This is a genomic window from Sedimentitalea arenosa (assembly GCF_016428585.1).
In the GTDB taxonomy this organism is placed as follows: domain Bacteria; phylum Pseudomonadota; class Alphaproteobacteria; order Rhodobacterales; family Rhodobacteraceae; genus Sedimentitalea; species Sedimentitalea arenosa.
The window spans coordinates 1-57,120 of record NZ_JAELVR010000002.1 but is presented as its reverse complement, the minus strand read 5'-3'; the positions used below and the strand labels follow the sequence as shown (position 1 = coordinate 57,120).

The window sequence follows — 57,120 nt, the reverse complement described above, 5'->3', positions numbered from 1 at the left end:
CGTCCGCGATCACGAAAGGCGGGCGGTGCGCCAATGCGCGGGCGATCGCGGCGCGCTGGCGCTGGCCGATCGACAGCGCCCCGGGCAGAAGCGCGGCCACGTCGGACAGGCCCAGCGTCTGGATCAGGTCGCGACACCATCCGGCATCCTCGCAGGCGTTCAGACGCTGCGGCAGCGCGACATTCTCGGCAACGCTCAGGAACGGCAGCAGGCCGCCGGTCTGTGGCACGAAACCGAACATCCGGCCCCGCACCCGCGCCAGATCCGCGTTACGCACCCCCAATGCCCAGAGCCCGCCGAGGTCGATGGCATCCGGTCCGGCCCAGCGATACCGCGTGCCGGCGCCGGGTTTGCGCAACAGCCCGAGCAGCTCCAGAAGCAACGTCTTGCCCGATCCGCTCGCCCCGGTCAGCGCGACCGCCCTACCCGGTTCCAAAGCCAGGTCATCGACCCGCAGTCGGAACACCCGGTCGCCATCGCGCAGGGTCACCTCGGCATCGTTCAGGAACAGGCCGTTCTGCATCGCGGATCAGGGCAGGACGTCGAACGGCATGGCAAAGACATGTTCGCCATCCGGCGCGTCGTCATAGAGTGGCGTCCAGACCTCGGGGTCGAGCAGCCATTTGCGGTATTGCACCAGCTTCTGGCGCATCCCGTCCAGGATCGCGCGGCGGTTCATCGCGCTCTGCGCCCAGCGGTCTTCGGTGGTCAGCATGAGCTGGCTCTCGTAGGGAAGATCCTCGAGGAACTCGAGCGCCCCGCCAAGGGTGTCGCTGGTGGTGTCGATCAGCCGGTCGGGGTTCTGCGCCATTCGCGCCACCACGTCGCGCACCTGCGAAAAGAAGGTCGCCGCGTCCTCGGCTCCGCGGCTCTGCTCGCCCAGCGTGGTCAGTTCGCCCAGCAGATCGGCCATGGTCGCCATCTCGTTGCGGGTGACCAGAAGACGCGGTTCGATCGCGGTCTTGGCCGGGTTCTCGATGGCCTTCTCCGACACCCAGCCTTCGATCACGTCCGGTGCCTGGGTGCCCTTCTGCCGGCCAAGGTAGGCGAGTTGCAACGCGAGCCCCAGGTTCACCAGCTCGTCCCCGGTCTCTTCCGGGCTCAGCACGCGCTGTTCGTTGCGGGCCACGCGGATCACATCGGTCAACGCCGTCACCAGCCGCGTCACCGTGACCTGGAACGCTTCGGGAGAACCGTTTTCGATGCCGTAATAGAACGTATCGCCATGAAAGCGGGACAGGTCTCGGTACTGACTGGCGGCATAGGCGTGCTGGGCCTCGCCACCCGCGGGTGTCTGCAGGTGCAGCGTCATCACCGCAACGCCCTTGTCCTGCGCGTTGCGTTGCAATTCCTTGGCGCCGATCTGCGAGCGGGCGTTCGGATCGCGCACGTCCTTTGGGCCGGCATCGGTGATCAGGATCACGATCCGCGCGTCGAAAGGATCGGCGCCGCCATTGGTCCAGTCGGTCAGGTCGATCGCGTCCTCGACGCCGGCAAGGCTGTCCTCGTTGAAGCCCGGAGAGTTGGCCGAAGCGACCCGCGTGGCAGCCCGGATCGTCGCCACCACCTGCGACTGGTCGGCACGGCGCTGCAGCGGCAGCAGCGTCCGCGTGCGGTATTCGAGCCCCGGCGCTGCATCCGTATTGTCGCGAAACGCCACGACGCCGAACTGCACGCGGTCGCCAAGGTCCGTGCCCTGCAGATCGCGCACGATGGTTTCCACCGCGCTCTGCGTGCGCTGGATGTAAGGGTCCATCGAGCGGGTCGTGTCGAAGACGAAGACGATTCCGGCGTCGAAGTCACCGGTTCCGGCGGGCGCAGGTGATTCCTCGTCGCGCAATGGCACCGACGCCACTTTCATCAGCAAGTTGGATTCATAGTTCAGCGGATGCAGATCCTGCGCGAAATCGAGGATCGGCATAAGGTAAAGCTGCTCGACCACGTTGACAAAGTCCTCGGGTTCGGCGGCGACGATACCGCGCTCGTCGGGCACCTCGCCGCTTTCGACTTCCTGCAGGATCTGCGCCTGCATGTCGCGCAGCGCTTCATGTTCCATCAGGTCGCGCAGCTGTTCCTCGGTCCCGAACATGACCTGCCGCTCGCGGCCTGCGCGGTTGGTGAAGGCCGCAACGATGTTCTGCTTCCACTGCACGACCGATCCCGCCGGCACCCAACCGGTCGGTCCGCCCGAGATCGAGGGGCCGACCTGGTACCAGCCGGTCTGAACACCGTAGACATAGAGCGGCTGAAATGCCGGATAGCCGCGCGTGGCGGCGGCATCGGGCGACGGGTGATGCATGGCGCCGGGACGGGTCAGGACGCGCTGATAGACGGTCTCCCGCCCCTCCACCAGAAGCGGCCGCTCGGCGGTCTGTGCCTGCGCCTCGCTGGCAGGCAGGCCCGTCGCCAGGGAAAAACCGGCCACGGCGATCAGAACCGACCTTCGCAGGCAGTCGCTATTCAACACAGAAATCATCATGGGCCCCCTTGGCCAAGGTTGCATCGGACCGGGCAAGTCGTGTGCAGGTTGCGGCTTTCGGCCCTGCCGCCTCGGCTGCGCCCGCGCGCAACGCCCGGTCGTAATACTCCACCGCTTTCGCCGGATCATCTTCGAATGTCAGCCCGATCACGTCCTCGATCCGCGCATCGAGCGTTTCGCCGTCATAGAGCGTTCCGAACAGGAGCAGCGCCGCGCCGTCATTGCGCGCTGCCGCATCCTCGACAAGACGCAGGGCAGTGTCGGGGCCGACCGCTGTGCCGCAGTCGCGGAGGGCCTCCGCCGTCACCGGGAATCCGCCCGACAGGGCCGACAAGTTCGCGAAACTGCAGGGATCGCTCTCGGGAACCGGCGGCGGAGGCGCCTGTCCCTGATCACCGCTTTCTGGCCAGAAATACCACGCGATGCCGGCTGCGAGCGCGACCAGCAGCAGCGCCAGCGGCAGAAGCACGCTGCCCTTGCGCGACTGTACGGCCGCTTCCTCGGGCACCGGTGCAGACTCTGGTTCGGGCGGTGCCTGTGGCGGCTCCACCGGTGGCGCCTTGCCGACCAACCGCTCCGGTCCGGGCGGCGCCTCCTTGCGCGCCACCGTCTGCAGGCTCCCCAGCACGGCGGCCCCGGCGCGTGGCGGCACGGTATCGGGCCAGGTCACGTCATAGGGGTGACCCGAAACCACCAGCCGAAGCGGCGCGTATTCCTCGATCTTGTTGACGATCTCGGGACCGATCCGCACCCAATCCGCGCCATCGTGCCGATGCACCTCGTAGGGTCCGAATTCGACCCGGTCGGACTGCCAGTTCGCATCGCCCACTTCGATCCGGTCTCCCAGCATCTCGGATGTCGCCAGCCACCGTTCGCCAAAGGCATCGAACACCGCCACAGTGGCGGTCGGCTCCGTCAGGGTGCCCTCGGGCAGTTCGAGAAACGCAAACCCTCCCGCGGGTTCCTGGGGGTCCGGGTGGACGAACAGGCTCATGCGGCCGCCTGGCCCGCCAGGGCCGCGAGGATCTGCCCGAGGCGCATGTTCTGCTCGATATCGATTTCGCCGCCGACCCCGTCCTTGGCGTTGGCGACGAAGACCGCGTCGAGCGCGAAGACCCAATCGGTCCACATCTGTTCGGCGAACGCCAGCGGTTGCGCCGGAAGATCATCGACGCTGTCCGCGGCGGGCGGGCGGTCGAAAATGGCGCGACCGCCGCCTTCGGCGGTCTGCACCTGCGGACGCGCCTCGGGAGGAAGCTCCAGCATCCCCAGCGTCGTGACGAAGCCATTGATCGCCTCGGCCCCGAGAATGGAGGCCGGTTGCGCCTGTTTTTCGACGTTCAGACCGAAATTGACCTCTTCCAGTGCCTTGGCGGTTCGCGGCCCCAGCCGGGTGCGCCGTGCGGCATGAATCAGCTCGGCGACAAGATCGCCGCTGGTGCTGTCGCCCATGCCAAGCGCGCGACGCCGCGCCGCATCGTCCCGGAACGCCTTGAGCCGCTCGATCCAGGTCTCGATCGCCGTTTCCGCCTGGAACTGTTCCAGTGTCATGGTCCTGATATCGGCCGCCGGGGTCTCGGCTTCGGCCGCAGGCGTCGGTGTGGGACGATCCGGGCGTATCGGGCGGGTCGGCCGGCCCGGGCGTTGCAGCGCCGGAGCGTCCGGCGCGCGCAGGACCGCGTCGCCGGTGGCCGCGCTGACGGCGCTTGTGATCCGGATCGAACTGGGCACCCGGGCAATGCGGCCCTCGATCTCGTCCTGGTCCACCATCAGGGCCGCCAGAACCGCGCCGAAGCGATGGCGCGCCAGCGCCTGTTCCAGGTCGTCGATCACCCTCGCGACCGCCTCCTGCTTTTCGCTGATCCGCGCCTCGACATCATCCGAGACATGGAACGGGTCGATCGCCTGCTTCAGGTCGGCCCGCGCCTGGTCGAGCTGGGCCGCAATCTGGCGCAGCTTGCTGTCGGGCCTGCAGACCCGGGCCAGCGCCTGGGTCAGGTAACTGACCCCGCCGTCGTTCAGGTTCAGCGCCGCGTCCCAGGCCGCGCCGGGATCGGCGAAGTGGCGCTGGACCGCCGGCGAGGACAGGCAGCCGGCGCGCAGTTCGGCCATGCGCGATTGTTTCTCGGGACGGATGCGAAGCTCGCGCTTCTGCTCGTCATATTCCATCAGCCCGTCGACATAGAAATTCGGATTGCGCAGCCAGAAACAGTTGTCGAAGGGGTGACCGGAGGTCCATTCGTTGACCCAGTCATCGCTGCCGCGGCCGAACTTCTCCAGAAGCGACGCGTTCATCCGGCGCTCGAAGCGGGTCTCGTCGCCGCCTTCTGCCGCCGAATCCCCGAGATGCTTGTCGAACTTGGTCAGCACGACGAACAGCACGCAATCGGTTTGCGCACGCAGGTCGGGCGTCGCGCCATGGGTCTTGGCGATCCAGTTCTGAACCAGCCCGGGCAGGTCGACCGTCTCCATGTTGCTGTCCGGCAGGCAGAGCAGCATGGACGTGATTTCCTGGTTCTGCACGTAGCGGTCGAAGAGATAGGCGACCTTGCCGCGCAACAGCAGCTCCGGCAGCATCGCCTCGCCTCCGCCGGCGAAGGCCTTGCCCAGATCCTGTTCGAACCGGTTGCGCGCACCGGGGAAATCCAGCAGGTCGGTGTCCGCGAAGATCGGCGACGGCAGCGTCTGCATCGGCAGAACCAGCTCGGCCGCCAGCCCGCAGATCACCGACCGGGGCAGTTGCACCGGCGCGCCCGAAGCGGTCCGCACCGCAAGCGGCGTGCCGTCCGCCCCACCTCCCAGGGTCTTGACATCGATGATGGAGGCCTCGCGCGGCACCAGTGCGTCGAGCCCGGCAAAAACCTCCTCTGGGTGTCCCAGGGCGTCGAGCGCCGCGGCCATGCGCACGTAGAGATCGGAGAAGGGTTGATGCCAACCCCAGAGGATCGCGAGAAAGGCGGCGCGGTCCGCACCGCTTAACGCCGGGGCGATGGTGGCCGCTTCCTCCCAGAACGGGCGCAGGGCGGAGGAATAGGCCTCGCGCCCGAAGGCGGTTTCGAAATACTCGCCGATCTCGTGCACGTCGTCTTCGTCGAGCCCCGGCCGCACCGCGCCGGTCCGGGCCTTGAACGCGTCCAGGTGAGCCGCGATCTCGCCCGGCTCGGGGCTGGGCTCTCTGCGGTCGCCATCCATGAAGAAGCTGTTGACCAGCGTGCGGATGATGTCCGCCTCGCTCAGCAGCGTCAGCCGCACCGGGTGACCTTCGGGAGTCGGAAAGCGATCCATCGTGAAGCGCGTGACGAGCCCGGTGCTCTCGCCCTCGCCCTCGGGGTTGATCTCGCGGATGTAGTCCAGCGCCCGCGCGCCGCCGCCGAACTCGGCGACCAGCGGGCCATCCTCGGGCCGCGCGAGGACCGAGACGAGGAAGGACTTGCCCGCCTGGCTGGGGCCGAACACGCTGACCGACATCCGCGTCCGCGCCGCCCGCGCCAGCCGCCGCGCACGACGACCGCCACGGCGCATGGTCTGAACAAGGGACTTGCTTTCGGCGCCGACAAGGTCGGAATTGTCCGGATCCTCGATCCAGGCCCGCGCGCGGCGCGCGAGGTCCGCCACCTCTTCGCAGTCGCTGGCCAGCTTGTCCTGTTCCGTCGCCGTCATTCCCGCGTCCCTCCTAGAGCCTGAACAGGCCCGTATCGATCCAGTAGTCGTCCGCAAAGCCCAGCGTGTGCAAGCGCAGATCGACCTCGCTCGCCTTCATCGGCGTGCCCTCGCTGTCCTCGAGTTCGCTCACCACGAAGGCCTCGCGCATCGCTTCGCGCCTCAGTGCGGTCTCGCTGGTCTCGCGATCCGGGTCGCCATCGAACTCGGTGCGTTCGAACGTCACCCGCAACGGCGCGCGCGCCTGTGCCGCGTGGGTCGCGAAATCCAGCCGGTAGAGCGGCGTCGTCGTCCAGCGTTCCAGCGGCAACTGGCGCGCCCCCAGGTAAACCGGCGTGTACATGGTGATCTGCCCGACCAGATCGCTCTCGGACTTGCGGGCATCCAGATCGACATCGGCGAACAGCACCCGCTCGGCCATGATCTGTCCCGAGGTGTCCATCTCGCCGATGTAGCGCGCCGTCGATTGCATCCGGAAGGCGCTGGTCATCACCTTGAAGTTGGGAATCCGGCTTTCGGACAGCGCGATCAGCATCCCGCCTACCGCGACCGTCGATTTCGGGTCGCCGATGCGTTGCGTGACCGGATCGCGGAACGGGTACCAGCGCCCGGTCTTGTAGCTGTGCATCGAGATCAGCCGATGCGGCGGCACCACCAGCATTTCCTCGAGAATGGCGCGCACCGCCGGCAGGCGCGAGGGCCGCCCGGTCAGCAGCACCACGTCGACGCCCAGATGCGCGATCACCTCGGCCAGGTTGCTTAGCGCCTTCTGGAACACCTCGCGCGCGATCGCATCCACGTCCTCTCGGCTGAAGGTCAGGCTGACATCGGCCAGGCGGAACGCGGGCGCGCCCAGATCGCGGGCGGCATCCTCGATATAGGCGATCAACGCTTCGGGAATGTCGGTCTCGGACTCGCCCTCGCTGTCGATCGCCAGCACCTCGCGGATCGGCAGGCTCAGCGGTTCGAACTCGCCCGCCGTCTCGCAGGCCTTGAGGATCGCGACAGACAGCGGCATCAGCAACCGCAGCGCGAACTGACGCCGTTTCTGCACGCTCTGCTGGTCGAGCCCGCCGATATCGCCGGCGAAAAGCTCGCGCAGCTTCTCGCCCACGAAGCGCCCGCCCGCCTGCTCGATGGCTTCCTGCAGACCGGGCAGGATCACCGCGGCGATCACCCGTTGCAGCATGTCGTCGCCGGCAACGCGAAAACCCTCGCGAAAGGTCTGGCGCGGCACCAGCATCCGGCCCGCTTCGGCCCAGAAGGTCGTGACCATCAGGTCAGTCGTGCCGCCGCCGATGTCGATGCAGGCCAGGCGCAGCGACGGTGTCGCCGGGCCGTCCGGCTCCGTCGCGCGCGGGCGTCCCTTGAGCGACAGGAACCGGTCGATCCGCCCATCGAACTTCTGGGTGAGCTCCGAATAGAGATAGACAAGCTGCGTCGCGCTCGCCTCGTCCCATTCAACCACCAGTTCGGGCATCCGCGAGATGCTGCTTTCGCCGTCCTTCAGCCCCATCATCGCCCAGACCAGCGCCAGCGCGCCCTTCGCCTTGGAGCGGATGATCGCCTGTTCCTGCGCCGTCGTCGCGGTCGGCAGGGTCAGGATGATCCGGTCAAGCCGGCGTGGCAATTCCGATTGCGGCCGCCGGGCGCGGCTTGCCGGGGCGTTCACCTGGATCAGGGCATGGGCGATGGTTTCGGCCAGCATGAACCCGAAGAGCGAAGCGCGCGAGAAACGCGGCCGGATCGCCGGCGTCTTGGAGGTCTTGCCCCGCGGGCGCAGCTTGTCTTTCTCGTCGGCTTCGATCTGCTCCAGAACATCGCCCGCCTCGTTCAGATAGCGCATCGCGGCCCGCAGTGATTTCGGCAGATTGTTCGGATCGGCGTGATGGTGAAACCGCCAGTCCTGCGCCACCGGCGTATCGTCCCACAGGTAACGCTTGGGACTGCTGAGGCCCGAGGCGGTCTCCGTACCCTCCTCCGAGGCAACCAGCCGCAACGCTTCCGGTCCGATCCGCACGAAGCTGGGCCACAGGAACCCGTTGCGCCGGCCTGACCGGCTGGCGTGGCGTTCATCACCCATGCGGTGCTCGGAGAACTCGACCCGGCTTTCGAAGAGGCCGCTGTAGTGCAGCTCCGGCCGCGAGAGATCGCGCACTTCCAGCGGGAAGGAACGCGCCAGGTCCAGCCGCGACTCTCCGGGGAAGCGCTCGATCAGGATCCCGCAGGTGCGCGAATTCCCGACATCCAGCACCAGCTCGACCTCGACCGGCGCGACGCTGTCCCGGGCGCTGACGGTGTTGGCGAAGCGCAGCTTGGGCACGTGGACCGCATGATCGATCAGCCGCAGATACGCGAGGTAGCGCGCCCAGTGCTCGAACTTGTGCGGCAGATCCTCCTTGGTGATCCGCCGGCCCGGCCGTTCGGCGCGCTTGTAGGCCATGAACGTGTCTTCCAGCCAGTCCGACACCCATTTCTGCAGGTCGAGCATCTCGCCCTGGCTGTCCGGTTCAAGGCGGCGCAGGAACCAGTCCATGTTGGCCGGGTCCGACACGAAGCGGAAATCGCGCGCCTGCTCGGCGTCGCTGCGTTCGGGGCCGACATATTGAAAGCTCTGATCGGTGTCCATCAGGGCGGTGTCGAGCGCCAGTTGCACCCGGTGCGTGTGTCCGGTGACCGGATCGGGTTCCTCCAGTTCGACGGTCCGGATCCGCGCCCAGCTCGACGGGCCGGGATCGAACCGCTCCTCGCCGCCCGCGCCCCGGTCGTTCTTGACCCGTAGTACCGGCACCGGCATCCACTTGGACAGGAACGGCTCCAGCGCCGCCACCGGGCGGACGGAGTATTCATCATCGCTCGGTCCCGCGCCCTCTTCGATCGCCGCATCGCTCTCCGGGTCGCCCGTCAGCGGCATCAGCGCCCATTCCTCGGCCGCCGCCGTGCCCCCGACGATGCGTTCGACGAACCGCGCGTTCTTGAGGTCAACCGCATCGAGCCGGAACCCGAAGTCCAGGATCTGGGTGCCCGAATACGGCACCAGCGTGACCTCGTCGCGCCAATCCACCAGTTGCGCCAGATGTTGAGACGTCTGCATCCTGCCTACCTTGAAATGCTTATGTTTACCGCCCATTCCGGCGCGTTGTCACCGACCTTACCAGAATAGGTCTGGCTGCGGCCATCCTGTCGCAGAACGTGCAGGGTCACCGTCTTGTCTCCGACCGTGCGATTGCCCTTGAGCAGCGCACGCACCTGGTAGACCCCCTCGATCACCTCGTCGAACACCACGTTCTCGACCGGATCGGTCACCGCCTCGGCACGGCGCACGTTGGCGTCCAGGTCATAGATGCCGTTGCAGTCGCTGCGGTTGGAATGGCTGAGCACCTGCCCGGTCGGGCACGCGACCGTCAGGTCGATATCGTCGGTGGTTGACCAGGACAGCGCGAAATTCAGCTCTCCACGCCGCGCCCCCCGTTCGACCAACTGCCGCCCGACCGCCTCGGGCGTCAGGCTGGTGTCGTCCTGCGGCGCGGGTGCGGGCGCGGCACCCGGAGCCGGAAAGGCCGGCAGGTTCGGCTGGGCGGGTGCCTCGGGGGCCGTCTCGCCCGGCGTCGCGGGCAGGATCGGGATCGTCGGCTGGCAGGAGCGGTCCAGCAGGGTGAGTTCGCGCCGCAGCCTTGCGATCTCGTCCTCAATCACCGCCCGCTCGCCCGGGATTGCCGAAACCGCCTCCTCGGGCGCCGGGCAAAAGATCAGCCGGCCGCCGTTCAGCCCGCAGGGCGCGATGACGAGGTAAAGAATGAAAGCCAGCAGGGCCGCCAGCAGAAGCCAGCCGAGCAGGATCAGCCACCACCACGCCGCCGAGCCGCCGCGCGACTCGTCCGATCCGCCGTCCGTGGCCTGCCCCGTCGACGCGCCCTGTGCGGTCGGCGCAACCGGGCGCGGGACCATCGCGGTCAGGACACCGCGCACCGATTGCTGCGCGTCGCGCAACCACGCCCAATGAGCCAGAACCGGCTGCAGAGCGCCGGCCTCGTCGCGCAGGGCGAAGACCATCGTCTCGTCGGGCACCTCGATCGCGTTGCGCAGCGCTTCGGACAGGCGCTGGTCCTGCGCGTCATCGCTGGCGGCCAGCGTGTCGGCCTCGGCCCGGATGTCGGCCACAAGGCGGCCCAGGCGGTCGCGCAGCACGGCCTGCTCGTCCTCGGGCAAGTCGGGCAACGCCACCGGCTCGCCCGGCAAGGCTGCATACCAGTCGATCCGGTCCCCGTGGTCCGTCGCCACCGGCTCTGCGAACAGCGTCGCATGCTCCGGACCGAGCGTCGCAGCGACCGTGCCGGTCACCAGTTCGAACGAGCGTTGCGCCGCTGTGCCCAGCGGGCGCAGCCCCTCGGTCGACGTGCTGACGAGCGGACCCCTTGCCATTGCCGCGCCCTACTCCGCCGCCGCCGGCGCGGCTTGCGCCCGCAGCACCACCGGTTCGCAGACCGAGCTGTCGACCGAGGGCGCAACCCCGGTGCCGTTCAGGAAGGCCATCAGGTCGCCCGATGTCAGCGCAAAGCCCCGGTTCTGGAGCTTTCCCTGCCGCACGAAAGTATTCACCCCGACCAACCGTCCGCACATGTCGATCAGCGGCCCGCCGGAATTGCCACCGGACAGCGCGGCGGAATGCATGAGCGCGTTGGTCTCCGGCCCCATCTTCTGCTCGGTATTGATGATCCCGTCCGTCACCGTCAGGCCGGGCACCGCACTCAGGTCGCCGCTCAGCAGCGCCCGGTAGTTGACATCCGTCGCCAGAACGTCGCCGGGATAGCCCGCCGCGACCACGTTGGTCAGCTTGAGAGACTGGCCCGGCAGATGGACCGGGAACGTCGGAATCGTGGTCGCCTCGATCCGCAGCAGCGCGAAATCTCCTCCCGCCTCAAGCAGCGGGCCCTGCACCTTGAGCACCTCGGCCAGTTGCGGTTCCGCGAGGCCGGCCCCGATCACCAGAAGACGCCCCCCCGCCGATTGCGCCGGTTCGATCACGTGCTGGTTGGTGACGATCATTCCCGGCGCGACCGAAAAGCCCGATCCGGTCGTGACCGTGCCCGCCCCGGTCATCGCCAGAACCATCACCGTGCGCGCCTCGATATGCGACAGCAGCGACCCCTCGCCCGAGGGGCTGTCATCCGGCACCACCACGCGGGCCGGACTGTTGGGCAGCAACGCGTCGGGGGCCGCGGTGGCCTTGCGTTCGGGCGCGACTCCGACCGCGGGTGGCAGCACTCCCTCGGGCGTGCGCCCGTTCGGCAGAACCAGAACACCGTCGGGGCGGCACATCGCGCCGTCGAGCGCCGCCTGCAACGCGTCCCGGCGGGCGCGCAGACTGTCGTTCAGATCCCGCGCCGCCTGCAATGTGGCCGCATCGGTGATCGCGGGGGGCGATGCCCAGGCGTTGAAGATCCGCGTCCCCGGCATCAGCAGCCACGCCAGACTCCCGCCGGCCAGCAGCAACAGAACCAGCAAGGGCACCCAGGCGATCGGCGAGATCACCCTTTCACGTGCCACCACCCGGGCTGCGCCTTCGGATGCGGCAGCCTCGGCGGGTCGGACCGACCCCGCGACGGCACCGGCGGCGACCGTTGCGCCCGTGGCCTCCGCCGCTCCGACCGGACGGCGCGGCGCAGCACTTGCCGGCGCGAGCGTCAGGAATCGTCCGAGCGTGGCGTCGAAATGCGCAGGCCTGCTGCCCACGTTGGCACCATGGCCGCCCGGCACCAGCCCCCAGTTCACGATCACCGGGCGTGTGCCGACCACCAGCACGTCATCCTGCCCGTAGACACTCAATGCGCCCAGCGCCAGTTCGGCCGTGTCCGGATTTTCGGTCAGAGCGCGCAAGGGACGCAGGTGGTCACCCAGATACCGCTCGACGCTGTCCCGCTCCCCGGACGACAGGCTGGCCAGGGGGCGCGGATCGCCGGAAAGCTCCGTGTACCAGGACACGGTCGGCGGTGCCGTGTCGTTGCCCCGGCTGATCAGCGGTTCCGCGAATAGCGCCGCCACCTCGGGCCCAGCGCGTTCGGTCAGCAGGTCGCGCAGCGCGGCGTGCTGTTCCAGCACCGGCGCCTGTCCCGCCAGGACGAAATCCTCCGGCGCGATCCCGATCTTGGACAGAAAATGGTCAGCCATCGCCGTTATCTCCCGGCCCGGCGCAAGGTGGCAGCGCCGCGGCCTCTGGTTTCGGGTTGATACGTGTCGCAATTCGCGGTGCCGCGCGCATCCAGGGTGCAGGTGACGTCCCGGCGAAAGATCGACGATCCGTTGTCGCATTGCAGGTTGCCGGGTTCGCGCATCGTCAGCGTCCCGTTGCCACGCATCCGCCCGGTGAGCGTGCCGTTGCAGCGCACCCCGTCGGTCGAACGCATCTGCTCGGTGCCATTGCCATTCGCATCGAAACAGATGCGCCAATAGCGAAAGCGAGTGATCCGTCCCGAGTTGATGTCGCGCACCGCGTAATCCGAGGACAGCTGCCAGCACCCCTCCATCACCGAGATGTCGTCGCCATCGAAGGCATCGGGCGCAAGTCCGCTGGGCGTTTCCGGTTCCGGCGGCGGTGGCGGGGGCGGGGGTGGAGGCGGAGGTGGCGGATCGGCCTTGCAGACCAGCCCGCCCAGTTCGTTTTCCAGCCCGCCGATGCGCGCCGCGAGATCGGCGTTGGCATCGTGCAACCGGTCTTCCTCGGCCCGCGCCCGTGCCAGCGCATCCGGCTCGCAGAAACTGATGAGAGTCCCGGTGAAAGGCAGGCGTACTCCGCAGGATTGCAGCAGCAGCGCCACCGACATGCCGATGGCTGCGACCAGACACACGGCCATGAGTGTTACCGCAAATCGCATCCTACGCCGACTTTTACCTTTTCCCTGACCGCGAGCGGCCCGCGAGCGGACGCCCGCGTCCGGTCACTGCGGAGGGCCGAGACGCGGCAACAATACGCGTTGGTCCAATAGGTTGAGCCTATGAGGCCAGACCCGGTCCTGCAAGAGCGGACTTCCCTGCCGTCGGGACCGGGCGTTGCGTGGGCGTGAGAGGAAGCCGATCCGCCCTCATACACTCGCCTCTGCCAGACCACAGGCATCGCGACCGCTCCGCGGGACGCGACGGATGGCGACAGCACGCCGACCGCACCAGGACGCAAACGCCTGGACGGAAGACACTCACGCGCGGACCGGCGGCCACGCACTTGCGCCAGATCGGTTCTCACGGATTTCGGCGCGCCCACCGGGTCAACTCAGCTCGCCCGCGTGTCTTGGGTCAGGCAACCGGACTACAGCTCCGTCACGGAATACGACGCTCGCTCATAGCACGTTCATGACCTGTCACGCCCCCTTGCGCCGGCAACGGGCTCCGGCGTCTCGTCCCAACGGGCCCCTCGCGATCGGCCGACCCGACGCGACCTTCAGAGAAGACTCCGGCGTCAGGCCGCGGTGCCGCCATAGAGGGTTCGTCCCTCATCGATGTCCGCACGCGACTCCGATGTTGCATCCTCGACCATGTCGCCAAGGTCGGGGCTGTAGAATGTATGACATCCGCGTCCGGCACGTTTTGAGGCATAGAGCGCCACGTCGGCCTTGTGCAGAAGGTCGCCCGCCGAACATCTGTCATGCGCGGAGCTGATCACCGTCCCGATGCTGGCGGAGATACGGCAGGTCTGGCCATCGAACGGCATCGGCTCTTCCAGCCGTTCGATCAGGCGATGCGCGATGCGTGCCAGCTTGCGGCCATCGGACAGCCCCATCAGGACCAGCACGAATTCATCTCCGCCCACCCGTGCAACCATGTCCTGCTGGCGGGTCTCCTCGACCATGATCCGCGCCGCCTGTTGGAGAACATGATCGCCCGCTGCGTGGCCCATCGAGTCGTTCACGGCCTTGAAGAAATCGAGATCCAGATGCATCAGGGCAAAGGGTGGATCCGCCGCCGTCAACCGGTCGAGGATGTGGTCCATCGCGCGGCGGTTCTTCAGACCGGTCAGCGTATCGGTATAGGCCTGTTCTTCGGCGGCGATCTTGGCCCCCTGCAATCGCAGGTTCAGCTGGCGCGAAGCCTCCATCGCGGCGGATTTCGCCTCGACCAGGTAGAGCAGTTCGATGGTCAGATCGGTAGCCGAGAAATCGGCACTGGTCAGCGCGTAGTCCCGCACCGCGTCCAGAACCGAGATGCCGAAGGACAGGTTGACGATCGCTCCGTCGCTGCCGGGCAAAGGCACCACCACGCCCTTCAGCGTGGTGCGCGGGTTGTCGCGGAACTGCAGGCGCAACCGGGTCTGCGAGGCGGCGCGCAATCCCGCCATGTCGGTCACGCTGCGCGGGCGGGTCATCTCGAACAGTTCGAGGAACCGCGCGCCCACCATCGGCGTCTCGGGGCGCAGCTTCTGCAAGGTCGAGCCCACGGCGCGGATATGCCCGCTGCCATCGAGCATCACGTGCATCGGGCAGAGCACCTGGAGGATTCCGGTCAGTTCGTCACGCTCCATCAGCCCGCCCTCGCGCCCAGGTCGAAGCTGCGCCCCTCGGCGAAGGTGCTTTCGACCAGTGAAATCCAGATCACGTCCTGCCCGTCTCCGCCGCTCTTGCGATCGAGCATGACCAGCGCGCCGTAATCGTCCGCCATCGCGCGCAACAGTCCCACCATGACGCTGCCGAAGCCCGGCAGACCCGGGTGACATACCAGGCTGAACAGACCTTTCGTGTGCTCGCGCAGTTCGAGTCGCGGCAGTTCGAGATCCGAGACCGCCAGTCGCGCGCGATCCGGAAGGTCGTCCAGAGAATGCAGGAACTCGACATAGGTCACGCCGCCGAATCGCAGCAGCCGGCGCAGCGATTCCACCTGCGGATTGCTGACCAGGAAGGTGCCGATATCCTCCAGCACCTCGGCAAGCGGGCGGTCGAGCTCGACCGCCATCGCGTCCAGCAGGCGCGCGGAATCATCCGTGTCATAGATCAGCATCGCCTCGAAATCCGAGAAGGCGAGGTCCGCCGCCTCGGTCACGCGCACCCATCGCTCCGCCCCGTAGGTCGTGATGAAGAACGCCTGGATTGCCCTGTTGATCAGACCATGCATGCCCGTTCCTTTTCTGAACGGGGCGATGGTGGACCGGATGTCTTAAGATTGACCCAACATTTCCAATTCGACCGATTTGGGCCGCGCCCGGCTCACCGCGCCGGCACCAGTTCCAGACCCTCCAACACCAGCGCTTTCTGCCCGCTGGGCCGGATGTCGAACCGTCCGTCCAGCGCGTCGGCGATGGCGGTGTCGGGCAAGGCGGGCCAATCGCCGGTGCCCGATTGCACCATGGTCGATATCGATGCGCCCTCCTCCAGCCAGACCACATGATCCGCCCGGCTCTGCCCGTCACCGTCCAGGTAGATGACCACCGCTTGGTCCTCCTCCGCCACCACCGGCGCGAAACCGCCCTGCACCAGAACGCAGCCCGCGCGCCCGTCGGGCAAGGCGCGGTTGCAGGCCTGAAGCCAGGCATCGAGGCCATAGTCGGGCACCTCGAGAAACCGGCCCAGCGTCATCGTCGCGCCAGCCGGGCGCACCGGCATCAGGTCGAGCAGTTCGGCCGCCCGGTTGGGCGCCTTGCCCTGCTGCACCAGTCGTTCGAGCTGAAAGGGGTTGGGCTCTGACCGGACCATCTCGATCCGGGCGACCAGATCGGCATGGTCGGGCCGCTCGCGCATCGCTTCAAGCTGCACAAGCGCCGCCTGCCCCGCCTTTCCCCATTCATGCGCCATCTGCCACAGCGCCAACTGGTCCAGGCTCGCGGCACCGCTCTCGTAGCGGGCCAGCTGGCTCTGCGCCGACAGGCGATAGACGTTCAGAACCGGCGTCATCCACAAGGCGCCGACCAGCAGGACCAGCAGCGCCATGCCCACATTGACCTTGCGGATGCGCGCCATCCAGCCTTTGCCCAGCAGCGCCGCGCCGCAGTAGCAGGCGCCGTAGGCCAGCAGGAAGGCGCTCACCGCCAGCGCGAGGATACGGTCCGGGGTCAGACCGTATTGACGCACCCGCAGCAACACTGCCCAGACTGCCAGGACCGCCAGCAGCGGCAGGATCAGCGCCAGCGCCCGGGTCGCAAGACGCAGCCCGCGCGTGCGCACCGCGGCGGAATCGTCCCTGTCCAGCGCCGCACTCACCAGCGTGATCGCCGCGATCGCCACCGCCATCAGCGTTCCGGCGGCAGAGAACTCGCCGAATAGCTGGCCGAACCCGCGCAACGGAATCGCCAGCAGGAAGACGCCCACGATCGCCAGGACCGCCGGCACCAGAAGGCGCAGCAGGCGCAACAGAAGATAGGGAGACAGCGTTTCCCGCAACTCGTGCACGACGGCAAGGCCCAGGCCCAGGATCGCGCCGCTCGCCATGTAGCGCGCCCAGTCGGTGCGCAGAACCACGTCGATCACGGTCACGTCGACCAGCTTGAGCAAGGCGTTGCCCAAGAAGGCCAGCAGCCAGAACACCGCCACGAAGGCAAGCGCAACCGTGTAGCGCACCACCATACGCCAGGTCGCATCGAACAGGCGCGCATAGCTGGCCCACTCGGCCCGTTCGGTCATCCAGACCAGCAGGAAAGGCGTCGCGAACAGCACCAGGATGCCGGCCACCGACAGCATCACCGGATCGTCGAGAAAGCTGGTCGCGACCGCGTGGCGCGCGCCGGCGAGGCTGACCAGCGCGGTCAGCAGGATCGCCGGGGCGAGCGCTCCGCTCAGAGCCGCGCGCACCGAAACCGGACCCGCCAGCGCCAATGCCATGGTGCTGAAACTGGCCGTGAAGGTGAAGGCCGCGAGATATGCCGCCGCCGGCAGCGCCGGGTTGTCCCATTGCTCGACCAGCGCCCAGAGCGCCAGACCGGCCAGCGCCGCGAGCGATGCCATGACCAACCGATGGGCCGCGATCTGCGCGTCAGTCCTGATGTCCACGCCGCCAGCTTTCCCAAAGGCCCCGTTCTGCGTCGCAGGTTATCGGGCCGCTTGACCAGATGCCAGACTGAACCGTTCCCCGGACGGCTCAGAAATCGGTCGGCGCTCCGCCCTCGGCCTTGCGGCGGGCGACGAAGTCGGCCAACTCGTCGCGGATCGCATCCTCCATCGGCGGCGCCTCGAAGCTGCCGACGATCTCCTTGAACAGGTGATGCGCGCGCTCGGGCGTCCAAATCGCCCCGGCGGCTTCCCAGCCTTCGTAATTCTTCCAGTCGCTCAGGAACGGCTGGTAGAAGGCGGTGGAATAACGGTCCTGCGTATGCTGGATGCCGAAGAAATGCCCGTCATTGCCGACCGCGCGGATCGCGTCCAGCGCGATCTCGTCCGGGCCGGTGGCGGTCAGGGACGGGTCCATGTAGCGCTGGATCTGCTGCAGGATCTCGCAATCCATGATGAATTTCTCGGGGCTGGCGATCAGGCCGCCCTCCAGCCACCCGGCCGCGTGATAGACCATGTTGGAGCCGGACTGCACCGCCGCCCAGAGACTGTTGGAGGTCTCCCACATCGCCTGCCCGTCCGGCACGTTGGCGGCGCAAACGCCCGAGGATCGCATCGGAAGCTTGTAGAACCGCGCCAGCTGCCCGGTCATCTGCGTCGCGCGCATGTATTCCGGGGTGCCAAAGGCCGGTGCGCCCGATTTCATGTCGACATTGCTGGTGAAGGTGCCGATCACGCAGGGGCAGCCGGGCCGGATGTATTGTGCCAGTGCAATGGCGATCAGACCCTCGGCCAGCGATTGCGCCACCGCGCCGGCCATCGTCACCGGCGCCATCGCGCCCGCCAGCGTGAAGGGGGTGACGACCAGCCCTTGCCCCCGGCGGGCCAGACGCATCCAGCCGTCCAGCATGGGATAGTCATGCTTCAGCGGAGAAGTGGAGTTGATATTTGTGTACATTCGGGGGGTTGCGTCGAATTCTTCATGTGACAAACCGCCCGCGATGCGGACCATTTCCATGACGTCCTCGACCCGCTCCTTGCCCAGCGAATAGGCGTGCATCACCTTGTCCGTCAGCACCAGCTTGTCATGCACGACATCCAGGTGACGCACGCTGGCATGGATGTCGACCGGTTCGACCGGATAGCCGCCGGCGAAGTGGATGCAGTTGAAATACTGCGTCAGCTTCAGCAGGTTGCGGCACATCTCGCGGGTGCCCGGCACCTTGCGGCCGATTTCCATGTCCCAATAGTTCGGCGGGCTCGACACGTTGCCGAACAGCAGCGTGTTGCCACCGACGGTGATCCGCCGCTCCGGGTTGCGCGGCGTCAGGGTAAAGCTGTCGGGCGCCTTGCCGACCATCTCCATGATGAACTCCCGCCCGCAACGCACCAGCTCGCCATCGATGCGGCAGCCCGCCTCGCGGAAGATCTCCAATGCTTCGGGGTTCAGGATCGCGATGCCGATATCCTCGAGGATCTCCATCGCGCCCTCGTGGATCGCCATGACCCCCTCTTCGCTCAGCGGCTCGATGGGGCGGTCGATATTGAGCGGCGGGTTCCAGGGCATCTGCTCGATCACCGCGCCACCCCGTCGCGCGGCGTTGCCCGCGCGGCCGCCTCCGCGCCGTTTGCGTGCCGCACTCTGTGACATGGCCGATCTCCCTCACCTGGCTGCGAGCCATAGGGGAACAGGCCGGGCCGTTTCTCCGTCCTGAATGCGACAGGCCCTGTCGTTTTCCTCGGAAAACCGTCGGATTCGGCGCGCGCTCAGCGCGGCAACCAGTCCGCGAGATGGCCGATATCCGGCAGGATCACGTCCGCATGGGGCCGCAGGTCGTCCGGCCGCGCCATCCCGGTCAGCACGCCGATCGTGGTCATGCCCGCCCGGCGTCCGGCGATCAGGTCATGGGTGCTGTCGCCGACCATCGCCACCTCGGCGGGCGGCAGATCCAAGGCGCGCGCAAAGGCCAGAAGCTGGCCCGGACCGGGCTTGGCCCCATGCCCGCTGTCGAACCCCGCGATGAAATCGAACCGGTCGGCAATGCCCGCCGCCGCCAGATGCACTTTCGCCGGCGCTTCGGCATCGTTGGTCGCCACGCCCAGCCGATATCCCCGGGCGCGCAATCCGTCCAGCAGCGGCGCCAGCGGCACCGCCTCGGCCTGCGGCGCGGCCTCCGCCTCCGCGTTCAGCATGTCGATCAGCGCCGACCGGGGCATCAGCGGGAACTGCGGCGCCAGCACCTCGGCCACTTCGCCCGGAGTGCCGGCGATGACGATGCTGTCCGGTCGGAACCGCCCCCTGGCCATGTCGAACCCGATCTCATGACCCACCGCCGCCGCGCGCGTCCTGTCGCCGGCGCAGGCGCGCAGCAGGAAGGCCCGCGCCCAGGCCTCCCAGGTCGCGGCGAAATCGAACAGCGTGCCGTCCTTGTCGAACAGGATCGCGGCGAGGCTCACCCGGTCACGTCCAATGCACCTGCGCGCCGCCCGGCAGGGCCGCGCGCGCCATCATCGGATGCTCGTAGGGCACCGATTCCGCATCGCAGAACCGGATCACCCAGGCATCGTCCATCATCAGGAAATCCAGCACGGACCCCAGGAACTCGGGATCGGCCACCCGCGCGCGCAGGTCGGCTTCCTCCGCCCCGGTCGCGCCGAGGAACACCGGCAGAAGGTCCGGCTGCGCCACCAGCCAGCCCAGAACGGTCAGCGCGAAGGTTTCGGCGGCATCGGCGGAATACTGCATCACTCTCATCTTTTTGGACCCCGGAAAGGGTTTGTTAACGTCTCTCATTAAGACTTTGAGACAAGTTGAACACAAGTGTTGAAAGGCGCGTGGCGTGCAGGGCACCATTCTCATCCTCGATGGCGTGTCAACCAACCGCATCATGCTCAAGGTCCAGCTTTCCGCCGCCTACTACCACGTCGTGCAGAGCGACGGCATAGCCGGCCTGCTCGCACTGGCGCGGCGCACCCGGCCCGACCTGATCATCACCGCGATGACGCTGCCGGACGGCACCGCGCTCGACGTGCGCGCCACCCTGCAGCAGGACCCGGCGCTCGGCCTCGTGCCGATCATCGCCGTGACCTCGCAGAACGATCGAAGCGCCTGCCTCGCGGCGCTGCAGGCCGGCATCGACGATGTGCTGAGCCAGCCGATCGACGACGTGATCCTGCAGGCCCGGATCCGCAGCCTGCTGCGCGCCCGCAGCAGCACCGAGGAACTGAGCCTGCGCGACGCCACGCCCGATGCGCTCGGCATGGCCGAACCGGCGGCAAGCTTCGCGCCGGTCTCGCGGATCGCGCTGCTGACCAAGGACGCCGCCACCGGCGCGCTGTGGCGCAACCGGCTCAAGGGGGTGGTGCAGCACCAGTTGCTGACCCACCAGATGGCCGACATCCACGCGCTGATGGCCGACCCGGTGCCGGATGCCTTCGTGGTCGACCTGACCGGACCCCGCCCCGATATCGGTCTGCGCCTGCTGGCCGACCTGCGCGCGCGCAGCATGACGCGCAAGGCCGCGCTGCTCGCCGTGGTGCCGCCGAAGGTGCCCGCGCTGGTCGCCGACGCGCTGGACCGGGGGGCGCATGACGTGCTGCAGAGCGGCTTCTGCGCCGACGAGCTGTCGCTGCGCCTGACCGCGCAGCTGCACCGCAAGGCCTGCTCGGACCGGCTGCGCGACACCGTGCGCGACGGGTTGCGCGCCGCCATGCGCGACCCGATGACCGGGCTCTACAACCGCCGCTACGCGCTGCCCCATCTCGCCGCCGTGTCGCAGGACGCGATGCAATCGGGCCGCCCCTTCGCGGTGCTGCTCGCCGATCTCGACCACTTCAAGCAGATCAACGACCGCTACGGCCACCAGGCCGGCGATTCGGTCCTGACCGAAACCGCGCGCCGCATCACCGCCCACCTGCGCGGTCTCGACATGGTGGCGCGGATCGGCGGCGAGGAGTTCCTCATCGTGCTGCCCGATACCGACCAGGCCACCGCGACCCAGATCGCCGGGCAGGTCTGCCGCGAGATCAACGCCCGCCCCTTCACCTGCCCCGGCCTGCCCGGGCCCATCGAGGTCACGATCAGCATCGGCGCCGTGATCGGCCCGGTCGACACGCGCACCGGGCTCGACGCGGACAAGCAGGCCAGCGCCCTGATCGGTCACGCCGACCGCGCTCTCTACGAGGCCAAGGGCAGCGGCCGCAACAAGGTCTCGCTGGTTCCCGCCGCGGCCTGAGCCGGCGCGCCAGCCAACGCGACATCCCGACGCAAGGACATCCTGCGCCCTTTCGAAAGCCGGCGATGCCCCCCATCTTGATCGCGGATTTGAAAGGGGCCGGGACGACATGACCGACGATTCGATGCACACCGCCACGAGCCACACGCAGACCGAGCGCCCGCTCTGGCCGGCCCTCGCGCGCGGCTGGCGGCGGCGCTGCCCTCAATGCGGCAGCGGGCCCTTGCTCAGCAGCTATCTCAAGGTCAACGACACCTGCAAGGTCTGCCGCGAGGACCTGTCCCACCAGCGCGCCGATGACGGGCCGGCCTATCTGACGATCCTGATCGTCGGCCACCTGATGGCGCCGCTGCTGCTGCTCGTGTTCGAAACCTGGCGTCCCGATCCGCTGGTTCTGTTCACCATCTTTGCGGTTGGATGTGTCGCGCTCTCGCTTTACCTTCTGCCAAGACTGAAAGGGGCCATCGTCGGGTTCCAGTGGGCCCGGCACATGCACGGGTTCTGACCCGGCGGCCCCGCATCAAATCGGCGAGGCACGATGACCATCGACAAATCCGCGATCCGCAACGCCGCCACGGTGATCGTGCTGCGCGACCGTCATGACGACCCGGCGATCCTGATGGGACAGCGCGGCGCCAAGGCGGCCTTCATGCCCAACAAGTTCGTGTTTCCCGGCGGCGCGGTCGATGCCGCCGATGCCGAGGTGCCGCTGGCCGCGCCGCTGCCCGCACCCTGCCACGACCGGCTCGACGACAACGCCACGCCCGGCATGCAGACCGCGCTGGCCGCCGCCGCCGTGCGCGAGCTTTGGGAGGAAACCGGCCTGATCCTCGGCCGCCCCGGCGCCTGGCCCGGCCCGGTGCCGGCCGATTGGCAGACCTTCGCCTCGACCGGCCATCTGCCCGCCGCCGACCGGCTGCAGTTCGTCTTTCGCGCCCTGACCCCGCCGGGCCGGCCGCGCCGCTTCGATGCGCGCTTCTTCCTGGTCGACGCCGACGACATCCGCTCCGATCTGGACGATTTCACCCATGCCTGCGACGAGCTGTCCCACCTGCAATGGATCAAGCTGCGCGAGGCGCGCAGCTTCGACCTGCCCTTCATCACCGAGGTGGTCCTGGCCGAGGTCGAGGCCCGCGTGAACGATCTCGCCCCGCCCGAGTCGGTGCCCTATTTCCGCAACGACGACGAGGCCAGCCTGTTCCTGCGCCTGCGCGGCATCCCGATGCCCGGCCCCGAGGTCGACTGACCCGCGCGGCTCAGATCGCCAGCACCAGCAGCAGGATCGACACGCAGAGCAGCGCCATGCCGGTGATCTCGCGCCGGCTCACCGTCTCGCGAAAGAACAGCACCGAGGCCAGCAGGCTCAGCACCAGCTCGACCTGCCCCAACGCCTTGACATAGGCCGCGTTCTGCAAGGTGAAGGCAAGGAACCAGCAGAACGACCCGGCCATGCTGAACAGGCCGATCCAGACCGCGACCCGCCGCGTCGTCCAGACGGCGCGCAGTTCGGCCCGGTCGCGCAGCCCCAGCCACAGCGCCATCGACGCGGCCTGCAGGCTGACCACGCAGGCCAGGGTGATCGCCGCGCGAAACGCCGCATCCAGGTCCCCCAGCTGCAGCGACGCGCCGCGATAGCTGACCGCGGAAAAGGCGAACAGCACGCCCGAGCCCAACCCCAGCAGCGAGGCGCGTCCCGTCAGGTGACGCCACCAGGCGCCGGTGACTTCGGGCGTCCTGGACAGGATCAGCACCGCGACCAGCCCGATCAGGATCGCGACCATGGCGCCCACGCTCACCGAATCTCCCAGAACCACGAATCCGACCAGCGCGGTCTGGATCACCTCGGTCTTCTTGAAGGTGATACCGACGGCGAAGTTGCGCTGCTTGAACAACAGCACGACGCAGATCGTCGCCAGGATCTGCGACAATCCGCCGATCGCCGCGAAGGCCCAGAACCGCGCATCCAGCACCGGCAGGCTGCGCCCGCTGATCCACAGGTAGGCCCCAAGCAACGCCAGGATCAGCGGCGCGGAATAGGCGAAGCGCGCAAAGGTCGCCCCCGCCGCCGACAGCTTCGTCGTGCTCAGGCTCTTCTGCAGCATGAAGCGAAAGGTCTGAAAGACCGCGGCAGCCAGGGTGACGGGAATCCAGAGGCTCATGGCCCCTGATGGCGCAGATTCAGCGTCGCCGCCAGAGCGGATGCGCCACCGGGTCCTTGGCGCGCCAGAAATAGCGCCGGAACACCTCGCCATAGGAGCGGTAGACATAGCCGTCGTTCATTTCCAGATACCGCTCCTTCCCGGCGCGATACAGCGCCGGCAAGCGATACCACGGCACGCCCGGATTCACATGATGAACCACGTGCAGGTTGTTGTTCAGAAACAGGAAAGCCAGAAGGCCGCGGTCCTCGATGATGACGGTGCGCGCGCGCGACCGCTCATGCGCGCGATGTTCCAGGAAGGTGCGGATCTTCAACAGCCCGGTCGCCGCATAGACGCAGAGCAGATAGAGCCAGACCGGCATCGGCGACGCCACGACCAGCGCCATGACGGCGGCGACTCCCGCCAGATGCAACGCCCAGGCCCGCCAGATCGCGGGGTCCCCGGCGCGGGCGCCGCGCCATTCCTCGCGCAGAAAGGCGATCTGCCCGAGGATCGGCCCCAACAGGATCCGCCCGACCAGCGTGTTGTTCGCCCGGTGCAGCCGCTGCCGCCAGCGCGGCAGACGGTTCCAGACCGCCGGATCGAGGAAGTTGCTCTCGGGATCGTCATAGGGATCGGTCAGGCGGCTGTCACGGTGATGCGCCAGGTGCAGGTCGCGGAACCGGTTGTAGGGGATCAGCAGCCCCAGCGGCAGCGCCATGAGCGCCTCGTTCAGCGCGCGGCTGCGGAACGGATGCCCGTGCAGCACCTCGTGCGTGAGCGAGCCGTGCAGCGCGATCAGCAGAGTCAGCGGCAGGATCGCCGCGACGGGCGACAGACCGGCCAGCCAGACCATGGCCCCCGCCCAGAGCGCGTAGCACCCGACGATCAGGCCGAACGTGCCCCATTCCACGTTGCGTAGGCCCACCTGTGGGGGCACTCCTGCGAGTGTCGTCATGCCGGTCCTGTCTGCTTGTGGATACAGCTCCAAGACACCATGCGATCGCCGCTCTGACCATTCTGTTTCTAGTGCACAAATCCACCATATTGTGATTTAAAGAAACACATGACGGCAAATATCGACAAACGCGTTCGCGCCGAACAGTTCCGCGACCGTCTCGCCCGCGCGATGGCCGGTCGCGGCCTCACGCAAAGCGCGCTAGCCCGGCGCATCGGCGTCGACCGCTCCACCATATCGCAATTGCTCAGCGGCGACGCGGCCCGGCTGCCCAACGCCCATGTGGTCGGTGCCTGCGCCGCCGAACTGGGCGTCTCCGCCGACTGGCTGCTCTCCCTTTCGGAGCGCCCCGAGAGCGCCTCCGACCTGCTCGCCAGCAGCCTCAGCCTGACGGAAGCGCCGCGCGCGCTGGTGGACGAGCGCATCTTCGACTGGCACCGCGAGGCCGCGGGCTACAAGATCCGCCACGTGCCCGCCGCCCTGCCCGACATGCTGAAGACCCGCGCCCTGCTGGAATGGGAATACGCGCCCCATCTCGGGCGCACGGCCGACCAGGCGATCGGCGCGTCCGAGGACCGGCTGGACTGGATGCGCCGCTCGCAATCGGACTACGAGATCGCCCTTCCGCGCTTCGAGCTGCGCAGCTTCGCGCAAGGCACCGGCTATTACGAGACCCTGCCCCGTTCCGTGCGGCTGGACCAGATCGACCGGTTCCTCGCGCTGTGCGAGCAGCTCTACCCCCGCCTGCGGATCTATCTCTACGACGCCCAGCGGCTCTACAGCGTGCCGCTCACGATCTTCGGCCCGCTGCTCTGCGTCTTCTATGCCGGCGGGCACTACATGGCCTTCCGCGATCGCGACCGGGTCGAGACCTTTACCCGGCACTTCGACCTCCTGGTGCGCGAAGCCGACCTGACCGCCCGCGACCTGCCGTCCGAACTTCTGCGGCTGAGGGCCGAGATCGCCTGACGGAGTGTCATACCGGGCCGCCATGCGCGGGACCGGTCCCCGCGTCCGTGCCGTCGGACGGATCGTCCGCCGTTCACCGGCAAGACAGCGAACGGCGGCTTTCAGGGCCCGGTTCAACACCGGGTCTCAACCAAACGGCAGGTCAGGCCACGGCCGGTTCGCCCCCGAACAGCTGCCAGAACTCCTCGCGGGCATTGCTGCGCGGGAAATCTCCCTTGGGCACGGGCAGGTCGAGAAACCGGCACAGCGGCTCCCAGCCATCAGCGGGGCTGAACACCAGCAACCTCTCCCCCGGAATCGTCGCGCGCACCTTGTCGTTGTTGCGCCGGTAGGCGGCGATGGACCGGTCCCGGTCGAGCCCCCCGAAAACGCCCCGCAGCAAAAGCGTGTCCATGGTGTCGAAAACCGCCGCGATCGGGGGCGGCAGGTCGAGGCTCTTACGGTGCTCGAAGAACTTGCCGATCGTCGCGGAATAGCTCGCCCACCACTCCTCCTCGGGGCGTTCGGTGTGGATGACCTTTGCGTCCGGAAAGGCGATCGACAACTGATGCCAGACCGACGCGCCCGGAAAATCGACCTGGCTGGAATAGCCGTCGAACACCATGGCCCAATCCACCTCCTCGCCCGCGGCCAGCGCCGCCCAATGCGCCGGTTGCGCCGGGTTGCCCATCACTTCGACCATGTGATGGCAGGGGCCCAAGCCGAGCTGTTCCAGGGCCATCTTCGTCGACATCGTGCCCGTGCGGCCAAAGCCCGAGCCAATAATTCTCAGTCCCATGAATTGGGTCCTTTCCTGTTGGTTTGATAATTTCTTGCGGTATGACAGCAGTTTGCGCGATGATGCGCTGTGCTTCAAACGAATGGTTTTCAGCAGTCATGAAGGAAATTCAGCTCCACCGGATCGACCTCAATCTGCTGGTCGTTTTCGAAGCTCTGATGGTCGAAGGCAGCGTGTCGGGTGCGGCCGAGGCGTTGGGGAAAACGCCCTCGGCGATCAGTCACGCCCTGGCCCGGCTGCGCGACCAGGTGGGCGATCCACTTCTGGTCAAGGTGGGCGGCCGGATGCAGCCCAGCCCCTTCGCCCTGACCCTGATCGACGACGTGCGCCCGATCCTGCGCAGCATCAAGCGCGTGCTGACCCTGCCCGAACCGTTTGACCCGGCCACCAGCGACCGCGTCTTTCGCGTCGCCTGCCCGATAACGGGGCGCGTGCTGTCAAGGGTGCTCAACCGCTTTCGTGCCGCGGCCCCCGCGGCGAAACTCGAATGGCTCTCGGCGCCGCGACAGGTCTATGACGCGGTGTCCGAAGGATTGGTCGACCTCGCGCACCTGGCCGGCGAGACGCGACTGCCCGACGGTCTGAACGAGGTCGAGGTGCCCGGATTCCACTGGACGACCTTCGTGCGCGCGGATCACCCGGCCCTGTCGAACTGGGGGCCCGAGGCCTGGTCGACCTACCCGCATGTGCAGGTGAACATCTCCAACGACGCCCCCAGCCCCTTCGACCGACCCGGCGGCACCGCGCCACCCGCGCGGACCATCGCCGCCCTGATCTCGGAATTCTCCAGCCTGGGGCCGTTGCTGGCCAACAGCGATTTCATCGCCACGTTTCCGCGCATCCTCCTGGCCTGGGACATGCAGACCTACGGGCTGCGGCCGCTTCCGCCGCAAATCCACCTGCCGGAGTTCAGGACACGTTTCTTCTGGTCCTCCCGGCTGGCCAACGATCCGCCCTCGCAATGGATCAGGGATCTCGTGGTTCGAACCTATATCGAGGTGCACGAAGAGGCCGAACAGATGGTCGAACGCGCCCTGTCTTCTGCGCCGGGCTGATCCGCGGGGTCGCTGGGCCGTCTGCCGCCAACGGCACGGTCTCCATTGCATTGCTCGCGTTCAGCCCCGATCATGCACCCATCCGAGCCCGAGCGAGCGACGATCCGAATGGACAAGCTTTCCGTCATGCACGCCTTCCGCCGCATCGTCGAACGCGGCAGCTTCGCGCGCGCGGCCGAGGATCTCGGCGTTTCGCCCGCGCTGCTGAGCCGCGAGGTCAAGCTGCTCGAGGAAAGCCTCGGGACCACGCTCCTCACCCGCACGACGCGCGCCATGTCGCTGACCGACGCCGGGCGGCTCTACTATGACGAGGCCGCCGGCATCCTCGACGCGGTGACCCGGGCCGAAACGCGCATCCGCGACGGCGCCGGGGCGGTGCGCGGGCACCTGAAGGTCAACGCCTCCAGCTCGTTCGGGCAGACGGTCATCGCGCCGATCCTGCCGGAACTCCTCGCCGCCTATCCGGACCTGCGCCTCACGCTGTCGCTGGACGACCGGGTGGTGGACATGGTCGAGGGCGGCTTCGACGTGTCGATCCGCATCCGGCCCGCCATGCCGGACTCGGCGCTCGTGGCGCGCAAGATCGGGACCATGCGGCAGCGGATCTTCGCGGCGCCCGCCTATCTCGACACGGCCGGTGTTCCGCAGACGCCACAGGACATCGCCCGGCACCGGGTCATCGGCTTCCTGCTTGCGGACCATCTGACCACCTGGGCGCTGCACGGTCCCTCGGGGCACGCCACCCTCGATCTCGACCCGCCGGTGCGCGTGGGCAACAGCCTCGTGCTGCGCGACCTGCTCATCGCCGGCCAGGGCATCGGCACCCTGCCGGATTTCGTCTCGACCGCGCCCGAGGCCCGCGGCGAACTCGTGCGGGTCCTGCCCGACTGGGAGCTTCCCGCGCCTGACATCTTCGCCGTGACGGCCTCGCGGCTGGGCATGGACGCGAAGGTCACCGCGTTCCTCGACCACCTGTGCGCCGCGCTGCGCCCCTGACATTCTTCAACCGGCGTAAAGAATGAAGTGACAGCGGGCGGGTTATTCCGCCCCGGCCGATCCGCGATCTTCCAGGGCAACGCAACCCCAAGCCCCGAGAGGATCCCATGACCCGTGTTCTCGTTCTCTACTATTCCAGCTATGGCCATGTCCGCGCCCTCGCACAGGCCGAAGCCGACGGTGCGCGCAGCGTTCCCGGCACCCGCGTCGACCTGCGGCGCGTGCCCGAAACCGTGCCCGATGCGATCCGCCGCAAGGCCGGTTTCGCGGCGGACGACACGCCCGTCGCGACTCCGGCCGATCTGGAAGACTACGACGCCATCCTCTTCGGCACGCCCACGCTGTTCGGCATGATGGCCGGGCAGATGAAGTCCTTCCTCGACCAGGCCGGCGGGCTCTGGGCGCGGAACGCGCTGGTCGGCAAGGTGGCGGCGGTGTTCACCTCCACCGGCTCGCAGCATGGCGGGCACGAGGCGACTCTGCTGTCGACCCAGATCCCGCTGCAGCATTTCGGCATGCTGATCGTGGGCCTGCCCTACACCTTCGCCGGACAGACGACGGCCCAAGGCATCGTTGGCGGTGCCCCCTACGGCGCGGGCACGATCGCCGGGGCCGACGGCGCCCGCACCCCCACCGAAACCGACCTCGCCGGTGCGCGTTTCCAGGGCGCGCATGTCGCCCGGATCGCCGCGCGGCTGGCCGGCGCCGATCTGGCGCAGGCGGCGGCGTGAGGAGCGCCGCGCCTACCCGCGAGGCGGCACAGCGGCGCGGCGGTCTCCAAAGGACACCGCCCCACCATCTGCTATGATGAGCCCGAACGGGAGACATGTCCGATGTCACGCACCACCGATATCCTTCTCACCGCGCTCGCCCCGGCGGTCTGGGGCAGCACCTACCTGGTCACGACCGAGGCCCTTCCCGCCGGCTACCCGGTGACCGTCGCGGCGCTGCGCGCCCTGCCGGCCGGATTGCTGCTGCTGGCGCTGACGCGCTGCCTGCCGCCCCGCGCGTGGCTCGGGCGGGTGTTCCTGCTCGGCGGTTTCAACTTCGCGCTCTTCTGGACGCTGCTCTTCGTCGCCGCCTACCGGCTCCCCGGCGGGGTCGCGGCCACGCTGGGGGCGTTGCAGGCGATGATGGTGATCTTCATGGCGCGCGGCTGGCTCGGCACGCCGGTCCGGGCGGGCGCGGTCGCGGCCGCGGCGGCGGGGGTGACGGGCGTCGCACTCCTGCTCATCGGCCCCGAGGCCGCGCTCGACCCCGTGGGCGTCGCGGCCGGTCTCGGCGGTGCCGCGTCGATGGCGGCGGGTACGGTTCTCAGCCGGAAATGGCAGCCCCCCGTGTCGGCCCTCAGCTTCACCGCCTGGCAGCTGACGGCCGGCGGCCTGATCCTCCTGCCGCTCGCGCTGCTGGCCGAACCGCCGCTGCCGCCCCTGTCGCCCATCAACCTCGCCGGGCTCGCCTGGCTCGGCCTCATCGGCGCCGCGGCGACCTACGCGATCTGGTTCCGCGGCGTCGCCCGGATCGAACCCGGAGCCGTCTCGATGCTCGGCATGATGAGCCCGGTCACGGCGGTTCTGCTCGGCTGGGTGGTGCTGGGACAGGCCCTGTCCCCCGTGCAGATGCTTGGCGCGATCATCGTGCTCGGCGCCGTCTGGGCCGGACAGCGCGCGAATCGCCCACCTGCGAGCGACCTCGCCGCGCGTCCGGGTGCGACGCGGGCAGAGACCGCCTGACCCCTCGACGAAAAGGAATGGTCCAGATGCCTGAACTCGCAAACACCCCGGAGCTCGCGCGCAAGGCGCGGTTTGCCGGCCTGCTCTACCTCGTCATCATCACCGCGGGCCTCGGCGCCGAACTTGGCCTGCGCGCCCCCCTGATCGACCTCGACGATGCGGCCGGAACGGCGGCGGCGATCCTTGCGGCGCCGGGCCAGTTCCGCCTCGCGCTCGCCGCCGACCTCGTGATGGCGCTCAGCGACGCGGGGCTCGCGATCCTGCTCTACCTGATCTTTCGCCCCCTCGCCCCCGGCCTCGCGCTGTCCGCGATGGTATTCCGGCTGATCCAGACGGTGCTCATCGCCGCCAGCCTCCTGGCCATGCTCACCGCGTGGCTGCTGGTGACGCGCGCCGGTCACCTCGCGGATGCGCCCACGCTCGCGCTGGTGTTCCTCGACCTGCACGCCCATGGCTACGACCTTGGGCTCGTGTTCTTCGGCGTGGCCTGCCTGATGATGGGGGCGCTGGTCTGGCGCTCGGGCCTGTTCGCCAGGGTGTTCGGGGCCGGGCTGGGGATCGCCGGACTGGTCTATCTCACCGGCAGCGGCCTGCGGTTCTTCGCGCCCGTCCTCTCCCCGGCCTTCACGCCCGCCTACATGCTGCCGGTTCTTGCCGAAACCGCGTTCTGCATCCGGCTGCTGGCCCACCGGGCCTAGTTCCCGCACGGCCCGGCCCGCCGCCCGTTTCACGCCCTCAGGACAGATCACGAGAGGTTCCATGTCAGAAAGAGCTTTCACCGTCCGCGCCCTTGGCGAGATCGCCATCCGCTGCATCGATCTTGACGCGATGGTCGCGTTCTACCGCGACGTGATCGGACTCGCCCCGATGAACGATCCCGAGAACGGCCGGATCGTGTTCTTCCGCATCGCCGACGGGATCGGCGGCCATACCGCCGTGCTCGCCCTGTTCCGCCATGACATCGTGGCGGCGGGCCGCACCCCGGCCGCGGATCAGCCGCCCGTGACCGGCGCGGGCTCCTCGCTGCATCACCTCGCCCTCAGCCTGCCATGGGAGGAACAGGACGCGGTCATGGCGTGGTATGACACGCTGGGGCGCGACTACACGGTCGAAACCTTCGACTGGGTCGGCTGGCGCGGGGTCTTCACCCGCGACCCGGATGGCAACACGGTCGAGCTGGTGGCAAAGGACCCGGGCTGGGTCGCCCCGGCAGGCACCTGAGTGACCGCCCGGTGCCGCGCCGAACCAAAGGCGAAACGCGGCGGGCACCATGGAAAAACCGGCGACCGCGAGTCACCGGCCCGACCCGATCCCGGCCGTCAGCCCGAGACCCCGGCATAGCGGATCCCGCTCAGATCGGCGATGTCGCGCTTCCAGGTGGTGATGTCGGACTGGCGGAACTCCGACAGGCTGGCATGCCCGCAGGCGCGCGCCAGAACCTGCATCAGCTCCACGCTGGCCCCGAAATACCGCGCCAGGCGCTCCGCCCCGGCCTGCACGTCCAGCCGCTTGCGCAGCTCGGGCTTCTGCGTGGCGATGCCGGCGGGGCAGTTGTTGGTATGGCACATGCGCGCGGCCACGCAGCCCACCGCCTGGATCGCGGAATTGCTGACCGCGATCGCGTCGGCCCCCAGCGCCATTGCCTTGGCGAAATCCTCGGCCACCCGCAGCCCGCCGGTCACGACCAGCGTCACTTCGCGCCCCGCGCGCTTGTCCAGATGCCGCCGGGCGCGGGCCAGCGCCGGGATCGTCGGGACCGAGATATGATCGCGGAAGATCAGCGGCGCCGCCCCGGTGCCCCCGCCACGCCCGTCGAGGATGATGTAGTCGGCACTCGCCGCCAGCGCGAAATCGATGTCGTCCTCGATATGGTTCGCCGACAGCTTGAACCCGATCGGAATGCCACCGGACCGCTCCCGCACCGCCTCCGCCAGGATCTTGAAGTCCTCCGGACCGTCCAGATCGGGGAAGGTCGCCGGCGAGATCGCCGCCTCGCCCGGCTCCAGTCCGCGCACCTCGGCGATCCTGCCCTGCACCTTGTCGCCCGGCAGATGCCCGCCGGTCCCCGTCTTGGCCCCCTGGCCGCCCTTGAAATGGAACGCCTGCACCTTGGCGACAAGGTCGAGGTCCCAGCCGAACCGGGCCGAGGCGAGTTCATAGAAATACCGGCTGTTCTCGGCCTGCTCCTCGGGCAGCATCCCGCCTTCGCCCGAACAGATCCCGGTCCCGGCCAGTTCGGCGCCGCGCGCGAGCGAGATCTTCGCCTCCTCCGACAGCGCGCCGAGGCTCATGTCGGACACGAACAGCGGAATGTCGAGCCGCAGCGGCTTTTCCGCGCGCGGCCCGATGGTCGTGGCGGTCTGCACCTCGACCTCGTCCAGCAAGGGCTTGCGCGCCATCTGCGCCGCCAGGATCTGGATGTCGTCCCAATGCGGCAGATCCTTGCGCGGCACGCCCATCGCGGCGATTTCCCCGTGGTGACCCAGCTTGGACAGCCCGTCCCGCGCAAGCGCATGGATGCGCGCGACCGTCGGCTCTTCGGGGGTCGCGCTGGCCTTGGGCGCCTCCCCATCGCTCTCGGGCACCGGGTCGCCGACCTCGCAATCGCCCAACCCGGCATGGGTGCCGTCACAGAAGGGCGCATCGTCGGTGCCCTTGCACCGGCACAGGGTGGCCGAGCCGGATTTCTCGGCGGTGAACTTGAGCGGGGTCAACCCCGTGCCTTCGTGGCTGCCGTCACAGAAGGGCTGGTTCTGCGAGCGACCGCACCGGCACCAGAAATAGTCCTTGCCCTCCTCCAGGTCGACGGTGGTCGGGCTCTTGGCGGCGATGATGGGGGCGGAAGTCTCGGTCATGTCAGCTGCACCTCTCTTTCTGGCCCCTACAGCTAGCACGCCGAGTCCGCCCGTCGACCCATCGCCGCCCCGGGCACGGGCGCGCCGTCCGCCCGTCCTAGGCCAGCGCGACGGTCTGTCTGGCCTTGAGCACCCGGAACATCGCCGCTAACGGAAGAACCAGCGCGAACAGCGCCGCACCGAACAGGATGGCGCCGTCCGGCGCACCGGTCCTGTCAAATATCCAGCCGGCCACCGGCGGGCTCGCCGTCATGACGATGAAATAGACGGTGAAGAAGACCCCCATGCCGAAAGCCCGCCGTTCGGGCGCCACGGCCTGGCCCGCCAGCGCCATGATCACGCCCGCGGGCGCCATGCCGACCAGGCCGAACAGCAGGCTCGCCGCCAGCCCCGCACCCGGGCGGCCCAGCAGCATCAGCGCCAGGATCGCCCCCGCCATGCAGACAGCCAGAACGGTCTCCCTTCGTCCGAAACGATCGACGATCTGCCCGCAGGCGGCGCCCGACAGGATCATCAGCCAACTGCCGACACTGATCACCGAGGCGGCGGCCAGAAGGCCCATTCCCTGCGCCTCCAGCATGCTCGGGCCGAAACTCAGATAGACCACGTAGCCCGCGTTGAACGCGCCCCAGGCGATCCCGGCAAGGACGATCAAGCCCCATTCCCGCGGCAAGAGGCTCCCGACGCGGCCCGCGGCGACCGAGGGAAGGTCGTGCGGCGCGCGATAGAAGGTGAAGACCGCAAGCGACGCCACCGCACACCAGACCGAAGCGACCGCGAAGGGACCACGCCAGCCATGCGCCTCGGCCAGCCAGGTGTGCCCGACCTGCCCCATGGCGATGCCGAAGGGCCAGCTCATCACCAGGATGCTCATCGCGGTGGCGATCTCACGGCCCTCGAACCAGTCCGCGACCATCTTCGTGAAATAGAGCGAGGCGAACAGGAACCCGGCGCCCGACACGCCCCGGCCGATCCCGATACCGGCGGGATCGGCCGCCAACGCCGACACCGCGCCGCCCAGCGCCAGCGCCGCGAGGCCCAGCCCGGCCAGCACCCGGTCCGAGGCGTAGCGGCCGGCAAACCCGGCCGGCAGCGCAAGCAGCAGGCCCGGCGCCATGAACAGACCGATCATCCAACCGATCCGCGCGTTGTCCAGACCGAACGCATCCGACAGCGCGCCGCCGACTGCGCCCATGGTCTGGAACTGAAAGCCCAGACCGACGCGGGCGGCGAACAGCAGCGCCAGGATGCGCCAGCGCATCACGCCCAGCCCAGCTGGCGCAGCGCCTGCGCGTCGTTCCAGATCTTGGTCATGTGGGCGATGCGGTCGCCGTCGAACCGCATCACATAGGCATAGTCGGTTTGCACCGACCGGCCGGTCGGAGCGCCCGGCCCCCCGGCGCCGGTGTGGGTGCCGTGGAACACCGCCGCCGCAACCACCGTGCTCCGCGCGGGATCCACCGCGAAGGCCCGCAACTCGTACCGCCCGTCCGGGATCGGACCCAGCAGCCCCTTCATCCAGTCGGCGTAGCCCTCCAGCGTCACCGTCTCGGCCAGGGCATCCGCCTGGCAGGCAAAGCTCGCCGTGTCATGGCAATAGGGCTTGCAGGCGTCCCAGCCGCCCCCGGTCTCGCAGGCCTCGAAAAACGCCCGTGCGGTCTGTTCCATGTCCATCTGTCCGTCCTCCGTTTCAGATACGAACAGTCTGCCCGGCGCGCCCCGCCCGGCATATCCCGCACTTGCAGTAAATTGCGCCGCGCCCCTGCAGTATTCGTCTACTGCATCTGCGGGATTGCCTGATCGCGCCCGGTGCAACAGGATGGAAACACCCCCGACCGCAGGACGTGCCAGGCCCATGTCACCCGATCAACTTCTCAGTCCGCGCGAAATCGAGATCGCCACCGCCTATGCGCAGGGCGACACCTACCAGGCGATCGCGGCCCGGCTGGGCATCGCGCCGTCCACCGTGCGCTCGCATCTCGCCACGATCTACCGCAAGCTCGAGGTCTCCTCCAAGCTGGACCTGCACGCCCGGCTCGGCGGCGCCCAGCCCGGCACGGACATGCTGACAGACCACGCCGCCGTGATCTCGGAACTGGCGCTCAGCCTCGAGGACTCGCTGCGCCGCGAACAGGCGCTGGTCGAGGTGCTGCGCATCATCAGCCGGTCGCGCGGCGATATCGATGCGGTGATGTCGGCGATCCTCGGCTTTGCCCTCGAACTCTGCGAGGCAGAGTTCGGCATCCTCTTCGATCATCACGGCGACCGCCGCTTCTCCGCCAGCCATCTGCGGGGCATCCCGCCGGCGTTCCGCGACTGGCTGCAGACCAACGGGGTCTTCACGGCCAGCCCGCAAACCGGTCTGGGACGGCTGGTGGCGGGCCATGACGTCGTGAACATCTACGATGTCCGGGCCGAGGATCTGTTTCACACCGACGACCCGTTGCGCCACGCCACGGCCATCTTCGGCGGCGCACGTTCCTTCGTCGCCATTCCGATGATGTCGGGCGACACGCTGGTCGGCGCCTTCACGATCTACCGGCAGAATGTCCGGCCCTTCGGCACACAGGCCACCACGCTGGCGCAGACCTTTGCCGATCAAAGCGTCATCGCGCTGGACAACGCGCGGATGATCGAGACCTTGCGACAGAAGGCGACGCCGGCCTGAGCGACGCCGCCAGCGGTGCGGCGCGCGACATGCCCCAACGCCACGCGCGCCCGCAAGATCACGCCGGCCGGCGGATCGCGGCGCCCGCCCCTTCGGGCCAGGGCAGATCGGCCTGCGCCTCCGTCAGTCGCGCCAGCGCCGCCGCAATCGCGGCAGAGGGCGGCGCAGGGCGGCGCGTCGCCAGGCTCACATGCAGCAGGAAATGCTCGCCCGTGGCCAGCAGCGTGTCCCCGGCGGACATCCGGTGGAACAGGTGCAGCTTGCGTCCCTGTCCCAGCAGCAGCTGGGTCTCGATGCGGATGCGCGTCCCGGCATGCACCTCCGACAGGTGGCGGATATGGGTTTCCGCGGTGAAATAGCTGCCGCCCTCCGGGTCCGAGATATAGGCGCTGTCGCAGCCGATCAGCTCCATGAACCGGTCCGTCGCGCAGGCGAAGGCCTCGAGATAGCGGCTTTCGGTCATGTGGCCGTTATAGTCGGTCCAGTCCAGCGGCACCGCGCGCGCAAGCGTCGGGATCGGGCGGTCGATCCGCTCCAGGTCGTCGATCCGCGCCGCCAGCGCGCCGCCCGTCCTCAGAGTCGCGTCATGGGCATTCAGCACCGCGCCCGCGCCCCAGTCCTGCTGCTTGAGCGCCCGCATCATGCCGACGAGATTGGTGTCGCGGATCCGTTCCAGGTCCCGGATCGAATGGGCGCCCGACTGGGCATCCGACTGCTCGGTGATCAGGTCGACCAACTCGTCGGTGAATTCGGGCACGTCCATCAGCCGCGTCCAGGGCGAGGACAGGCAGGGGCCGAACTGGGCCATGAAATGGCGCATCCCCGCCTCGCCCCCGGCGACGCGATAGGTCTCGAACAGCCCCATCTGCGCCCATCGCAGGCCGAATCCCATGCGGATCGCCTCGTCGATCTCCTCGGTGGTGGCGATGCCGTCCCGCACCAGCCACAGCGCCTCGCGCCAGACCGCCTCGAGGAAACGGTCGGCGATATGGGCGTCGATCTCCTTGCGCACATGCAGCGGGAACAGCCCCAGTGCCTTCAGCGTCGTGCGGGCGGTCTCGATCATCTCGGGCCGATTGGCATCGGTCGTCACCAGCTCGATCAGCGGCAGCAGATAGACCGGGTTGAACGGATGCGTCACCACGATCTGCCCCGGACGCGCCGCCCCCTGCTGCAGGTCGCTGGGCTTGAAGCCCGAGGTCGAGGAGCCGATGATCGCCGCCTCCCCGCAGGCGGCCTGGATCGCGGCGAAGGTGGCGTGTTTCACTTCCAGCCGCTCGGGCACGCTCTCCTGGATCCAGTCCGCCCCCGCGACCGCATCGGCCACGTCGTCGTGAAAGCTCAGCCGGCCCTCCCCGGGCAGCGGCGCATCGCTCAGACCGGGCAACGCGCGGCGGGCGTTGTCCAGCACCTCGCCGATCTTGCGTTCGGCTTCGGGGTCCGGGTCGAACACCCGCACGTCCCACCCGTTCAGCAGGAACCGGGCCGCCCACCCGCCGCCGATGACGCCCCCGCCGATGATCGCTGCACTGCCTGTCATGTGGTCTGATCCTGTCCTGTGATGATGTTGGTGCGCAACGGTCAGTCCGGCGCGCTCAGCCGGGCGGTATCCCAGCCGTAGAATTCCATGATCTCGCGCGCCGCCTGCAAGCGGTCGGGCGCGCTCCCGGCGCTCCGGTCGAGGATGAAGCCCACGCGCCCGTCCCGCGCGCCGAGTGCGGCGGTGCGAAAGCCGGTGTCCACCCACATGACCTGCGCGCCGTCCCGCACGTTGACCGGCATCCGCGCGCCGGTGGCCAGGTCGACCAGCTCTCCCCGCGCCGCATCAAACCGCATCGGCCCGACGGGGCGGTCGCCGAACCGCGCCACCACCTGCCAGTCGCCGGCGAAGCGGACGGCCTCGAACCGGGTCGTCGCGCCCATCGGCGCAGCGGGGTCGCGGTAACTGCCGGCGGCACCGCATCCCGCCAGAACCGCCAGCAGCACCATCCGTCCGACCCAGGAGGCTGCACGCCGCGTATGCACGCGGTATGCACGCGGTCTGTACGCCTGGCACACCCCGTCCGGCGACCCGAATTGAGCCCGCCCGGCGCTCATGCCGGCGGCCGTTTCGCCAGGTCCGGCCAGTCACGCAGACCGGCCGACCCACCGATGATCGCGGCCTCGGGATTGCACATGCCCTAGTCTCCCGGTTGCTGCACCTTGATCAGCCGGCTGGTGTCATAGCCGTTGTCGGCCAGCACGCGCACCGCCGCGTCAAGGTCGTCCTGCGATATCTGCGGGCTGCGCGCCAGGATCCATCCGCTGGTTCCCCCCGGGTTACCCACCACCGAGATCGTGTGCGCGTCGTTCACCTCGAGCACCCAGTAATCGCCGTTCAGGAAAGGCAGGAACGATAGCGCCGGCACGAAGGACACTTCCAGCCTGCTCGGCGCGACCACCTCCGCCACGCCCTCCGCCGTCTTGACCGGCCCGTCGAGCGTCTCCTCCCGGCAGGTGTTCAGCACCCGGATCTTGCCATCGTCGCGCAGCGCGTATTCCGCGGTGACGCCGACGCATCCCTCTTCGAACGAGACAGGGAAGCGGGCGATCTCGTACCACTTGCCCAGATAGGCATCCAGGTCGAGCCCGTTGTCCACCGTCATCGCGACCGAGGTGTCGCGATAGCTTTCGGCCAGAGCCGGGCCCGTCAGGCCCAGCGCCACAGCGGCAGCGGCGGTCAGAAGTGCAGGTTTCATGGGAGAGGGTCCTTTCGTTGGGAATACGTGACTGACGCCAACGCCCATGCGCCCCGTTGCGTTCCGCTTCCGGCTCAGAGCGCCTTGGGCGCCCGCTTCGTCAGGCCCAGCCGGTCACGCACCTCGGCCGGTCCGATGACCCGCGCACCCATGTTCTCGATGATCGTGCCGGCGCGTTCGACCAGCTGCCAGTTCTCGGCCAGCACCCCCTTGTCGAGCCACAGGTTGTCCTCCAGCCCCACGCGCACATGGCCACCCGCCAGGACCGAGGCCGCCACATAGGCCATCTGGTTGCGCCCCAGCGAAAAGGCCGAAAAGGTCCAGTCGGAGGGCACGTTGTTGACCATCGCCATGAAGGTGTTCAGATCGTCCGGCGCCCCCCAGGGCACCCCCATGCACAGCTGCACCAGCGCCGGCGCCTCCAGAACGCCATCCGCAACCAGTTGTTTCGCATACCACAAATGGCCCGTGTCAAAGGCCTCGATCTCGGGCTTCACGCCCAGTTCGGTCATCATCCGTCCCATCGCCACCAGCATCCCCGGCGTGTTGGTCATGACGTAATCCGCTTCGGCGAAGTTCATCGTGCCGCAATCCAGCGTGCAGATCTCCGGGCGGCATTCGGCGACATGCGCGACCCGCTCGGCCGCGCCGATCATGTCGGTGCCCTCGATCAGCGGCAGCGGGCTGTCGGTCGAGCCGAACACCATGTCCCCGCCCATCCCGGCGGTCAGGTTCAGCACCACGTCGGTCTCGGAGTCGCGGATGCGCTCGGTGACCTCGCGATACAGCTTCGGATCGCGCGAGGGCGCACCGCTCTCCGGATCGCGCACGTGGCAATGCACCACGGCCGCGCCGGCCTTGGCGGCGGCGATGGCGCTCTCGGCGATCTGCGCCGGGCTGCGCGGCACATGCGGGCTGCGGTCCTGCGTGCTGCCCGATCCGGTCACGGCGCAGGTGATGAAGACCTCTTTGTTCATGTCCAATGGCATCGTCCGCTCCTTCTGTCTGGCCGGCGGAGCATGGCGCGGCTTGGCAGGGTTTACTTTGCTTTCTATGCTTTTCACTTGATGGAATCCGAAAAAAACATTCTGCAGCCGTCGACCCGGCCGCTCCACGTCGCCGTGCTGGTGCTGGACGACAGCAACACGCTCAGCTTCGCCGCGGCGGTTGACCCGTTGCGCGCGGCAAACCGGATGGCGGGGCGCAAGCTGTTCGTCTGGCAGTTCGTCACCGCGGGCGGGACTCCGGCGCGTCTGACCAGCGGCATCGACGTGCCGGGCACCGCGCTTCGCCGGCTCGACCGTTGCGACCTGCTGATCGTGATCGCGGGGTTCCGGCTCGCCGATCACGCCACCCCCGCGCTGCGCGCCAGCCTGCGCCGGATCGCCGCCACAGGGGCCACGCTGGCCGGGATCGACGGCGGCCCCTGGCTGCTGGCCGAGGCCGGCGTGCTGGACGGCTATCGTGCGACCACCCACTGGGAGGATCTCGAGAGCTTCGCCTCCCGCTTTCCGGCCGTCACCCCGCTGCGCGACCGCTTCCACATCGACCGGGGCCGGATGACCTGCGGCGGCGCGGCGCCGGCGATCGACATGATGATGCAGCTGATCGCCCGGCGGTGCGGTGCGGCCCTCGCAGCACGCGTGGCCGGCGCCTTCATCCTCGATACGATTTCAGGGTCCGATCGCGCGCAACTGCGCAGCGGCGGCTCGCCGGCACACTCCCCGCTGACCGCCCGCGCCCATGCGCTGATGGAACAGACGCTGGACGAACCGCTCCCGCTGCCCGAACTGGCGCGCCGGGCCGGCAGCAGCCCGCGCGCGCTGCAAGCGCAGTTCCGCGCACGGCTCTCCACAACGCCCCAGGCTCATTACCTCGCCCTGCGCCTTGCCGAAGCGCATCGGCGCGTGACCGACACCGACCAGCCGGTGCTCGATATCGCCCTCGCGACGGGGTTTTCCTCGGACGCCAGCTTTTCGCGCGCCTTCCGTGCCGCCTTCGGCCAGTCCGCCCGCACCCTGCGCAAGGCAAGGACGAGGCCCGTCTGAGCGCGCTGCAGAGAGTCGGGGCGACAAATCTCCGGATCGCATCCCCGCGTCCGCGATCAGGACAGCGTCAGTACGGCATCGGATGCGCGCGATGCGCCTTGTCGATCTCCGCCAGGACCTCTTCGCCCAGCACCACATCGACCGAGGCCAACGCATGCTCCAACTGGTCCATATGCGTCGCTCCGAAAATTGCCGAGGCCATGAAGGGCCGGGTCCGGCACCAGGCCAGCGCCATGTGAACCGGATCGATCCCATGCCGCGCCGCGATGTCGAGATAGGCATCGACCGCGGCGTGGACCCTGTCGGTTTCACGTCCGCCAAGCCCGGGGTTCAGCGACTTGCGCGATCCGTCCGGCACCGCCCCGTTCTGGTACTTGCCGCTCAGCAAACCGGTTCCCAGCGGCGAGAAGGCCAGCAGGCCGACCTCCTCGTTGACGCTCAACTCGGCGAGGTCCGTGTCGTAGAGCCGGCACAGCAGCGAATACTCGTTCTGGATCGACACCACGCGGGGCCAGCCCCGGTCCTCGGCCAGCCGCAGCCATTGCGCGGTGCCCCAGGCGCTTTCGTTGCTCAGGCCGAAATGGCGGATGTTGCCCTTGTCCACCTGCGCCTGCAACGCCTCCAGGCACTCCTCCATGTTGGCCAGCGTCGCCGCGCGGTCCTGCCCCGTGGGGTCAAAGGTCCAATTCTTGCGGAACATGTAGCTGCCCCGGTTGGGCCAGTGAAACTGGTAGAGATCGATGTAGTCGGTCTGCAACCGCCGCAGCGAGCCCTCGACCGTGCCCGGAATGGTCTCGGCCGTGATCGGCGCGCCGTCGCGCACCGCCGCCAGCCCCTCGCCCGAGTGCTTGGTCGCCAGGAGGTAGTCGCCGCGCCGCGCGGGGTTGGCCGCGTTCCAGGTGCCGATGATCTCCTCGGTGCGCCCTATGGTCTCCTTGCTGACCGGGTTGACCGGGTACATCTCCGCCGTATCGACCAGGTTGATCCCGGCCGCCAGGGCCCGGTCGATCTGCGCATGGCCCTCGGCCTCGGAGGTCTGGGTGCCGAAAGTCATGGTGCCGAGGCACAATTCCGAAACGGTCAGGCCGGTGCGGCCCAGCGGATTCATCTGCATCTGTCTTGTCCCTGTTCTGCGTGGCGCAGACCCTAGCGCCTGTCCCGGTGGGGGCAATTGGAAAATCCGGCCTGCAATATTGCGAACAAACAGCGAACGATCTACTCTTTCGCCCATGACGACTCATCTGCTCTCCCGCCGTTCGGCCCCGGCCCGCCCCGAACTCCAGCTGCATTCGGGCCTCACCCTGGCGCTGGCGCGGGTGCACGAGGCCTGCGGGGCCGCGCGGCGCAGCTTCGCGCTCTGGCTGGCCAGCCGAACGCAAGGGCCCGTTCTGTGGATTGCCCCTGCCTGGCAGGCCGACATGCTGAACCCGGACGGCGTGTTCGCCTTCATCGACCCCGCGCGGCTGCTCTTCGTGTCGCCCACCCGCGCCGAGGACCTGCTGTGGGCCGCCGAGGAATCCCTGCGCGCCGGGGCCGTGGCCCTGGTCGTTGCCGATCTGCCCGGGGCACCGGGGCTGACGGCCGTTCGGCGCATGCATCTCGCGGCCGAAACCGGGGCGGCGGAAGGCGCCCGCACCCCGCTCGGCCTGCTGCTGACGCCCGGTGACGGCGGCGCGCAGGGCATCGAAACCCGCTGGCACATGGCCCCGGCCCATACCGGCAGCGTCCCGCGCTGGCGGCTGGCGCGCCGCCGCGCCCGCAGCCAGCCGCCGCAGGACTGGATCGTGACCCGGCCCTGCGCCACCGACGCGGACGACCACCCCGGATGGTCGGTGACACCCACCACCGACTGACATTGCCCGTAGCGGCGCGCGCGATAGATTGACGGTATGAACCAGTCGCGCGACCAGGTTACCGGAGAGCCGCGGATGAGACCCATGACACGTCGGACGGCCCTTGCCACCCTTGGCGCCGCCGCGCTCTGCCCCCTTGCGGCCGCGGCGACGGAGCGGCGCTACGTGCTCGACAAGGCCGCCTCCAGCGTCGGCTTCCGCTTCTTCGTCAACGGGATCGCACAGGCCGGCACCATGCCGGTGAGCGCGGCGGACATCCTGATCGACCCCGACCGGCCGGCCGCATCCCGCGTCGATGTCACCCTGGACGTGACCGGCGCGCGCACCGCGCTACCCCTCGCGACGCAAGCAATGATCGGGCCGGACGTACTGCACGCGGCCCGCTTCCCGGTGATCCGCTTCTCCTCCACCTCGATCCGATTGTCCGCCGAGGGGCGCCTGTCCGGCGGTGCGACCGTCACCGGCGCGCTGACCCTGCGCGGCTTGACCCTTCCGATCACGCTGAATGCCAATGTCTTTCGCGCGCGCGGCAGCGGCCCGAATGACCTGAGCACCCTGACCGTGCGCCTCGACGGGGCGATCAGCCGGGCGGCCTTCGGCGCCTCGGGATTTCCCGGCTTCGTTGGCGACGCGGTAGAACTCGACATCACAGCCGTGATCCGCAGCGCGACCTGAGCGCGGCCAAAAACGACACAAGGCTGTCGAAAAACCTCAAGCCTGCTCGCTTGGCTGCCGCATTGTGGGCGACGATGCGACTGCTGATTTCCTTTGCCGCGCTGTTTCTTTCCGTGGCCCTCCTGCAACTGTCCTCCGGCGGCGTCGGCCCGCTGGATGCCCTGTCGGGGCTGACACTGGGCTTTTCGACCGCCGAGATCGGGATGCTCGGATCGGCCCATTTCCTCGGTTTCTTCATCGGCTGCTGGTGGGCCCCGCGCCTGATGGGCAGCGTGGGCCATTCCCGCGCCTTCGCCGCCTTCACCGCGACCGGGGCCATCGGGCTGCTCGCGCATATGCTGGTCGTGGACCCGTATGCCTGGGCGCTGATGCGGGTCATGACGGGGCTCTGCGTCGCCGGATGCTACACGGTCATCGAGGCCTGGCTGCAATCCAAGGTCACGAACGAGAGCCGCGGCCGCACGATGGGCGCCTATCGCGTGGTCGACATGACCGGATCGCTGGTCGCGCAACTGCTGATCGGGATACTCGATCCGGCCAGCTATGTTTCCTACAACATCCTCGCCATCCTGTGCTGCGCGGCCCTTCTGCCGCTGACGCTGACCACCGTTCAGCAACCCGAAACCCCCGACGCGCCGCGCCTGCGCCCGATGCTCGCGGTGCAGATGTCGCCGCTGGCGGCGGCCGGCGTCGTCGTGGCGGCCCTGTCCTCGGCCTCGTTCCGGATGATCGGGCCGGTCTATGGGCAGGAAGTCGGTCTGACCGCGGCGCAGATCGGCTGGTTCCTCGCGACCTTCGTTCTGGGCGGGGCGCTTGCGCAATACCCGGTCGGCTGGCTGGCGGACCGATATGATCGACGCTGGGTGCTGATCTGGCTGTCCGTCGCGGCGATCGCAAGCTCCATGCTCACGGTCGGCGCCTCCGCGCTCGGCACCACGGGCGTTCTGCTCAGCGTCTTCGTGTTCGGCGCGACCACGTTCCCGATCTATTCGGTGGCCGCCGCCCATGCCCATGACTTCGCCGACAGTTCACAACGGGTCGAGCTGTCCGCGGCGCTGATGTTCTTCTTCGCCCTCGGCGCCATCGCCGCGCCGCAAGTCGCCTCGCTGCTGATCGATCGCTACGGGCCACATGCGATGTTCACCATGATCGCCGTCGGCCACCTGCTGCTGGTGGTGTTCGGCCTGACGCGGATGCGGGCGCGCCCGACGAGCAAGGACCGGACGCCCTACATCTATTCGCCGCGCACCACCTTCACCGTCGGTCGCCTGTTCCGCCGGCAGCGCGACGGCAACGGAGAGTGACGCCCGACCGCTCGCGCCAAAAGACGGGGTGACGGCCCGCACGCCCTGCGCTACACAGCGCCGGACCAGCACGCGGACGGACACATGGCACGCATTCTCATCACCTCGGCCCTGCCCTATATCAACGGGATCAAGCACCTGGGAAACCTGGTCGGCAGCCAGCTGCCGGCCGACCTCTTCGCCCGCTACATGCGCGGGCGAGGCAACGAGGTGCTGTTTCTCTGCGCCACCGATGAGCACGGCACGCCGGCCGAGCTGGCGGCCGCCAAGGCCGGCAAGCCGGTGGCGGAATACTGTGCCGAACTGCACGAGGTACAGGCCGATATCGCCCGCCGCTTCGGGCTGAGCTTCGACCACTTCGGCCGTTCCTCCAGCCCGCAGAACCACAAGCTGACACAGCACCTCGCCGGGGTCCTTGCCGACAACGGCCTGATCCGGGAAGTAAGCGAGAAGCAGGTCTATTCCAAGGCTGACGGTCGCTTCCTGCCGGATCGCTACATCGAAGGAACCTGCCCCAACTGCGGCTACGACAGGGCGCGCGGCGACCAGTGCGAGAACTGCACCAAGCAGCTCGACCCGACCGACCTGATCGAGCCCCGCAGCGCGGTCTCGGGCAGCACCGACCTCGAGGTGCGCGAGACAAAGCATCTCTACCTGCGCCAGTCCGCCCTCAAGGACGATCTGGACAAATGGATCGACAGCAAGACCGACTGGCCGATCCTGACGACCTCGATCGCCAAGAAATGGCTGCATGATGGCGACGGGCTGCAGGACCGCGGCATCACCCGCGATCTCGACTGGGGCATCCCGGTCAAGCGGGGCGACGCCGACTGGCCCGGAATGGAAGGCAAAGTGTTCTACGTCTGGTTCGACGCGCCCATCGAATACATCGCCTGCGCCGCCGAATGGGCCGAGGCGACGGGCAACGACTGGGAGCGTTGGTGGCGCACCGACAAGGGCGCGGGCGACGTGCGCTATGTGCAGTTCATGGGCAAGGACAACGTGCCGTTCCACACGCTCAGCTTCCCCGCCACCCTGCTGGGGTCGGGCGAACCGTGGAAGATGGTCGACCACCTCAAGTCGTTCAACTACCTGAACTACGATGGCGGCCAGTTCTCCACCAGCCAGGGCCGTGGCGTCTTCATGGATCAGGCGCTCGACATCCTGCCCGCCGACTACTGGCGCTGGTGGCTTCTGAGCCATGCGCCCGAAAGCAGTGACAGCGAGTTCACCTGGGAAAACTTCCAGCAATCGGTGAACAAGGATCTCGCCGACGTGCTGGGCAATTTCGTCAGCCGGATCACCAAGTTCTGCCGCTCCAAGTTCGGCGAGACCGTGCCCGACGGTGGCAGCTACGGCGCGCAGGAAGAGACGTTGATCGCGGAACTCACCCGCCGCATCCGCGCCTACGAGGCGCATATGGACACGATGGAAGTGCGCAAGTCGGCACAGGAACTGCGCGCGATCTGGGTCGCGGGCAACGAGTACCTGCAGACCGCGGCGCCCTGGGCAACCTTCAAGGAAGACCCCGAGCGCGCTGCGATGCAGGTGCGGCTGGGCTTGAACCTGATCCGGCTCTACGCGGTGCTGAGCGCGCCGTTCATTCCCGCCGCCAGCGCCTCGATGCTGGAAGCGATGCAAACCGAAGACAGCGCCTGGCCCGAGGATGTCGCGGCAGCCCTCGCGGCCCTGCCCGGCGGGCACGCGTTTTCCGTGCCCGAGGTGCTGTTCGCCAAGATCACCGATGAGCAGCGCGAGGACTGGGAAAGCCGCTTTTCCGGCAGCCGGCCCTAGATCAGGGTCGCGGGCGCGCCGCCGAGGGTCAACACCCGGTCGGCCAGGCGCCGGGCTTCCGCCTCGGCATGGGTGACGAAGATCGTGGCCGGGCGAAACTCGGCGATCAGCGACTCGGTCAAGCCCAGCATCTCGTCGGCGAGCTTGGCATCGAGCGACACGAAAGGTTCATCCAAGATCAACAGATCAGGTCGCGCCGCGAATGCCCGTGCAAGCGACAGCCGGCGCTGCTGGCCCAGCGACAACTGCCCGGGAAACAGGTCAGCCTTGTCATCAAGGCCGACCTTCGCAAGCGCCGCCAGCACGGCAGTATCGCCAAGCGCCGGGTGCACCAGACTGATATTCTGCAGGACCGAGCGCCATGGCAGGAGCGTTGGCTCCTGAAACACGATGGCCAGCGCCTCGGGCCGCTCGATACGGCCGTCGAAATCGGTGTCGATCCCCGCGACGAGGCGCAACAACGTTGTCTTGCCGACCCCGGATGGCCCGCGGATTGCGACGGTTTCGCCCTTGTCCACCGAAAAGAACACATCGCGCAACACCTCGGTCGCGTCAAACGCCTTGCGGATGATGTTGACCCGTATCACGCCGCCCTCCAGCGTCGCACACGACGCTCCCAGGGCTGAAGTAACGTCCATTCCACCAGCAGCATCACCGCGATGAAGGAGAGCGAGTAGATCAGCACGTGCACCACGTCGAAGAGCTGGAAATAGAGGTGGATCTGAAACCCGACGCCGCTGGACCGGCCAAGAAACTCGGCGACGAGGACGATCTTCCAGATCACCGCCACGCCCGATCGCGCCGCCGCCGCGACGAAGGGTGCAAGCTGCGGCATCACCACGTGGCGCAGATATGTCGCCCGCGGCATCCGGTAAACCTGGGCCATCGCCTTGAGATCGGGATCGAGCGCCCGCGCGCCTTCACGCACGATCGTCGTCACGTTGGGGATCTTGTTCAGCGTCACCGCAAGGATCAGCGCGGTCTCGTTCAGACCCACCCAGAGATAGCACAGCACAATCAGCACCAAAGCGGGCAAGTTGAGAAATATCACGAGCCACGGATCGAGCCAGGCATCGACCCTGGGAAACAAGCCCATCACGAGCCCCAACGCCAAGCCGACGGCCATCGCCAAAGCAAAGGCCCAGAGTACCCGGATCAGGGTCATCGCAAGGTGATACGGCAGATCGCCCGACATCACCTCGGCGAGGAACGGGGTGATCAGGGCGCCGGGCATCGGCAGAACTTCGGGATCGTTGCCCAGCCAGGCGGTCAGGATCCACAAGATCAACAGCCCGGTGATGGACGCGAGACGAACGATCAACGGCGCGCCGCCTCCGTCATTGCAGGTCGGCAAAAACGCCGGGTGGCAGTTCCGTGGCCCCACCGACCAGTTTCTCTCCACCCAGGTCCGCCATGAGCCGCAACAGCCTGTCCGCGCTGTCGGCATCCACCGCGGCATCGGCCGGAATTCCGGCGCGGAAATCGTCGCGAAGCGCCAAGAACTGCGCTTCCGTATCGGCGTTCATGCGATCTCTCAGCGGCTCCCACGCCGCATCGTCTTCGGCCAGCAACGACTTGGCGGCCCGCGAGGCCCGGTAGAAAGACGCTGCGAGACCGGGGCTCTCGGCCAAGAACTCCTCTTTCATCACGTAGCCCAGCAAGGGCACCTCGGGATCAAGCCCCAGCGCTGTCGAGGCGTCGGAAACCGACACCAGTTCGCGCATGCCCTCCGCCTTCATCTTGGCGAGGAAATGCCAGAAGTTGATCGCACCGTCGGTATCACCGGACAGCGCAGTCTTGTAGATCAACGGCGGCGCGCCATAGACCTGCTCGGTCGCATCCGCGAGGTCCATGTCATGGACCTGCCGCGCATAGGCCTGCAGGATCAGCCAACTCTTGTCGACCGGGCCGCCGGCGATGCCGATCCTGCGGCCTGCCATGTCGGCAAGGGTCTGTGCATCGCTGTCCGCCGGCACGACCAGGCCACCAACCGCCTTGGAATAAGGAATGAACACGTAGGGCTTCCCAGCGGCGCGCTGGCGTGCGACCCAAATCCAGTCGACAACGGCGGCGTCCGCCTCACCGCCTTCGAAAGCCACCCGCGTCGTGCCGTTGTCGGCAAAGGGCAGTACCTCGAGCTTGAAGCCCTCCACGGCGTCGAACCCGTTGCGCTGGATCGTGTCCAGTTCCCAGTTGACCGTGCCGATCTGCAGCACGGCCACCCGTACGGTCGTGGTTTCGGCCCGCGCCGTGGACGCGGCGATACAGACCGCGACAGCGGTGATAGTCTTTGCAATCCATCCTGGCATGGCTCAACCCCTTGCTTGCGTCTCAGTCGGGCGCGACCACCACGCCCCACGGTTGTTGTCCCACCTGCACCGACTTCAGCGCCTCCTGCTTTTCGACATCGATGATCGTCACATCGTTCGAGTTGCCGTTGGTGGTGATCAGGTACTTCTCGTCCGGCGTGAAGGCCAGCTGCCAGACCCGTTGCCCGACCAGAATGTACTTCGCCACCTCGCCCGAGGCCACGTCGATCACCGCAACCCGGTTCGCGGGCCCAAGAGCGACAAACAACCACTTGCCGTCCGAGGTAACCTTCATGCCCACCGGTTGCAGCCATTCCGGCTGCACGCCCGGAACCTCGAACCCGATCTTCTGAAGCGTCACGGGACCGCCCTCGGCGTTCGGATCTATGACACTCACGGTGCCGCCGATCTCGGAACTCACGAAGAGACGGCTGCCATCACGCGTGTAGACCGCGTAGCGCGGACGCTGATCGACCAGCACGTTGTGCTTGATCTTGTAGTCCGACGTGTCGATGAAATGGGCCATGTTGGTGGTTTCGGACGTGTTGATGACGAACCGCGTGTCCGGGCTGATCGCCATGCCTTCCGGTTCGACGCCCACTGGCACTTCGGCCACGACAGTACGGTTCGCCGTATCGACCACGGTCACCAGGTTGTCATCCTCGTTTGCGATGTAAAGATATTCGCCCGACGGGTGCATCACGAACAGTTCTGGATCGGGCCCCGACGGCAAGGTCCAGAGTTCCTGGTAGGTTTCGGCATCGAAAACACGCACCGTATCGTCATCCGACGCGCAGACATAGAGATGCTTGCCATCCGGGCTGATCCCGATTCCGCGCGGGCGGTTGCCGGCGGGAAACTCGGCCGTGACCTCCCAGGTGTCGCTGTTCAGGACCGTGATCGTATTGCCCTTTTCGTTGCTGACATAAACCTTGTTCGCCAGCGCCGGGGACGCCAGCGGCAGCACGAGGGCAAGAGCGGTCAGGACTCCGTTCGTTTTCATCGGGAACCTCATTGTTGGAAGGCCGTGCAAGCGGATTCGGGCTGGTCCAGCCCGAGCGTATCCAGCGTCGAGCGCTGGTGCAGGTATCCCTCCTGGGGAGAGACGCTGACGGTGATCTTGCTGTCCGTCAACAGGATCGGCTGACGCAGCTGTCCGTTCCAGTCGCGGAAATTGACCGGCCGGCCCTTGAAGGCCGCGAGTTCGAAGGCTTCGCTCAGCATGTAGTCACGCAAGACCGCCGGGTCGTTGCTGTTGGTGCGGATCACGGCTTCGCCGATCACCCGCAGCGCGAGCCACGCCTGATAGTCCTCTTCACGCACATAGCGTGTCGCCAGGCGTTCGAACCGGCGCTGGAACTGCGTCGCGCCCCAGGCTTCGTGCGCGGCGTGGAACGTCACGGGGCGCAGGCCGCCCGAGCCCATCACCGGGCGCGGTTCCCAGGTATGGAACGGCAGGAACAGGCCAAACACGTCGGAGGCATCGGCCGCGATCACGACGTCATGTTCGGCGGCATCCTGCGTGAAGGTGGGAATCTGACGTTGCACCAGGACATGGCCCGTATCGGTGCGACGCGACCCGCCGGTGTCCTCGAACTCGCGATCTTCGACGATCCGTGCGCCGAACTTCGTCGCGGACCTGCGATAGACCTCACCCAGGGCACGGTCCTCGGGATTCGACCCCGAGATCAGGAACCATCGGCGCCACTGTTTCCAGAGCGCGAACTGCGCGACAGCGTCGGCCATCATCGCCTGGCTCGGCGCGACGTGCAGGATGTTGGAGCGGCACTGATCGTCGCGCAGCGCGGTGTCGCGCGCCAGCGCGTTCAAAAGCAGGGCGTCATCCCCCACCCTGTCGGCGAGCGACAAGAGGTCATCGGCCTTCGCCATCACGACGACCAGGCCGATGCCTTTGGCAATCAGGCCATCGAGCGCTGCCGCGGCATCTTCTTGCGTCGTGACGACCTCCTCGACGCTGAACTCCATGCCGAGGAAACCACCAGTGGTCTGGTTGTCCTCGTTGGCGAGAACAGCGCCGGCCAACCCGAGATCGTCGGGGCGTTCGTCAAAGCGTGAGATCGGAAGCAGCGACGGATAATCGACCCGCAACAGGCCGGTTCTGATCTCGAGCGCGCGCGCATCGCCAAGACCCAAGAAACACAGCAGCACGACGGCCAGGCCCACACGAATTCGCATCATCCCTGTCCTCCCTCCCGGGGATAGTGCATCAACTTCCAGGCGAAGAAAAACCGATACTTATGGCTCATTGCGACGGCGCGGCTCGTGGGTACTCTGACGTCGGTCGCAAAGAACACCTGCTGCGCGGCCGATCGGGAGGAGACCATGAAACCACTCGGAACGCTCGCCATCCTGATCGGGCTGGCGGTTCCTGTAGCCGCTGCCGCGCATGGGCCGACCCGGCAGAAAATCACCCTTACCACCGATGTCGCCGCCACACCCGAAGCGGTCTGGGACGTGATCGGCGATTTCCAGGACATGACATGGCATCCGGTCGTCATCGGAACCAAGGGCGACGGCGGCAACGAGATCGACGCGACGCGCGTGCTGACGCTGGGAGCGGAGGATGGGCCCACCATCTCCGAAGTGCTCTACAGGTACAGCGCCGAGAAGATGAGCTATTCCTACCGCATCACCGACGTGAAGGTCGAGGTGCTGCCGGTCACCAACTACTCATCGCACCTGACAGTCAAACCGCTGGAAGGCGGCGGCGCCCAGGTCGAATGGCGCGGCGCCTTCTATCGCGGCTATCCGAACAACGACCCGCCCGAAGACCTGAACGACGAGGCGGCCATAGCGGCGGTCAGCGCCGTCTACCGGGCCGGTCTCGACGCGATCGCGGCCCGGTTTGCAGGCAACTAGAGCGACATGTCTTGCGGTTCTCCCTGCCCTTGTCGCCACCTCAACGGCGGCAGGGGCTTTTTTCGGTTCCGAGAACCGGTGCGGCGACGCAGCGAGAACCGCGAAAAGATTGACGCGGACCCGTTTGGGCGGGCTAGTGTACTGGCCAAGCGATTTTTCCAACAAGGTCGGCGTGCCCCATGCCGCCAACGAGGTGGCGACAGGGGCAGACACGACATCGCAGCATTCGGGCGCATCGTGAACGTCCCGCCAGAAAGGAAGCCAGGATGAGGAAGAGACTGATCGCCACGACGGCCCTGCTGATGTGCGGGCTTGTGCAACCGACGCTCGCGGAGTCCAGCTGGTCCGATTTGCGTAGCGCACTTTATGGCGAAACTGCGCTTCTGTCCGCAGGCGACGCGGTGCGGATCGATACGCCCTATCGCACGATGGACGACGCCCGAACGCGGATCCAGGCCTCCGTCGCCGCGCCGGATGGCACGCAAATCGATCGGATCACCGTCATTCTGGACCAGAACCCGATGCCGGTGTCCGCCGTGTTTGATCTCGCCCGCCCCCTGCCCGCCTTTGCCTTTGATGTGACCATGCGGGTCAACGGGCCGACTCCGGTGCATGTGGTGGCGACGACGACGGATGGGCGTCACCTTGTCAGCGAGACCTTCATCAAGACCTCGGGCAGCGGCGCCTGTGCAGCGCCGCCGGGCACTGATCCGGAGGAAGCCTTGGCGACGTTGGGCCAGATGCGGCTCGACATCACGCACGCGGACCCCGTGACGCGCCTGACCGCGACCGAAGCGCAGCAACGGACGCTGAACGTGTCGATGATGCATCCCAGCCATTCCGGCATGCAGATGGACCAGATTTCTCTTCTTTTCATCCCGATGCGTTATGTTCAAACGCTCGACGTGCAGTTGGACGCCGAGCCCTTCGTTTCGGTGACTGGGAGCATATCGTTGAGCGAGAACCCCGACCTCTCGATTTCGATTCCGGCCGCAGCTCAGACCGTTTCAGTGACTTTGACCGACACGGACGGAACGGTGAACACAGCCCAGGCCTCGGTCGCGGGTCTCTAGGAATCAGCCTCCCGGCTCGGGCGTGACCTCTTCGGTCGGGAGATCGGCGAAGCTCCAGCCATCGGTGCCTTCGGGATACCAGTAGACGGTGCTGTAGCCGTACTCTTCGATGGCGCGCTTGGCCGCGTTCCATGACATCCAGCAATCCTCGAGACAGAAGAACAGCAAGGGCGCGTTCGGATCGCCGTCAGTGATCCGTGCCAGTCCCCCGCGGAAATAGGCATCCGTCACAGGCGCCAGCCCGCCATAGCCCACGTTGGGCAACCAGATGGCGCCGGGGATCGAATGACGCGGTTTCTCTCGCCATATGGTGCCTTCGGGCAATCCATCGGGCTTGGGCGCGCGCGGCATGACGTCGACGAAAGCGGTCTCGCCCGCGCTCCAGAGCGCGTGGGCGGTCGGGGTATCGACCACGGTGCCACCCGCAAGACTGGCCGGCACCGGGGCGCGATAGTGGTCGGAGCGGTACTCGGAAGGTTCCGGCACCGGCTGCGCAAGCACGAGACCGGGGAGACAGGTGATCAGCAGCAGGCAGAGCCGCCAAGTCAATTGCCCTCTCCGAGAAGCCCCGTCCCCATGTCGTTGAGAAGCGGCACACCCGCATCGATCAGGATTGCATTGATCTCGTCCTGGTTACGGCGGATCAGCGAATTGAGCTTGCGTGCCCAGACCCGTTCCCCCTGACGCACCCCCATCGTGATGCGATAGAACAGACGCGGCGGCAGGGTTTCCTTGACCAGCGGCGTCACCGTCATGCCGGGATAGTCCGATTTGACCAGCGGTCCGCTGATCGGACCCCATATCAGGGCGCCGTCGATTTCGCCCGCCTTCAGGTCATCCAGCATGTCGATGATCGGCGATTCATAGCGGCGATCGACCATCAGATCATAGGCGCGCGCTGCCGCGATCAACCCGTTGCGCGCCATGTGCGAGGCCGGGGGCGAGCCCGCGACGACGCCCAGCCTCTTGTCCTTGAGACGGCTGTCAGACAACGTATCGACGCCGTCGATGGTGCTGCCCTCCTGCGTCACCAGCGTGTAGGCCGAGGTGAAATAGTGGTTCGTGTTCAGGACCAGTTCGTGCCCCTGTGCATAGCCGATCACCACGTCGCACTTGTTCGCCCTGAGCGTGTTCCGGATGAAGCCCGTGGCCATCGGATACCAGGTATAGCTGACCGGAAGCTCCAGCTTTTTGGCCATCAACTCGGCGATCCGGTTTTCGTAGCCGGTTTCCTTGTCGTTCGACATCGGATCGTTGGCCGGGTCCGCACAGACGCGAAAAGCGGTCGTGGACACCAGGTCCGATGTCTGGGCGAGCACCGTCGCAGGCAGGCCGAGACCCGCCAGCGCGGCCACGACGTACCTAGCTGCCCATGCAGGCATCTTCGATCTCGCGAATGCTGTCGGTCTTGGCTTCCTTTTTGGCCGGACGCCCCCGCGGTACCGCCTCCATGCCGCGCGCCTTGAGATAGACATAGATGTCGTCGAGATAGCACATGACGTTGGGGTTCTCGCCGAAATGCGGCATCACCGAGTTGCCGACCTGACGACCATTCACCACGACGTCGTAGAAATCGTAGTACCCCATGTGCACTGCCGAGTTCTTCAGCTTCGGCGCATAGGTCGAGCCTTCTCCATCCGGCCCGTGACAGACATGGCATTCCGCATGATAGCGCCTAAAGCCCGAGAAAGTCAGCCAATCTACGGTGCCATCCTCGCCGACATTGTACGTGGGGATGTCGTCTTCGGTGTAATACCGCCCCCCCTCCGAATAAGCCACCGGGACATCCGGGTGATCGGCATTCGGGTCCACGGGCTGGTCGAACCAGTTGGCCGCCAGAACGGTCATCGGCAGGCCCGCCAGCGCGGCGCTTGCAATGAGTCGTGTCAATGTCTTCATATCACTCCCCTGTTTTTCGTGATTGGCGCGGCCCGATCAGGGGCCGCGCCAACCGTCGCCGATGTCTGATCGTCGGATCAGTCCGGCAGCTTGAACACGGTCAGCTGGCCGCCCAGAGCGGTGTAATCGCTGAGCGCGGCATAACCGCCCACGGCACCCAGACCGTCGTTGGGGTTGGTCAGACCAGCCGCCAGACCGATCCCGGCCCAGCCGCCGATGCCCGACAGGATACCGATGTACTGATCGCCGCCATGGGTATATGTCATGACGTTGCCGATGACACCGGACGGGGTCTTGAAGCGATAGAGTTCGTCACCCGTTTCGGCGTCGATCGCCTTCAGGTAGCCTTCGAGCGTGCCGTAGAAGACCACGCCACCGGCCGTCGCCAGCGCGCCGGACCAGACCGAGAACTGCTCGGGGATCGACCACTTGATCTCGCCCGCGAGGTTGTCCCAGGCGATGAAGTTGCCCATGCCGCCATGGCTGTCGGCTGCCGGATACATCGCCAGGGTCGCCCCGACATAGGGCTGGCCGGCGGTGTAGCTCACGCGGAACGGTTCATAGTCCATGCAGACGTGGTTGGTCGGGACATAGAACAGCTGCGTGTCAGGCGAATAGGCTGCCGGTTGCTGGTCCTTGGTGCCGAGCGCCGCCGGGCAGATGCCGGTGGTGTTCACGTCCTCGCCGTTCTGTGCCGTGGAGTACTGAGCCACGACTTCGGGACGGCCATAGGTCTCGCTGTCGGGATCCATGTCGACGCCGGTCGTCCAGTTGACGACGGGGTCGAATTTCTCGGCCACCAGCAATTCGCCCGTCACGCGGTCCATCGTGTAGGCGAGGCCGTTGCGATCGAAATGGGTCAGAAGCTTGCGGGTTTCGCCGTCGATCTCCTGTTCCGTCAGGATCATTTCATTCACGCCGTCATAATCCCACTCGTCATGCGGGGTCATCTGGTAGAACCACTTGGCCACGCCGGTGTCAATATCGCGCGCCATGATCGTCATCGACCAACGGTTGTCGCCGGGCCGCTGCGCCGGGTTCCAGGTCGAGGGGTTCCCGGTGCCGTAGTACATCAGATTCTCTTCGGGATCATAGGAGTACCAGCCCCAGGTAGTGCCCCCACCGATCTTCCACTGGTCGCCTTCCCAGGTGTTCGTACCCGAGTTTTCACCGACCGGCTTGCCGAGATGGGTGGTGTTTTCCGGATCGACGAGGATGTCGCTGTCCGGCCCCATCGAGTAGGCGCGCCAGGCCAAGCTGCCATCGGCGATATTGTACGCGGTCACATGTCCGCGGACACCGAATTCGCCGCCGGAGATCCCGACGATGACCTTGTCCTTCACGGGCAGAACGGTCGCGGTGTTGGTTTCGCCGATCGACGGATCGCCGTTCACGACGCTCCACTCGACCGCGCCGGTCTCGGCGTTCAGCGCGACGACGGTGGTGTCCGCCTGGTGCAGGAAGATCTTGCCGTCGGCATAGGCGACGCCGCGATTCACTGTGTCGCAGCACATCACCGGGATCACGTCCGGGTCCTGCTTGGGTTCGTATTTCCAGACGATCTTGCCGTCATTCGCAAGATCGAGCGCGTAGACGATATTCGGGAACGGCGTGTGAACATACATCATGTCGCCGATCACCAGCGGAGAGCCCTCATGCCCGCGCAGAACGCCGGTCGAGAAGGTCCAGGCAACCTGCAGATCGCCGACATTGTCCGCCGTGATCTGGTCGAGCTTGGAATAGCGCTGGTTCTTGTAGTCGCCTGTCTGGATGGCCCATTGGTTCGGGTCCTCGATCAACTTGGCCAGGTCGTCGTTGGCGAGCGCCATGCCCGTCCACCCGAGCGCAAGGCCGGTCGTTACTGCCAGTAATTTTTTCATGTGTTCCTCCCATGGAATCGGTTTCAAACAACTCTCCCCGGCGTTTGATGCCGGGCTGCCCTCCTCGAAATTGCGTGGCACGATACTTGCCGGTCGCTGGCTCGCGCCTATCTCGATCTCTGTCGTCCTCCTCGCTGTTCCCCTGTCAGCCACAGCCCGCTATCGCGAAGCCGGGCATCTTGTGTCGCCTGTTGCCGGGAAAGACCGAACATCAGTGCAGTCCCGTCCTCAGACGGTCTGCGTGCCATTTGACGTGGTCTCCCGCGAAGCTGGACACGAAGAAATAGCTGTGATCGTACCCCCCCTGCATCCGCAGCACCGCCGACTGCCGACGCAGCGTCGCCGCTTCGGCGAAGGCTTGTGGGCGCAACAGGTCCATGAACTGGTCATCCGCCCCTTGGTCGATCAGGATGTCGCCATGCCAGCCGAGTTCGCCCAGCAGGATCGACGCGTCGTGCTGCGCCCAGGTCGCCTCGTCATCGCCAAGATAGGCACTGAACTGTTTGCGGCCCCAATCCGACTGCGACGGGTTCACGATCGGTGAAAACGCGGACAGCGACTTGAACAGGGTCGGGTTGCGCAGGGCGATGGTCAACGCGCCATGCCCGCCCATAGAATGGCCGGTGATGCCGTGGTTCTCGGTGACCGGAAAGGCGCCCTGGATCAGAGCCCTGAGCTCGTTCACCACGTAATCATACATCTGAAAATGCGGCTTCCAGGGATCCTGGGTCGCGTTGAGGTAAAATCCCGCGCCGACGCCCAGGTCATAGGCCTCGTCATCGGCGACCGCTTCACCGCGTGGCGAGGTATCGGGGAAGACCAGCGCGACGCCGTGCTTTGCCGCGTGTTCCTGAAAGCCGCCCTTGGTCATGGCGTTCTCGTGGGTGCAGGTCAGTCCAGAAAGGTACCACAAAACCGGGACGGACCCGTTGCGCGCCTGCGGCGGCAGGTAGATGCCGAAGGTCATATCCACGCCGCACACATCGGAGCCGTGGGTGTAAACCGCCTGATCTCCTTCAAAGCATCTGTTTCTGGAGACCAACTGCATGACCAGCCCTCAATACTCCACGACCGCACGAATGGATTTTCCTTCGTGCATGAGGTCGAAGCCGTGGTTGATCTGGTCCAGCGTGAGGGTGTGGGTGATCATCGGGTCGATCTCGATCTTGCCGTCCATGT

Annotated in this window: 53 protein-coding genes and 1 pseudogene (1 of these 54 only partly in view); 18 read left to right on the top strand and 36 right to left on the bottom strand. The window is 67.2% G+C overall.

The features are described from left to right. The 14 genes from JF290_RS03080 to JF290_RS03015 all read right to left on the bottom strand — a co-directional run. Nucleotides 1–523, bottom strand: the 5' portion of a protein-coding gene (locus tag JF290_RS03080; protein WP_199023287.1) for an ABC transporter ATP-binding protein. 203 nt of this gene lie to the left of the window's left edge; only the first 523 of its 726 coding nucleotides appear in the window; the start codon lies at nt 521–523; the stop codon falls past the left edge of the window. Nucleotides 524–529: 6 nt separating this feature from the next. Beyond that, nucleotides 530–2,479, bottom strand: a complete 1,950-nt coding sequence (locus tag JF290_RS03075; RefSeq protein ID WP_233155117.1) for a vWA domain-containing protein — start codon at nt 2,477–2,479, stop codon at nt 530–532. Next, the gene (locus tag JF290_RS03070) at nt 2,457–3,473 is read right to left on the bottom strand and encodes a hypothetical protein (protein ID WP_199023286.1); all 1,017 of its coding nucleotides are present in this window, start codon (nt 3,471–3,473) and stop codon (nt 2,457–2,459) included. The genes JF290_RS03075 and JF290_RS03070 overlap by 23 nt, the downstream gene beginning before the upstream one ends. After that, nucleotides 3,470–6,139 carry a virulence factor SrfC family protein gene (locus JF290_RS03065; RefSeq protein ID WP_199023285.1) on the bottom strand — a complete coding sequence of 890 codons (2,670 nt, stop codon included), beginning with the start codon at nt 6,137–6,139 and terminating at the stop codon, nt 3,470–3,472. Before JF290_RS03065 ends, JF290_RS03070 begins: the two co-directional genes overlap by 4 nt. A 13-nt stretch (nt 6,140–6,152) precedes the next feature. Further along, nucleotides 6,153–9,233, bottom strand: a complete 3,081-nt coding sequence (locus JF290_RS03060; RefSeq protein WP_199023284.1) for a virulence factor SrfB — start codon at nt 9,231–9,233, stop codon at nt 6,153–6,155. A gap of 5 nt (nt 9,234–9,238) precedes the next feature. Beyond that, nucleotides 9,239–10,561 carry a hypothetical protein gene (locus JF290_RS03055; RefSeq protein WP_199023283.1) on the bottom strand — a complete coding sequence of 441 codons (1,323 nt, stop codon included), beginning with the start codon at nt 10,559–10,561 and terminating at the stop codon, nt 9,239–9,241. Nucleotides 10,562–10,570: 9 nt separating this feature from the next. Then, nucleotides 10,571–12,307: a trypsin-like peptidase domain-containing protein gene (locus JF290_RS03050; RefSeq protein WP_199023282.1), complete on the bottom strand. Its 1,737-nt coding sequence runs from the start codon at nt 12,305–12,307 to the stop codon at nt 10,571–10,573. Nucleotides 12,308–12,312: 5 nt separating this feature from the next. Then, nucleotides 12,313–12,990 (bottom strand): hypothetical protein, encoded by a 678-nt coding sequence (locus JF290_RS03045; protein ID WP_199023281.1) that lies wholly within the window; start codon nt 12,988–12,990, stop codon nt 12,313–12,315. A 599-nt stretch (nt 12,991–13,589) separates the two neighbouring features. Beyond that, nucleotides 13,590–14,651: a diguanylate cyclase domain-containing protein gene (locus JF290_RS03040; protein WP_199023587.1), complete on the bottom strand. Its 1,062-nt coding sequence runs from the start codon at nt 14,649–14,651 to the stop codon at nt 13,590–13,592. After that, entirely contained in the window at nt 14,648–15,235 is a 588-nt protein-coding gene (locus tag JF290_RS03035) for a heme NO-binding domain-containing protein (RefSeq protein ID WP_199023280.1), read from the bottom strand. Before JF290_RS03035 ends, JF290_RS03040 begins: the two co-directional genes overlap by 4 nt. A 92-nt stretch (nt 15,236–15,327) precedes the next feature. Then, entirely contained in the window at nt 15,328–17,103 is a 1,776-nt protein-coding gene (locus JF290_RS03030) for a DUF4153 domain-containing protein (RefSeq protein WP_199023279.1), read from the bottom strand. A gap of 88 nt (nt 17,104–17,191) precedes the next feature. Next, entirely contained in the window at nt 17,192–18,751 is a 1,560-nt protein-coding gene (locus JF290_RS03025; protein ID WP_199023278.1) for a trimethylamine methyltransferase family protein, read from the bottom strand. Between the two features lie 116 nt (nt 18,752–18,867). Further along, nucleotides 18,868–19,557 (bottom strand): HAD family hydrolase, encoded by a 690-nt coding sequence (locus JF290_RS03020; protein ID WP_199023277.1) that lies wholly within the window; start codon nt 19,555–19,557, stop codon nt 18,868–18,870. Nucleotides 19,558–19,561: 4 nt separating this feature from the next. Then, nucleotides 19,562–19,846, bottom strand: coding sequence for a DUF3572 domain-containing protein (locus JF290_RS03015; RefSeq protein WP_199023276.1), 285 nt, complete (start codon nt 19,844–19,846; stop codon nt 19,562–19,564). 94 nt (nt 19,847–19,940) lie between these two features. On the opposite strand from JF290_RS03015, the gene JF290_RS03010 reads away from it, so the two are divergent. From JF290_RS03010 to JF290_RS03000, 3 genes are all read left to right on the top strand, one after another. Further along, nucleotides 19,941–21,335, top strand: a complete 1,395-nt coding sequence (locus JF290_RS03010) for a diguanylate cyclase (protein WP_199023275.1) — start codon at nt 19,941–19,943, stop codon at nt 21,333–21,335. Nucleotides 21,336–21,444: 109 nt separating this feature from the next. Further along, nucleotides 21,445–21,840, top strand: a complete 396-nt coding sequence (locus JF290_RS03005; protein WP_199023274.1) for a DUF983 domain-containing protein — start codon at nt 21,445–21,447, stop codon at nt 21,838–21,840. A 33-nt stretch (nt 21,841–21,873) separates the two neighbouring features. After that, nucleotides 21,874–22,581 carry an NUDIX hydrolase gene (locus JF290_RS03000; RefSeq protein ID WP_199023273.1) on the top strand — a complete coding sequence of 236 codons (708 nt, stop codon included), beginning with the start codon at nt 21,874–21,876 and terminating at the stop codon, nt 22,579–22,581. A gap of 10 nt (nt 22,582–22,591) precedes the next feature. Here JF290_RS03000 and JF290_RS02995 read toward each other — a convergent pair whose 3' ends face one another. Together JF290_RS02995 and JF290_RS02990 are read right to left on the bottom strand one after the other, a co-directional pair. Beyond that, nucleotides 22,592–23,494, bottom strand: coding sequence for a DMT family transporter (locus JF290_RS02995; RefSeq protein WP_199023272.1), 903 nt, complete (start codon nt 23,492–23,494; stop codon nt 22,592–22,594). Between the two features lie 19 nt (nt 23,495–23,513). Further along, nucleotides 23,514–24,434, bottom strand: coding sequence for a fatty acid desaturase (locus JF290_RS02990; protein ID WP_199023271.1), 921 nt, complete (start codon nt 24,432–24,434; stop codon nt 23,514–23,516). A gap of 108 nt (nt 24,435–24,542) precedes the next feature. On the opposite strand from JF290_RS02990, the gene JF290_RS02985 reads away from it, so the two are divergent. Continuing rightward, on the top strand, nt 24,543–25,403 hold the full coding sequence (locus JF290_RS02985; protein WP_199023270.1) for a helix-turn-helix domain-containing protein: 861 nt from the start codon (nt 24,543–24,545) through the stop codon (nt 25,401–25,403). A 142-nt stretch (nt 25,404–25,545) separates the two neighbouring features. Here JF290_RS02985 and JF290_RS02980 read toward each other — a convergent pair whose 3' ends face one another. Continuing rightward, on the bottom strand, nt 25,546–26,181 hold the full coding sequence (locus tag JF290_RS02980; protein ID WP_199023269.1) for a sulfotransferase family protein: 636 nt from the start codon (nt 26,179–26,181) through the stop codon (nt 25,546–25,548). A 98-nt stretch (nt 26,182–26,279) separates the two neighbouring features. Between JF290_RS02980 and JF290_RS02975 the strand changes: the two genes are divergently transcribed. From JF290_RS02975 to JF290_RS02950, 6 genes are all read left to right on the top strand, one after another. Continuing rightward, nucleotides 26,280–27,236 (top strand): LysR family transcriptional regulator, encoded by a 957-nt coding sequence (locus tag JF290_RS02975; protein WP_199023268.1) that lies wholly within the window; start codon nt 26,280–26,282, stop codon nt 27,234–27,236. Nucleotides 27,237–27,344: 108 nt separating this feature from the next. Next, entirely contained in the window at nt 27,345–28,232 is an 888-nt protein-coding gene (locus JF290_RS02970) for a LysR family transcriptional regulator (protein WP_199023267.1), read from the top strand. 107 nt (nt 28,233–28,339) lie between these two features. Next, nucleotides 28,340–28,963 carry an NAD(P)H:quinone oxidoreductase gene (wrbA, locus tag JF290_RS02965; protein WP_199023266.1) on the top strand — a complete coding sequence of 208 codons (624 nt, stop codon included), beginning with the start codon at nt 28,340–28,342 and terminating at the stop codon, nt 28,961–28,963. A gap of 102 nt (nt 28,964–29,065) precedes the next feature. Beyond that, nucleotides 29,066–29,965, top strand: a complete 900-nt coding sequence (locus tag JF290_RS02960; protein WP_199023265.1) for an EamA family transporter — start codon at nt 29,066–29,068, stop codon at nt 29,963–29,965. Nucleotides 29,966–29,991: 26 nt separating this feature from the next. Beyond that, a complete protein-coding gene (locus tag JF290_RS02955; protein WP_199023264.1) occupies nt 29,992–30,663 on the top strand; it encodes a DUF4386 domain-containing protein in 672 nt (223 codons plus the stop codon). Nucleotides 30,664–30,724: 61 nt separating this feature from the next. Then, entirely contained in the window at nt 30,725–31,186 is a 462-nt protein-coding gene (locus JF290_RS02950; RefSeq protein ID WP_199023263.1) for a VOC family protein, read from the top strand. Between the two features lie 98 nt (nt 31,187–31,284). Here the strand turns inward: JF290_RS02950 and JF290_RS02945 are convergent, their stop codons facing one another. The 3 genes from JF290_RS02945 to JF290_RS02935 all read right to left on the bottom strand — a co-directional run bounded on the left by JF290_RS02945 (nt 31,285) and on the right by JF290_RS02935 (nt 34,488). Continuing rightward, nucleotides 31,285–32,820: a glutamate synthase-related protein gene (locus JF290_RS02945; protein WP_199023262.1), complete on the bottom strand. Its 1,536-nt coding sequence runs from the start codon at nt 32,818–32,820 to the stop codon at nt 31,285–31,287. 97 nt (nt 32,821–32,917) lie between these two features. After that, nucleotides 32,918–34,081 carry an MFS transporter gene (locus tag JF290_RS02940; RefSeq protein ID WP_199023261.1) on the bottom strand — a complete coding sequence of 388 codons (1,164 nt, stop codon included), beginning with the start codon at nt 34,079–34,081 and terminating at the stop codon, nt 32,918–32,920. Then, complete coding sequence (locus JF290_RS02935; RefSeq protein WP_425503909.1) at nt 34,081–34,488, bottom strand: ester cyclase; 408 nt, start codon at nt 34,486–34,488, stop codon at nt 34,081–34,083. The genes JF290_RS02940 and JF290_RS02935 overlap by 1 nt, the downstream gene beginning before the upstream one ends. A gap of 187 nt (nt 34,489–34,675) precedes the next feature. Here JF290_RS02935 and JF290_RS02930 point away from each other — a divergent pair, with 187 nt between their 5' ends. Next, nucleotides 34,676–35,488 (top strand): LuxR C-terminal-related transcriptional regulator, encoded by an 813-nt coding sequence (locus JF290_RS02930; RefSeq protein WP_199023259.1) that lies wholly within the window; start codon nt 34,676–34,678, stop codon nt 35,486–35,488. Nucleotides 35,489–35,546: 58 nt separating this feature from the next. On the opposite strand, the gene JF290_RS02925 is transcribed toward JF290_RS02930, so the two are convergent. From JF290_RS02925 to bcoG, 4 genes are all read right to left on the bottom strand, one after another. Next, complete coding sequence (locus JF290_RS02925) at nt 35,547–37,028, bottom strand: carnitine 3-dehydrogenase (protein ID WP_199023258.1); 1,482 nt, start codon at nt 37,026–37,028, stop codon at nt 35,547–35,549. 41 nt (nt 37,029–37,069) lie between these two features. After that, nucleotides 37,070–37,513 carry a lipocalin/fatty-acid binding family protein gene (locus JF290_RS02920; RefSeq protein WP_199023257.1) on the bottom strand — a complete coding sequence of 148 codons (444 nt, stop codon included), beginning with the start codon at nt 37,511–37,513 and terminating at the stop codon, nt 37,070–37,072. Between the two features lie 155 nt (nt 37,514–37,668). Beyond that, entirely contained in the window at nt 37,669–38,226 is a 558-nt protein-coding gene (locus JF290_RS02915; protein WP_199023256.1) for a lipocalin family protein, read from the bottom strand. 74 nt (nt 38,227–38,300) lie between these two features. Further along, a complete protein-coding gene (gene bcoG, locus JF290_RS02910; RefSeq protein ID WP_199023255.1) occupies nt 38,301–39,215 on the bottom strand; it encodes a 3-dehydrocarnitine:acetyl-CoA trimethylamine transferase BcoG in 915 nt (304 codons plus the stop codon). A gap of 78 nt (nt 39,216–39,293) precedes the next feature. Between bcoG and JF290_RS02905 the strand changes: the two genes are divergently transcribed. Continuing rightward, complete coding sequence (locus JF290_RS02905) at nt 39,294–40,274, top strand: GlxA family transcriptional regulator (RefSeq protein ID WP_199023254.1); 981 nt, start codon at nt 39,294–39,296, stop codon at nt 40,272–40,274. Nucleotides 40,275–40,341: 67 nt separating this feature from the next. Here the strand turns inward: JF290_RS02905 and JF290_RS02900 are convergent, their stop codons facing one another. Continuing rightward, nucleotides 40,342–41,388: an aldo/keto reductase gene (locus JF290_RS02900; RefSeq protein ID WP_199023253.1), complete on the bottom strand. Its 1,047-nt coding sequence runs from the start codon at nt 41,386–41,388 to the stop codon at nt 40,342–40,344. A 115-nt stretch (nt 41,389–41,503) separates the two neighbouring features. Between JF290_RS02900 and JF290_RS02895 the strand changes: the two genes are divergently transcribed. The 4 genes from JF290_RS02895 (at nt 41,504) to metG (ending at nt 45,900) form a co-directional block, all read left to right on the top strand. Continuing rightward, nucleotides 41,504–42,127 carry an ImuA family protein gene (locus JF290_RS02895; RefSeq protein ID WP_199023252.1) on the top strand — a complete coding sequence of 208 codons (624 nt, stop codon included), beginning with the start codon at nt 41,504–41,506 and terminating at the stop codon, nt 42,125–42,127. An 84-nt stretch (nt 42,128–42,211) separates the two neighbouring features. Beyond that, nucleotides 42,212–42,802, top strand: coding sequence for a YceI family protein (locus tag JF290_RS02890; RefSeq protein WP_233155116.1), 591 nt, complete (start codon nt 42,212–42,214; stop codon nt 42,800–42,802). A 74-nt stretch (nt 42,803–42,876) separates the two neighbouring features. Continuing rightward, on the top strand, nt 42,877–44,106 hold the full coding sequence (locus JF290_RS02885; RefSeq protein ID WP_199023250.1) for an MFS transporter: 1,230 nt from the start codon (nt 42,877–42,879) through the stop codon (nt 44,104–44,106). Nucleotides 44,107–44,190: 84 nt separating this feature from the next. Beyond that, on the top strand, nt 44,191–45,900 hold the full coding sequence (metG, locus tag JF290_RS02880) for a methionine--tRNA ligase (RefSeq protein ID WP_199023249.1): 1,710 nt from the start codon (nt 44,191–44,193) through the stop codon (nt 45,898–45,900). On the opposite strand, the gene JF290_RS02875 is transcribed toward metG, so the two are convergent. From JF290_RS02875 to JF290_RS02855, 5 genes are read right to left on the bottom strand one after another with little or no spacing between them, the layout of a single operon-like run. Further along, nucleotides 45,897–46,487 (bottom strand): ABC transporter ATP-binding protein, encoded by a 591-nt coding sequence (locus JF290_RS02875; protein WP_227362928.1) that lies wholly within the window; start codon nt 46,485–46,487, stop codon nt 45,897–45,899. The genes metG and JF290_RS02875 overlap by 4 nt on opposite strands. Further along, nucleotides 46,484–47,221 (bottom strand): ABC transporter permease, encoded by a 738-nt coding sequence (locus tag JF290_RS02870; protein WP_227362927.1) that lies wholly within the window; start codon nt 47,219–47,221, stop codon nt 46,484–46,486. Before JF290_RS02870 ends, JF290_RS02875 begins: the two co-directional genes overlap by 4 nt. 16 nt (nt 47,222–47,237) lie before the next feature. After that, nucleotides 47,238–48,209, bottom strand: coding sequence for an ABC transporter substrate-binding protein (locus tag JF290_RS02865; RefSeq protein WP_199023246.1), 972 nt, complete (start codon nt 48,207–48,209; stop codon nt 47,238–47,240). 22 nt (nt 48,210–48,231) lie between these two features. Continuing rightward, on the bottom strand, nt 48,232–49,212 hold the full coding sequence (locus tag JF290_RS02860) for a YVTN family beta-propeller repeat protein (RefSeq protein ID WP_199023245.1): 981 nt from the start codon (nt 49,210–49,212) through the stop codon (nt 48,232–48,234). Between the two features lie 8 nt (nt 49,213–49,220). After that, nucleotides 49,221–50,408, bottom strand: coding sequence for an ABC transporter substrate-binding protein (locus tag JF290_RS02855; protein WP_199023244.1), 1,188 nt, complete (start codon nt 50,406–50,408; stop codon nt 49,221–49,223). Between the two features lie 144 nt (nt 50,409–50,552). Here JF290_RS02855 and JF290_RS02850 point away from each other — a divergent pair, with 144 nt between their 5' ends. Next, nucleotides 50,553–51,089 (top strand): SRPBCC family protein, encoded by a 537-nt coding sequence (locus tag JF290_RS02850; RefSeq protein WP_199023243.1) that lies wholly within the window; start codon nt 50,553–50,555, stop codon nt 51,087–51,089. A gap of 266 nt (nt 51,090–51,355) precedes the next feature. Further along, on the top strand, nt 51,356–52,162 hold the full coding sequence (locus tag JF290_RS02845; RefSeq protein WP_199023242.1) for a quinoprotein dehydrogenase-associated SoxYZ-like carrier: 807 nt from the start codon (nt 51,356–51,358) through the stop codon (nt 52,160–52,162). Nucleotides 52,163–52,165: 3 nt separating this feature from the next. Here JF290_RS02845 and JF290_RS02840 read toward each other — a convergent pair whose 3' ends face one another. The 6 genes and pseudogenes from JF290_RS02840 to JF290_RS02815 all read right to left on the bottom strand — a co-directional run. Further along, complete coding sequence (locus JF290_RS02840; protein ID WP_233155115.1) at nt 52,166–52,711, bottom strand: PQQ-dependent catabolism-associated CXXCW motif protein; 546 nt, start codon at nt 52,709–52,711, stop codon at nt 52,166–52,168. Further along, on the bottom strand, nt 52,708–53,544 hold the full coding sequence (locus JF290_RS02835; RefSeq protein ID WP_199023241.1) for a substrate-binding domain-containing protein: 837 nt from the start codon (nt 53,542–53,544) through the stop codon (nt 52,708–52,710). Before JF290_RS02835 ends, JF290_RS02840 begins: the two co-directional genes overlap by 4 nt. After that, a complete protein-coding gene (locus tag JF290_RS02830) occupies nt 53,525–54,061 on the bottom strand; it encodes a c-type cytochrome, methanol metabolism-related (protein WP_199023240.1) in 537 nt (178 codons plus the stop codon). The genes JF290_RS02835 and JF290_RS02830 overlap by 20 nt, the downstream gene beginning before the upstream one ends. Nucleotides 54,062–54,138: 77 nt before the next feature. Continuing rightward, nucleotides 54,139–55,941, bottom strand: coding sequence for a lanthanide-dependent methanol dehydrogenase XoxF5 (gene xoxF5 / locus JF290_RS02825; RefSeq protein WP_199023239.1), 1,803 nt, complete (start codon nt 55,939–55,941; stop codon nt 54,139–54,141). 211 nt (nt 55,942–56,152) lie between these two features. Beyond that, complete coding sequence (gene fghA, locus JF290_RS02820) at nt 56,153–56,989, bottom strand: S-formylglutathione hydrolase (protein ID WP_199023238.1); 837 nt, start codon at nt 56,987–56,989, stop codon at nt 56,153–56,155. Between the two features lie 9 nt (nt 56,990–56,998). After that, nucleotides 56,999–57,120 (bottom strand): annotated as a pseudogene (locus JF290_RS02815) (S-(hydroxymethyl)glutathione dehydrogenase); the annotation flags it as partial.

Coding starts and splice junctions, on each gene's coding strand:
- JF290_RS02900 (WP_199023253.1), bottom strand. CDS start 41,388: ATGCAGATGAATCCGCTGGGCCGCACCGGCCTGACCGTTTCGGAATTG.
- JF290_RS03065 (WP_199023285.1), bottom strand. CDS start 6,139: ATGACGGCGACGGAACAGGACAAGCTGGCCAGCGACTGCGAAGAGGTG.
- JF290_RS02890 (WP_233155116.1), top strand. CDS start 42,212: ATGACACGTCGGACGGCCCTTGCCACCCTTGGCGCCGCCGCGCTCTGC.
- JF290_RS02850 (WP_199023243.1), top strand. CDS start 50,553: ATGAAACCACTCGGAACGCTCGCCATCCTGATCGGGCTGGCGGTTCCT.
- JF290_RS03035 (WP_199023280.1), bottom strand. CDS start 15,235: ATGCATGGTCTGATCAACAGGGCAATCCAGGCGTTCTTCATCACGACC.
- JF290_RS02990 (WP_199023271.1), bottom strand. CDS start 24,434: ATGACGACACTCGCAGGAGTGCCCCCACAGGTGGGCCTACGCAACGTG.
- JF290_RS02945 (WP_199023262.1), bottom strand. CDS start 32,820: ATGACCGAGACTTCCGCCCCCATCATCGCCGCCAAGAGCCCGACCACC.
- JF290_RS02940 (WP_199023261.1), bottom strand. CDS start 34,081: ATGCGCTGGCGCATCCTGGCGCTGCTGTTCGCCGCCCGCGTCGGTCTG.
- JF290_RS03070 (WP_199023286.1), bottom strand. CDS start 3,473: ATGAGCCTGTTCGTCCACCCGGACCCCCAGGAACCCGCGGGAGGGTTT.
- JF290_RS02855 (WP_199023244.1), bottom strand. CDS start 50,408: ATGATGCGAATTCGTGTGGGCCTGGCCGTCGTGCTGCTGTGTTTCTTG.
- metG (WP_199023249.1), top strand. CDS start 44,191: ATGGCACGCATTCTCATCACCTCGGCCCTGCCCTATATCAACGGGATC.
- JF290_RS02830 (WP_199023240.1), bottom strand. CDS start 54,061: ATGAAGACATTGACACGACTCATTGCAAGCGCCGCGCTGGCGGGCCTG.
- JF290_RS02925 (WP_199023258.1), bottom strand. CDS start 37,028: ATGACAGGCAGTGCAGCGATCATCGGCGGGGGCGTCATCGGCGGCGGG.
- JF290_RS02915 (WP_199023256.1), bottom strand. CDS start 38,226: ATGAAACCTGCACTTCTGACCGCCGCTGCCGCTGTGGCGCTGGGCCTG.
- JF290_RS02985 (WP_199023270.1), top strand. CDS start 24,543: ATGACGGCAAATATCGACAAACGCGTTCGCGCCGAACAGTTCCGCGAC.
- JF290_RS03075 (WP_233155117.1), bottom strand. CDS start 2,479: ATGATGATTTCTGTGTTGAATAGCGACTGCCTGCGAAGGTCGGTTCTG.
- JF290_RS02935 (WP_425503909.1), bottom strand. CDS start 34,488: ATGGAACAGACCGCACGGGCGTTTTTCGAGGCCTGCGAGACCGGGGGC.
- JF290_RS03045 (WP_199023281.1), bottom strand. CDS start 12,990: ATGGCCGTGTGTCTGGTCGCAGCCATCGGCATGTCGGTGGCGCTGCTG.
- JF290_RS02845 (WP_199023242.1), top strand. CDS start 51,356: ATGAGGAAGAGACTGATCGCCACGACGGCCCTGCTGATGTGCGGGCTT.
- xoxF5 (WP_199023239.1), bottom strand. CDS start 55,941: ATGAAAAAATTACTGGCAGTAACGACCGGCCTTGCGCTCGGGTGGACG.
- JF290_RS03015 (WP_199023276.1), bottom strand. CDS start 19,846: ATGCAGTATTCCGCCGATGCCGCCGAAACCTTCGCGCTGACCGTTCTG.
- JF290_RS02885 (WP_199023250.1), top strand. CDS start 42,877: ATGCGACTGCTGATTTCCTTTGCCGCGCTGTTTCTTTCCGTGGCCCTC.
- JF290_RS02995 (WP_199023272.1), bottom strand. CDS start 23,494: ATGAGCCTCTGGATTCCCGTCACCCTGGCTGCCGCGGTCTTTCAGACC.
- JF290_RS02980 (WP_199023269.1), bottom strand. CDS start 26,181: ATGGGACTGAGAATTATTGGCTCGGGCTTTGGCCGCACGGGCACGATG.
- JF290_RS02865 (WP_199023246.1), bottom strand. CDS start 48,209: ATGCCAGGATGGATTGCAAAGACTATCACCGCTGTCGCGGTCTGTATC.
- JF290_RS02970 (WP_199023267.1), top strand. CDS start 27,345: ATGGACAAGCTTTCCGTCATGCACGCCTTCCGCCGCATCGTCGAACGC.
- JF290_RS02955 (WP_199023264.1), top strand. CDS start 29,992: ATGCCTGAACTCGCAAACACCCCGGAGCTCGCGCGCAAGGCGCGGTTT.
- JF290_RS02860 (WP_199023245.1), bottom strand. CDS start 49,212: ATGAAAACGAACGGAGTCCTGACCGCTCTTGCCCTCGTGCTGCCGCTG.
- JF290_RS02895 (WP_199023252.1), top strand. CDS start 41,504: ATGACGACTCATCTGCTCTCCCGCCGTTCGGCCCCGGCCCGCCCCGAA.
- bcoG (WP_199023255.1), bottom strand. CDS start 39,215: ATGCCATTGGACATGAACAAAGAGGTCTTCATCACCTGCGCCGTGACC.
- JF290_RS02950 (WP_199023263.1), top strand. CDS start 30,725: ATGTCAGAAAGAGCTTTCACCGTCCGCGCCCTTGGCGAGATCGCCATC.
- JF290_RS03025 (WP_199023278.1), bottom strand. CDS start 18,751: ATGTCACAGAGTGCGGCACGCAAACGGCGCGGAGGCGGCCGCGCGGGC.
- JF290_RS03050 (WP_199023282.1), bottom strand. CDS start 12,307: ATGGCTGACCATTTTCTGTCCAAGATCGGGATCGCGCCGGAGGATTTC.
- JF290_RS02960 (WP_199023265.1), top strand. CDS start 29,066: ATGTCACGCACCACCGATATCCTTCTCACCGCGCTCGCCCCGGCGGTC.
- fghA (WP_199023238.1), bottom strand. CDS start 56,989: ATGCAGTTGGTCTCCAGAAACAGATGCTTTGAAGGAGATCAGGCGGTT.
- JF290_RS02975 (WP_199023268.1), top strand. CDS start 26,280: ATGAAGGAAATTCAGCTCCACCGGATCGACCTCAATCTGCTGGTCGTT.
- JF290_RS02835 (WP_199023241.1), bottom strand. CDS start 53,544: ATGCCTGCATGGGCAGCTAGGTACGTCGTGGCCGCGCTGGCGGGTCTC.
- JF290_RS03000 (WP_199023273.1), top strand. CDS start 21,874: ATGACCATCGACAAATCCGCGATCCGCAACGCCGCCACGGTGATCGTG.
- JF290_RS02930 (WP_199023259.1), top strand. CDS start 34,676: ATGTCACCCGATCAACTTCTCAGTCCGCGCGAAATCGAGATCGCCACC.
- JF290_RS03060 (WP_199023284.1), bottom strand. CDS start 9,233: ATGCAGACGTCTCAACATCTGGCGCAACTGGTGGATTGGCGCGACGAG.
- JF290_RS03005 (WP_199023274.1), top strand. CDS start 21,445: ATGACCGACGATTCGATGCACACCGCCACGAGCCACACGCAGACCGAG.
- JF290_RS03055 (WP_199023283.1), bottom strand. CDS start 10,561: ATGGCAAGGGGTCCGCTCGTCAGCACGTCGACCGAGGGGCTGCGCCCG.
- wrbA (WP_199023266.1), top strand. CDS start 28,340: ATGACCCGTGTTCTCGTTCTCTACTATTCCAGCTATGGCCATGTCCGC.
- JF290_RS02905 (WP_199023254.1), top strand. CDS start 39,294: ATGGAATCCGAAAAAAACATTCTGCAGCCGTCGACCCGGCCGCTCCAC.